Below are 56,511 nucleotides of genomic sequence, written 5' to 3' on the forward strand. Positions count from 1 at the left end.
TCAGATTTAATGGCAATTTTGCAAGCGCTTAAGCAAGCAGGTGCTATTGAAGGTCAGTTGATCATTATCTAAGGGGCTTAAGATGATTAATAACTCTAACGATATTGGTTTTGTTCACGATATTGCCAGCCTAGATAAACTGCGTCAGCAGGCTGTAGGTGGTGATGATAAATCAGAGAAAGAAGCGTTAACGGCAGCCGCTCGCCAGTTTGAGTCGATCTTTACCAACATGATGCTGAAGTCTATGCGTGATGCAAACTCTAGCTTCAAATCGGAACTGTTTAACAGCCAGAATGAAGATTTCTATCGCCAGATGCTTGATGAGCAGATGACCAGTGAACTGAGCTCATCGGGTTCGCTTGGTTTAGCGGATATGATTGTGGCTCAACTGTCTGCAGGTGAGAAATCACAAGCTGGCGGTGAAGATGGATTCCAAGAAGCGATGCGCCGTGTAGAACGTTCTCGCGAAGCCGCGGCAAACAGCGCTGAAGCTGGTGAAGACAGTGAACTCACGATGGTGAATAACACTGCTGCTAGTGAAACTAAGGCAGAACAAGCGGCAAACTTTGAATCACCACGTTCGTTTGTTTCTTCACTGAAACCTTATGCGGATAAAGCGGCAAAAGCGTTGGGCATTGATGCCTCTCTACTTATTGCTCAAGCGGCATTAGAAACAGGCTGGGGGCAGAAAGTGGTTAAAAATGCTCGAGGTAGCAGTAATAACCTCTTCAACATCAAAGCGGATCGCAGTTGGCAAGGAAACAAGGTGGCGACTCAGACTTTGGAGTACCACCACAACACACCAGTTATGGAAAAAGCGGCATTCCGTTCGTATAACTCTTTCCAAGACAGCTTTAACGATTATGTTCGTTTCCTAGAAAAGAACCCTCGCTACACCACTGCACTGAATCATCAAGGTAGCAACGAAGAGTTCATCCGTGGTATTCACAAAGCGGGATACGCAACGGACCCAGAGTACGCAGACAAAGTGCTCAGAGTAAAATCTCAAATCGACCAAATGGGCGAGCTATAAACAGTGAAAGCCGGAGTAAATACTCCGGTTTTTTGTCTTTCTGCTTCAACCGATTTCTTATTTCTTCTTTATATTTCCTCGAGTTACCTCCAATAAATAAAACTGGCATACATGTTGCTTTATACCCTTTAGATAGTCAGTGAACACTGATGTTTTTATAGTTTTTGGGGGCAGTATGGCGTCTGATCTTCTGAATGTGGGTACGCAAAGCGTATTAACCGCTCAGAGACAACTCAATACAACAGGTCATAACATTTCTAATGTTAATACAGAGGGTTACAGCCGTCAGTCTGTGATCCAAGGGACCAATATGCCTCGCCAATACGGTGGACAAACCTATGGTATGGGCGTACATGTGGACAATGTTCGCCGCTCATGGGATCAGTTTGCCGTTAAAGAGCTGAACATTGCCACTTCCGAATACGCATTTAAGAGCGATACCGAGCAGAACCTAGATATGTTATCCAAACTGCTCTCCTCTGTTGCGTCTAAAAAAATTCCTGAGAACCTTAACGAGTGGTTTGATGCGGTGAAATCACTAGCAGATTCCCCGAATGATGTGGGCGCTCGTAAAGTGGTGCTTGAGAAAGCGAATCTGATTTCTCAAAACCTCAATGATTTCCATGAGACCGTACGCCGTCAATACGATGTGACCAATAAAGGCCTCGATGTTGGTATTGAGCGTATCAACCAAATCGCGATTGAAATCCGTGACTTGCAACGCTTGATGATGAAAGTTCCGGGGCCTCACAACGATTTGATGGACCAGCATGAAAAGCTGGTGGCAGAGCTTTCTGAGTACACCAATGTAACCGTTACTCCTCGTAAAAATGCGGAAGGATTTAATATCCATATCGGCAATGGGCATACCTTAGTTTCTGGCACTGAAGCAAGTCAGTTAAAAATGATGGACGGTTATCCGGACGTTAAACAACGCCGTCTTGCAATGGTTGAAGGCAATGGTATCAAACCGATTACGTCAAAAGACATTGGCGGCAAAATTGGCGCGTTAATGGATATGCGTGATGAGCACATTCCTTACGTTATGGATGAAATCGGACGTTTAGCGACATCGTTCTCTTATGAAGTCAATAAGTTGCAATGGCAAGGTTTGGACCTACGCGGTGATGTGGGGCATAACATCTTTACCGATGTGAACTCAGACGTTGCCGCTCGCGAACGTGTTGTCACCCCTAGTGATTCAGAAGCAGACATTGCCGTTTACATTGATGATATTAGCCAGCTCACGGGTGGTGAGTACTCGCTCTCATACAACGGCAGTGATTATGTGGTTACGCGTCCTAGCGGAGAACAGGTGATTGCTGAGGAATCTCGCGGCAATATTTTCATCGATGGTATGCGCATTCAAATCAACAATGATCCGCAGACGGGTGAGCGCGTCATTTTGCGCCCAACTCGTAGTGGTGCAAAAGACATTAAGCTTGTCACCAACGACCCGGCAAAAATTGCCGCTCAAAGTTATGAAGCATCGACCACGTTAGCCCAAGGCAAAGCCAAATTCAAAATTCTTGAAGCCGGTGCTGTACGTGAGTTTGAAGTGGTTGTCTCTCCTTTAGGTGACCAGTTTGCCGTTACCGATACAAAAGGCAACATCTTACTGGAACCGCAAGAGTATCCGCCTTCAGGGCCTGTTGAGGTTCAGGGCACTATTTTTGAACTCACCGGCGGTGCATTGCCGGATGATAAATTTACGGCAAACCTTGTTGCGTCAGAAGGTGACAACGGCAACTTACGTAAAATGATCAACATTCAGACCAATAAAGAGATGAACGATAACAACTCGACCATCATCGATCTGTATCACAACCTCAATACAGATTTTGGTTTGAAGCTGTCGACTGCTTCACGTCTAACTGACGTTTCTCGTTTAGAAAAGCAATCTGCACAAGAACGTATTGCTTCCGTATCTGGGGTGAACCTGGATGAAGAAGCGGCAAACATGATGAAGTTTCAACAAGCCTATATGGCTTCGTCTCGTATCATCCAAGCGTCGAACGATACGTTTAACACTATTCTGCAGTTGAGATAGGAGGGAGATTAAATGTTAACTCGAATTTCTAGCTTCCATAACTATCAATCTGTGCAAAACGACATGCGTCGTCAAGAATCGAAAGTTCACCATAACCAAGCGCAATTGGCGTCTGGTAAGAAGCTATTGTCGGCAGCGGATAACCCGCTCGCGACACATTACATTCAGAACGTGACTCAGCAAGAAGAGCAGCTACGCCAATACTTGGATGCCATTACTTTGGTTCGAAACCGTCTTGAGCATCAGGAAGTGATTGTGAGTAATGCGGAAGAATTTGCTGATAAAGCCAAGCGTAATGTCATGGAAATGATCAACGGTTCTCTTTCACCAGAAGACCGAGGGGCTATAGCTCGTCAAATCCAAGAGATCTCAAATAACTTCATTAACCTTGCGAATGTGCAAGATGAGATGGGCAACTACATTTTTGCTGGTACAAAGCCAAAGAATCAGCCGTTTTTCCGCGATAACGCAGGTAACGTAACTTATTCTGGTGATGACTATCAGAGAAAAATGAAAATTTCCAATAGCTTAGAGATTCCGTTTAACACACCGGGTAGCAAAATCTTTATGGAGATTGAGAACCCGTTTGGTGATTACGAACCGAATTACGATTTGCAAGAAGGTTCAGAGTTACTGCTTGAACGCGCGACCAACAGCAATGTTGATGATAACTCGAGCTACAAGGTGACATTCGTTGACATGGATAACGGCAAGTTTGGTTATCAACTTGAACGCAACGGCAGCATCGTGCAGGCCGATGAGTTTGATGGCAAAACCGGTATCCAATTTGAAGGTTTAACAATTGCTGTTAAAGGTCAGATCACCAAAGGTGACTCTATAACTATCGAGCCACGTAAAACCTTCAGTATTTTCGACAGTTTCAAAGATGCGATTGAGTATTCATCTGGCTCCGTTTCAGACGCTTCTTCGACAGCGAAATTACATCAAGTGGTAGAAGAGCTGCATAAAGCTTTTATTCATTTGAACAAATCGCACACCAATATCGGTGCCAGCTTGAGTACTTTAGATATTCAAGAAGAGCAACACGAAGATTTCAAAATCAGTTTAGCGAAGTCAAAAAGTCAGTTTGAAGACTTGGATTACGCAGAGGCCGTGATTGAATTCAACGAAAATTCCCGAGCATTGCAAGCTTCACAGCAAGCATTCGGTAAAACCAAAGATTTAAACCTATTTAATTACATCTAACTTGAATGCCATATGTGCAATGCCATATGAGCAAAGTGAAGTGTGATTGATGAAGGTACGATTGCCACTTCGTTTATTGATTGCGAATTAATCAATAGTAAAGCGGCAAGTGTGCGGCAATTAATGATTGCCGCTGGCTATGAATCTCTAGATTTCCCAATTGTATTGGATGAAATTTGTAGGTAACTATTTGAAATTTAGTGTTTTTAATAAATAATTTTACTTAATTTCAAAGTTGGCATACATATTGAATTATCAATACGAGTGTTAATTAAACAATTTTTTAAATCGGCACATGTTGCAGATTTAGCAAGTTATTTACGGTCAGTGCTTCCAAAGAGTAAAGCTGACCGCTTCGCAAAATACTTGCGGACTCGATAGGAGAGCAAACTATGACCATTAATGTAAATACCAACGTGTCGGCAATGACTGCGCAGCGTTATCTAAACAAAGCGACTGGCGAGCTAAACACATCTATGGAGCGCTTGTCGTCTGGTAACCGCATCAACAGTGCGAAAGACGATGCAGCGGGCCTACAAATCTCTAACCGTTTGACTGCTCAGTCTCGTGGTCTAGATGTAGCAATGCGCAATGCCAACGACGGTATTTCGATTGCACAGACTGCGGAAGGTGCAATGAATGAGTCAACCAGTATCCTACAACGTATACGTGACCTTTCTTTGCAATCAGCGAACGGCACCAACTCTTTATCTGAGCGTAAAGCGCTTAACGAAGAGGTGTCAGCACTGCAAGACGAATTAAACCGTATCGCAGAAACTACATCATTCGGTGGTCGTAAACTGCTTAACGGTTCATTTGGTGAGGCATCATTCCAGATCGGCTCTAGTTCTGGTGAAGCAATCATCATGGGCTTAACCAGCATCCGTGCTGATGAACCTCGCATGGGTGGTATGGCGTACGTATCAGAGCAAGGTAAGACAAAAGACTGGGGCGTACCTGCCAACGCAAATGAACTGACTTTCGAGTTCACAGGTAAAGACGGTGAGCCAAAGACGGTAAGTGTTCAAGCGAAAGTCGGCGATGATATTGAAGAGGTCGCGACCTATATCAATGGTCAAACAGATGTGTTTAAAGCGTCAGTAGACGAAGATGGCAAGCTTCAAATCTTCATTGCTGAACCGGATTTGGCACAAGACTTCAACATCGGTGGCAGTTTAGCTGGTGAACTTGGTTTGAGTACTGAAAGCGGCAAATACACTACAGTACAAGATATTGATGTAACAACAGTGGGTGGTTCTCAAAACGCTGTTGGTATTGTCGATGCGGCGTTGAAGTACGTTGATTCACAACGTGCTGACCTGGGTGCGAAACAAAACCGTTTAAGCCACAGTATTAGTAACTTGGCGAACATCCAAGAAAACGTGGAAGCATCTAAGAGCCGTATTAAAGATACAGATTTTGCGAAGGAAACAACGCAACTTACTAAATCTCAAATTCTGCAACAAGCGGGTACCTCGATTCTCGCTCAAGCAAAACAGTTGCCAAACTCTGCAATTACACTATTGCAGTAGTTTTAGGACTCTTCATTAATAAGTCTAGACGTAGGCATGTATTGAAGACCCTTTGGCAAAGTATGTTTATTAGAAAGTGGCAGGCTCTCTCAATCTACACCCTGTCTGCCACCGGATAATACTCATACGCCCCGGTAAGCCTAAATGTGTTCATTTCTCTTGATCTCAACATGGCTTGGCTACCACAAACAGCCCCAGTTCTCTCAAAGGAAAAGGGGCTTTTCTTTTGCCTGTAATTCATCATTTCCTTCAGCGCAACATCCGATCTTTTTAAGCTAAACCTTACATTTATCTCGTCTGTATCCTCTGGCACTGACAATTCTGTGTCAGTCACGTCGCATATTTTCGCTAAATCCTTAATTTTTCTAAAGGTATTCTCTTGTGGGCCGCTAACAGAGATAACTTTGAGAGAACAAATTGGTTTTTCGAGACGTCGGAAACCGCATTCGAAGTTCCGCTTCGCAGAAAAATCTAGGAGAGACAACTATGTCAGTGAACGTAAATACTAATGTGTCAGCAATGACAGCACAGCGATATTTGAACAGTGCTACATCTGCTCAGCAAACGTCTATGGAGCGTTTGTCATCAGGTTCAAAGATCAACAGTGCAAAAGATGACGCTGCAGGTCTACAGATCTCAAACCGTCTGAATGTGCAAAGCCGAGGCTTTGATGTTGCTGTACGCAATGCGAACGATGGTATTTCTATTGCTCAAACTGCTGAAGGTGCGATGAATGAAACAACGAACATTCTACAACGTGTTCGTGACTTATCATTGCAAGCAGCGAACGGCTCAAACTCAAAGTCTGAGCGAGTAGCGATTCAGGAAGAAATCTCGTCAATGAATGACGAACTTAACCGTATCGCCGAAACCACTTCATTTGCCGGTGGTAAGCTTCTCAATGGTACCTTTGATACTAAGTCATTCCAGATTGGCGCGGATAGCGGTGAGGCAGTCATGCTTTCACTGAACAATATGCGCAGTGATAACCAGAAAATGGGTGGCGTGAGTTACAAAGCAGAAAACGGTCAAGGTAAAGACTGGGCTGTTAAGTCTGGAAGTAATGATCTGACGATTACTCTTAATGACAAATATGAAGGTGAGAAAACCATCTCTATCAATGCTAAATCAGGCGATGATATTGAAGAGTTAGCCACTTACATAAATGGTCAAACAGATATGGTGAAAGCTTCTGTCGATGAAGACGGCAAGCTACAGCTGTTTACGGCGGCAGACAAAGTGGAAGGCCAAGCGACGTTTGGTGGCAGCCTTGCCGGTGAATTGGGCTTTGGTGAAGGTAAAGACGTTACCGTTAAAGATATTGATGTGACCAGTGTTGGTGGTGCTCAGCAATCTGTAGCGATTGTGGATGCAGCACTGAAGTTTGTTGATAGTCATCGAGCTGAGTTGGGTGCATTCCAAAACCGCTTTAATCATGCAATCAGCAACTTAGAAAACATTAACGAAAACGTAAATGCTTCTAAGAGCCGAATCAAAGACACTGATTTCGCGAAAGAAACAACGTCATTAACCAAGTCGCAAATTCTTTCTCAAGCTTCAAGCACGGTATTGGCACAAGCAAAACAAGCTCCAAACTCTGCTTTGGCTCTTCTTGGCTAATAGCTAGTAGATTTGTGGTAATGAAGAATCCAGCTTCGGCTGGATTTTTTATACCTAGAAAAGCTTCATTTTTATTGTTACCGCTTTTATGAAGGAGTATTTGCTAAAAGAAGAAGAGGGTAAGGGTGAAATAACTGCCTGACTAGATAAGTTGATTAAAGCTGTTATCGAAACGCCAGACGATGAAATGAAGACATAAGCAGACGAAAGTTATCACGCAGATAAAACAAAACCCAGCCTAAGCTGGGTTTTATTATGATGGTGCGGAAGGAGAGACTTGAACTCTCACACCTTGCGGCGCCAGAACCTAAATCTGGTGCGTCTACCAATTTCGCCACTTCCGCAACTTAATCTGTAGATTAACTGAATATTGGTCTTCAATTAATCGTTGTAGTGATCTGTAATTTAAACAAAGCACTTAAATAGTGGCAGGTCTACCTCGAAGTCGAAACAGGGAGAATAGATGGAGCATCGAAGCCTTACTAACCACTATCTTAATTGTAATGGCAGGTCTACCTGGATTCGAACCAGGGAATGGCGGCATCAAAAGCCGCTGCCTTACCGCTTGGCGATAGACCTGCAGAGATGATTGCTCATCTGAATAATGGTGCGGAAGGAGAGACTTGAACTCTCACACCTTGCGGCGCCAGAACCTAAATCTGGTGCGTCTACCAATTTCGCCACTTCCGCATCTTAATCTGTAGATTAACTGAATATTGGTCTTCAATTAATCGTTGTAGTGATCTGTAATTTAAACAAAGCACTTAAATAGTGGCAGGTCTACCTCGAAGTCGAAACAGGGAGAATAGATGGAGCATCGAAGCCTTACTAACCACTATCTTAATTGTAATGGCAGGTCTACCTGGATTCGAACCAGGGAATGGCGGCATCAAAAGCCGCTGCCTTACCGCTTGGCGATAGACCTGCAGAGATGATTGCTCATCTGAATAATGGTGCGGAAGGAGAGACTTGAACTCTCACACCTTGCGGCGCCAGAACCTAAATCTGGTGCGTCTACCAATTTCGCCACTTCCGCATCTTAATCTGTAAATTAATTGAATTCAGCGTTCAACTAATTGTTGTAATAACTCGTCTAAAACCAGCTATTTACCAATAATGGCAGGTCTACCTGGATTCGAACCAGGGAATGGCGGCATCAAAAGCCGCTGCCTTACCGCTTGGCGATAGACCTGCAGAGATGATTGCTCATCTGAATAATGGTGCGGAAGGAGAGACTTGAACTCTCACACCTTGCGGCGCCAGAACCTAAATCTGGTGCGTCTACCAATTTCGCCACTTCCGCATCTTAATCTGTAGATTAATTGAATTCAGCGTTCAACTAATTGTTGTAATAACTCGTCTAAAACCAGCTATTTACCAATAATGGCAGGTCTACCTGGATTCGAACCAGGGAATGGCGGCATCAAAAGCCGCTGCCTTACCGCTTGGCGATAGACCTGCAGAGATGATTGCTCATCTGAATAATGGTGCGGAAGGAGAGACTTGAACTCTCACACCTTGCGGCGCCAGAACCTAAATCTGGTGCGTCTACCAATTTCGCCACTTCCGCAACTTAATCTGTAGATTAACTGAATATTGGTCTTCAATTAATCGTTGTAGTGATCTGTCATTTAAACAAAACACTCTAAATAATGGCAGGTCTACCTCGAAGTCGAAACAGGGAGAATAGATGGGGCATCAAAGCCTTACTAACCACTATCTTAATTGTAATGGCAGGTCTACCTGGATTCGAACCAGGGAATGGCGGCATCAAAAGCCGCTGCCTTACCGCTTGGCGATAGACCTACAGAGATGATTGCTCATCTAAATAATGGTGCGGAAGGAGAGACTTGAACTCTCACACCTTGCGGCGCCAGAACCTAAATCTGGTGCGTCTACCAATTTCGCCACTTCCGCAACTTAATCTGTAGATTAACTGAATATTGGTCTTCAATTAATCGTTGTAGTGATCTGTAATTTAAACAAAGCACTTAAATAGTGGCAGGTCTACCTCGAAGTCGAAACAGGGAGAATAGATGGAGCATCGAAGCCTTACTAACCACTATCTTAATTGTAATGGCAGGTCTACCTGGATTCGAACCAGGGAATGGCGGCATCAAAAGCCGCTGCCTTACCGCTTGGCGATAGACCTGCAGAGATGATTGCTCATCTGAATAATGGTGCGGAAGGAGAGACTTGAACTCTCACACCTTGCGGCGCCAGAACCTAAATCTGGTGCGTCTACCAATTTCGCCACTTCCGCATCTTAATCTGTAGATTAACTGAATTCAGCGTTCAACTAATTGTTGTAATAACTCGTCTAAAACCAGCTATTTACCAATAATGGCAGGTCTACCTGGATTCGAACCAGGGAATGGCGGCATCAAAAGCCGCTGCCTTACCGCTTGGCGATAGACCTGCAGAGATGATTGCTCATCTGAATAATGGTGCGGAAGGAGAGACTTGAACTCTCACACCTTGCGGCGCCAGAACCTAAATCTGGTGCGTCTACCAATTTCGCCACTTCCGCATCTTAATCTGTAGATTAATTGAATTCAGCGTTCAACTAATTGTTGTAATAACTCGTCTAAAACCAGCTATTTACCAATAATGGCAGGTCTACCTGGATTCGAACCAGGGAATGGCGGCATCAAAAGCCGCTGCCTTACCGCTTGGCGATAGACCTGCAGAGATGATTGCTCATCTGAATAATGGTGCGGAAGGAGAGACTTGAACTCTCACACCTTGCGGCGCCAGAACCTAAATCTGGTGCGTCTACCAATTTCGCCACTTCCGCAACTTAATCTGTAGATTAACTGAATATTGGTCTTCAATTAATCGTTGTAGTGATCTGTCATTTAAACAAAACACTCTAAATAATGGCAGGTCTACCTCGAAGTCGAAACAGGGAGAATAGATGGGGCATCGAAGCCTTACTACCCACTATCTTAATTGTAATGGCAGGTCTACCTCGAAGTCGCAACAGGGAGAGTAGATGGGGCATCGAAGCCTTACTACCCACTATCTTAATTGTAATGGCAGGTCTACCTCGAAGTCGAAACAGGGAGAATAGATGGAGCATCGAAGCCTTACTAACCACTATCTTAATTGTAATGGCAGGTCTACCTGGATTCGAACCAGGGAATGGCGGCATCAAAAGCCGCTGCCTTACCGCTTGGCGATAGACCTGCAGAGATGATTACTCATCTTAAATAATGGTGCGGAAAGAGAGACTTGAACTCTCACACCTTGCGGCGCCAGAACCTAAATCTGGTGCGTCTACCAATTTCGCCATTTCCGCATAACTTTTAAGATATCGAGAAATATGGTGCGGAAGGAGAGACTTGAACTCTCACACCTTGCGGCGCCAGAACCTAAATCTGGTGCGTCTACCAATTTCGCCATTTCCGCATTATTTCCTAAAGACTCTTGAAACTGTTGTTTCAAAAAAGCACTTAGGAAATGGTGGCTACGACGGGATTCGAACCTGTGACCCCATCATTATGAGTGATGTGCTCTAACCAGCTGAGCTACGTAGCCAACAATAAATAATGGTGCGGAAGGAGAGACTTGAACTCTCACACCTTGCGGCGCCAGAACCTAAATCTGGTGCGTCTACCAATTTCGCCACTTCCGCATCTTAATCTGTAGATTAACCGAATATTGGTCTTCAGCTAATCGTTGTAGTGATCTGTTATTTAAAACAAAGCACTTTAAATAGTGGCAGGTCTACCTCGAAGTCGAAACAGGGAGAATAGATGGGGCATCGAAGCCTTACTAACCACTATCTTAATTGTAATGGCAGGTCTACCTGGATTCGAACCAGGGAATGGCGGCATCAAAAGCCGCTGCCTTACCGCTTGGCGATAGACCTGCAGAGATGATTGCTCATCTGAATAATGGTGCGGAAAGAGAGACTTGAACTCTCACACCTTGCGGCGCCAGAACCTAAATCTGGTGCGTCTACCAATTTCGCCATTTCCGCAAAACTTTTAAGATATCGAGAAATATGGTGCGGAAGGAGAGACTTGAACTCTCACACCTTGCGGCGCCAGAACCTAAATCTGGTGCGTCTACCAATTTCGCCACTTCCGCATCTCGGATATCTAAAGTCACTTGCTTATGCAAACAACTAGAATAAGTGGTGGCTACGACGGGATTCGAACCTGTGACCCCATCATTATGAGTGATGTGCTCTAACCAGCTGAGCTACGTAGCCATCATTTTTGAGCGAGACAATATAATATAAACTCGCTACGAGTTCCAATAAATTTTCAAATACTGAAACTATTAAATAGTGGCAGGTCTACCTTGAGCCGAAGCTGGGGAATAGACAGAGGTATTAAAAACCACACTAACCGCTATTTTGAGTGTAATGGCAGGTCTACCTGGATTCGAACCAGGGAATGGCGGCATCAAAAGCCGCTGCCTTACCGCTTGGCGATAGACCTACAGCGATGATTTCTCATCTAAATAATGGTGCGGAAGGAGAGACTTGAACTCTCACACCTTGCGGCGCCAGAACCTAAATCTGGTGCGTCTACCAATTTCGCCACTTCCGCATTATTTCCTAAAGGCTCTTTAATGAAAGCACTTAGGAAATGGTGGCTACGACGGGATTCGAACCTGTGACCCCATCATTATGAGTGATGTGCTCTAACCAGCTGAGCTACGTAGCCATTACCAATTTTCGTTCTCAGAACTAAGTTGCCTTATTGCTGAGAACGGTGCGCATTATGCGGATCTGCTTTCAGAGCGTCAACAGTTTTTTTGAATAAATCGCCTGAAACGCATCGTTCGACTTTTTTTTAAACAAAGAGGCGTGTTTGTGATCAAAAAGTGCTAACAAAACAACAGATTTATTACTTTTGCATAGTGGCAAATTTTCATGTTTTTTTACTTTGAAAGTACCGAAGAAAAGAAAAAGCCAACCGAGTGGTTGGCTTTTATTCAATTCTGTCTGATGCAGGTTAAACGTTGAAACGGAAGTGAACAACATCGCCATCTTTAACGATGTAATCTTTACCTTCTAGTCGCCATTTACCAGCTTCTTTCGCACCGCTTTCACCGTTAAATTGGATAAAATCGTCATAACCGACAACTTCAGCGCGAATGAAACCTTTTTCAAAGTCAGTGTGAATTTTACCCGCTGCTTTTGGCGCTGTTGCACCAATTGGAATTGTCCAAGCACGAACTTCTTTAACACCAGCAGTGAAGTAAGTGTGTAGTTCTAGAAGCTCGTAACCAGCACGAATCACGCGGTTCAGACCCGGTTCTTCGATACCCATATCTGCTAGGAATTCTTCGCGCTCATCATCTTCAAGCTCAGAAAGCTCAGATTCAATAGCGGCACATACAGGAACAACAACGTTGTTCTCTTTTGCTGCGAACTCACGAACGAGATCCAAGTATGGGTTATTTTCGAAACCATCTTCAGCAACGTTAGCAATGTACATGGTTGGCTTTAAGGTTAAGAAGTTCAAGTAGCCAATTGCAGCCAATTCTTCTTTAGAAAGCTCAACAGTACGAGCAGAGCCACCTTCAGTTAATACTGGTAACAATTTTTCAAGTACTACGAGTTCGAACTTAGCGTCTTTGTCGCCACCTTTCGCTTTCTTTGCGTTACGTTGAATAGCACGTTCACAAGAATCAAGGTCAGCCATTGCCAATTCTAAGTTGATCACTTCGATGTCTTCGATAGGTGATACTTTACCTGCTACGTGTACGATGTTTTCGTTCTCAAAACAACGAACAACGTGACCGATCGCGTCAGTTTCACGGATGTTAGCTAGGAATTTGTTACCTAGACCTTCACCACGAGAAGCACCAGCAACCAGACCTGCGATATCCACGAATTCCATTGTTGTTGGAAGAACTCGCTCAGGATTTACGATTTTCGCTAGTGCGTCTAGACGAAGATCTGGAACCGGTACAACACCAGTGTTTGGTTCGATGGTACAAAACGGGAAGTTTGCCGCTTCGATACCTGCTTTTGTAAGAGCATTGAAAAGTGTTGATTTACCAACGTTAGGTAGACCAACAATGCCACATTTAAAACCCATGTCTGTAACCTTATTCAGCTTTGAACGTGTGTAAGCGATTTTGCGCTTTCGTTAGGCCATCTTTTAACAAGATGTCGAGGCAACGAACCGATTCATCGACGGTTGCATCTAATTGCTCCTGCTCTTTTGCAGGGGCTTTTCCTAACACATAGCCTGCGACTTTATCTTTGTGTCCTGGATGACCAATGCCAATCCGCAGACGGTAAAATTCTTTATTGTTGCCCAGTTTGCTAATAGTGTCTTTCAGACCATTGTGACCGCCATGACCACCGCCTTTCTTGAACTTAGCAACCCCTGGAGGGAGATCCAGTTCATCGTGTGCCACCATGATCTCTTCAGGTTGAATTTGGTAGAACTTCGCAAGAGCTGCAACGGACTTACCGGATAAATTCATGAAAGTGGTTGGGATCAGCAAACGTAAATCTTCGCCATTGACCACAATACGGCCAGTCAAGCCGAAGTATTTAGACTCATTTTTCAACGTAATATTGTGAATACGAGCTAGTTCTTCGACGACCCATGCACCGGCATTGTGTCGAGTTCTAGAATATTCTGGGCCAGGATTCGCCAGACCGACAAGTAATTTAATAGGTTGACTCAAAGCTAGGATCCCTTAGGAAACGAAAAAGCGCGGTATGATAGCACAAAAAATCCCTTTGGCGCGAGGCTCAAAGGGATTCGTGAAATTCGCTTTTCATTGAAGGCAATGAATGCATTTTTTGCCTAGCGCATTCTAACTACATTAGTTTGTTGCTTCTGTTTCATCTCAGCAAAACTGATCACAAAAGGTTCTGCTTGTTTTACATCATGAGGTAATGACGCTATTGCGCTGCGAGCTTCATCTTTGCTAGCAAAGTCACCTGCGGTGACTGCGTACCATTGTGTACCAAGACTGGTTTTCCAGTTAACCCAAACAGGGTGCGTTGGGTCAATGTTACGTATGTACTCTTTGATGTCTTTTTCTTGTTTTAATGCAAGCACTTGAACGGTGTAATGGTTTGGGTTCATGTAGCCGTAGGCATCTTCTGAAGACATCACTCCAACACATTGTGCAGGACTTTCTGGTTGCGAACCCAATGGTGTACAACCCATTAATGTCATTGCCAATACTACAGATACAATCTTATACACCTTCGACTTCACGTTCTTTACTAACCCCGCTTTCACTAAGCAACTTATCAATGAGCAACAAGAAAGAGTCTCGTTACTTTCGGAAGCAACAGAAGCTACTGGCAAAACTGGAGTACATCAACCCTAAACCTAGAGTCTATAAGCAGTTTCGGATTTGACCTATATAAGAAAGAATGGAAGTACTGTAAGTGTGCGGCTTTATCTCACACTGCGAATTTGAGAGTGGAAATGTATGAATAGGTATTCGAATGGAAAGATAAAAAAAGCGCTTCGTTTATGAAGCGCTTTTTATAGACAATCATTTCAATGCTTAGTTGAACATTGCTGAGATAGATTCTTCGTTGCTAATACGACGAATCGCTTCTGCTAGCATTGTAGATAGAGTCAACTGAGTCACTTTACCTGTTGCTGCCATTTCTTTAGACAGAGTAATTGAGTCAGTGATGATAACTTGGTCAAGAACAGAGTTCTTAATGTTTTTCGCTGCGTTACCTGAGAATACTGCGTGAGTTGCGTAAGCGAATACACGCTTAGCGCCACGATTTTTCAGAGCTTCGGCTGCTTTACATAGTGTGCCACCTGTATCGATCATATCGTCTACGATCACACAGTCACGACCTTCAACATCACCAATTAGATTCATTACTTCAGAAACGTTAGCGCGTGGACGACGTTTATCGACGATTGCGATATCGATATCACCCAGAGCTTTAGCCGTTGCACGTGCACGAACTACGCCGCCTAGGTCAGGAGATACAACCACTGGCTCTTCTAGACCACGAGCTTTCATATCTTCAAGAAGAACTGGAGTACCGAAGATGTTGTCTACTGGTACATCGAAGAAACCTTGAATTTGTTCTGCGTGCAGGTCGATAGTAAGAACGCGGTCAACACCAACGTTAGAAAGGAAGTCTGCAACAACTTTTGCAGTGATTGGCACACGAGCAGAACGCACACGGCGATCCTGACGAGCATAACCAAAATAAGGAATAACAGCAGTAATACGGCCTGCTGAAGCACGACGCATAGCATCAATCATTACAACGAGTTCCATTAGGTTGTCGTTGGTTGGCTTACAAGTAGATTGGATGATAAATACGTCGCTACCACGAACATTTTCATTGATTTGTACTGCAACTTCTCCATCAGAGAAACGTGAAACAGTAGCATCTCCAAGAGAAATGTATAGACGATCAGCAATACGTTGTGCTAGTTCGGGTGTGGCATTACCAGCAAATAGCTTCATATCAGGCACGGTGGAAACCTCGGGGTTGCGTCCAGTTTTTAAATAGATTGGGATTGGCTGTTTGGTATTCAGCCAGTGTCTCTTTAAGCGGAGAAACATTTCGCCCTTGGGCGATAAACGCTGAGACGGTGTCAGGGAGTTCGGACAGAATATTTTTTGCATCGTTTTCGTTTAGAAATTCAGCAAAAACGCACGATCCTGTACCGGTCAATCTTGACGGCGCGTATTGTAGCAGCCAAGAAAGTTGCTTATCAACCTCTGGATACAGCATTCGGACAATTTTTTCGCAATCGTTTTCGTATTGAGTGTCAAGAAGCGTTAATAGCTCTCGCTTTGGCGTATTTCTGGTCAATTCGGGATGGCAAAAAATATCTTTCGTTGCGATGCTGACATTCGGTCGTACTACTAAATACCATTTTTCGTCTGCTTCAACAGGCGTTAACTCTTCGCCGACACCTTCAGCAAAAGCGGCAAAGCCACGGATAAACACCGGTACATCGGCTCCCAGAGCTAAGCCTATTTCTGCGAGTTCGTCATCACTGAGGTTGGTTTGCCATAAAAAATTCAAGGCGACTAACACGGTCGCTGCATTTGAAGAGCCACCACCGATGCCTCCGCCCATTGGCAAAATCTTATTTAATTCAATATCGGCACCTAAAGTACAACCAGTTTTCTGTTGCAACGCGGTTGCCGCTTTCCAAATCAGGTTGTCTTCTGTTTTTACGCCTTCCAGTTCAGGAGTAAGGACGATTTTACCGCTTTCGTTGGCGGTGATGCTGATGTCATCACCATAGTTGAGAAACTGAAAGAGTGTTTGTAGTTCGTGGTAGCCGTTATCACGTTGGCCAGTGATGTAGAGAAATAGATTTAACTTTGCAGGAGATGGCCAAACCGTTTTGCCAAAAATCATGGGGTAAGTATCCATTTAGAGATAACAAGTTTTATTGACGTTTGTTGCTGAGTGAGCTGCATTCTATCGGGCAAAGGAATAATACCGTTCTGCCAATTGAATTCTTTATATCGAGTGTAATCGACATGCCAGTTTTGTCGACCCGAAGCCTTGTCCAGAGAAGCTAATGTATTGCTTTCATTAAGCTTAAAATGATCGGCTTTTGTTGGTAGCCCGAGTACCCAGCCCTGAAGATCGTCGATGGGAATATCCAGCCCAGTAAGCTGGTAAATTAATACTTGGCCGTTGGCGGCGTTGAATGTTTGGTCATCATAAGTTTCTACTATGGCACCCTTGGTATCCATAGAAAGGCTCAATACAGTCTGACCAAGAAAATTAGTCAAACGAAGCTGACTCTTATTCGGTGACTTTTGCCATTGAAAATTTAAGGTTTCACGCTGCTCTGGTGAGATGTAGCCGATCTTGCCGATAACTTGATAGGTTTGAATTTGCTGTAGTTTTTGTTGGTGAGCTTGCCACTCTACATCAACAATAGGTTCAGGGGTTGAACTACATCCAAACAGAATCAGCAAAAAGCTCAAGATGAGGAAAATACGTGGTTTTATCATCATAATTGCTCGTTATTTGTCCGGCAAAGTGAGTGAAACTGGCGTTACTATATCATTGATATCACGAAGTCGGGAAAACAAATCCTCGTTGCTCTTTCAATCACAAGGGGCATAAAGTAAAATTCTGCCCCTAATTCATTTCTTACCAGAGAATCCTCGATAGATGTCCTTGCTTGCTATTGGTATCAATCACAATACAGCTTCGGTTGAGTTACGAGAGAAAGTGGCTTTCGGCCCAGACAAGTTGTCTGAGGCGCTTGGCCAGTTGTCAACTGACTCACACGTGAACGGGAGTGTCATACTGTCGACGTGTAACCGTACTGAAATCTATTGTGATGTTAAATCATCAAGTAAGAACAAACTTATCGAATGGTTGACCCAGTTTCATAACGTCAGCCCTGAAGATTTGAAACCCAGTCTATATGTTCATGAAGACCAGGCGGCGATTCGACACCTGATGCGAGTGTCTTGTGGTCTGGATTCGCTGGTATTGGGTGAACCGCAGATTCTTGGGCAAGTAAAACAAGCATATGCGGACTCTCGCAAAAGCAATGCCGTTGATTCTTCACTCGATAAATGGTTTCAGAAAGCATTTTCGGTAGCTAAACGTGTTCGTACTGAAACTGAAATTGGTGGCAGTGCGGTGTCGGTGGCTTACGCCGCTTGTACTCTTGCAAAACACATTTTTGAATCACTGTCGGATGCTACAGTACTGCTTGTCGGTGCGGGTGAGACCATTGAGCTAGTGGCAAAACATCTGGCCAGTCACAACTGCAAACGCATTATTGTGGCTAACCGAACCCGTGAACGTGCAATGAGCTTAGCGGAAGAATTTAATGCAGAAGTGATTGCATTGAATGAAATACCGGATCATCTCCATTTCGCTGATATCGTTATCAGTTCAACGGCCAGTCCTCTACCTATAATTGGTAAAGGAATGGTAGAAAGCGCTCTGAAAAAACGCCGCCATCAGCCTATGCTGTTTGTGGATATCGCGGTACCACGCGATATCGAATCGCAAGTGGGTGATCTTAATGATGCCTATCTGTATTCAGTGGATGATTTGCAGTCCATCGTGGATAGCAATATTGAGCAGCGCAAAGTAGAAGCGATTCAGGCGGAAGCGATTGTTAGCGAAGAAAGCGCTGCTTTCATGAGCTGGATGCGTTCACTGCAAGCGGTAGACAGCATTCGAGACTACCGTAAAGCGGCAAACGATATCCGTGAAGAGCTGTTGTCCAAAAGCTTACAAGCTCTTGCTGCGGGCGGAGATCCAGAAAAACTCTTGGTTGAGCTGAGTAATAAGCTCACCAATAAACTTATTCATACCCCAACACGAGCGATGCAAAGCGCTGCGGAGTTAGGTGAACCGGCAAAACTTGCCATTATCAGACAAAGCTTGGGTCTTGAAGACTCACAGTAATCTGTAACTCTGAATTTAAAGAAGAAATTATGAACTCGTCGATTTTAGTGAAGCTTGAATCTCTTGTTGAACGCTATGAAGAGGTTCAACACCTGCTGGGTGACCCAACAGTTATTGGAGATCAAGATAAATTCCGTACTCTGTCTAAAGAGTACTCTCAGCTTGAAGAGATCACTAAGTGTTTCCAAGCCTATCAGCAGGCTCAAGAAGACTTGATTGCCGCTGAAGAGATGACCAAAGAAGATGACGCAGAAATGCGTGAAATGGCTCAGGAAGAGATGAAAGAAGCAAAAGCGGCAATCGAGCGTCTTACTGACGAGCTGCAAATTCTTCTGCTACCAAAAGATCCAAACGACGACCGTAACTGCTTCCTAGAAATTCGTGCTGGTGCAGGTGGTGATGAAGCGGGTATCTTCGCTGGTGACCTGTTCCGTATGTACAGCCGTTATGCCGAGAAAAGAGGTTGGCGTATCGAAGTCATGTCTTCAAATGAAGCTGAACATGGCGGCTACAAAGAGATGATCGCAAAAGTAAACGGTGAAGGTGCATACGGCGTATTGAAGTTTGAGTCAGGCGGCCACCGTGTACAACGAGTTCCAGCAACGGAATCACAAGGTCGTGTTCATACGTCTGCATGTACAGTCGCGGTAATGGCTGAAGTACCAGAAGCAGAAATTCCGGAAATCAAAGCCAGCGACCTGAAAATTGATACCTTCCGTTCATCGGGCGCGGGTGGTCAGCACGTAAACACCACGGATTCAGCAATCCGTATTACTCACTTACCTACTGGTACAGTGGTAGAGTGTCAGGACGAGCGTTCACAGCACAAGAACAAAGCAAAAGCGATGGCAGTACTGGCAGCTCGTATTGCTCAGGCTGAAATGGCTAAACGTGCGGCTGAAGTTTCAGATACACGTCGTAACCTATTAGGTTCTGGCGACCGTAGTGACCGTATCCGTACTTACAACTACCCACAAGGCCGCGTCTCTGATCACCGTATTAACTTAACGGTTTACCGTTTAAGTGAAGTCATGGAAGGTGATCTACAAGCGCTGATCGATCCTGTACTACAAGAGCATCAAGCTGATCAGCTAGCAGCACTTTCAGAGCAAAACTAATCAATGTTGCTAACCATTGAGGCCGCGTTAAAAGCGGCAGCAGAGCAATTGATCGAGAGCGGCAGTGATTCGCCGTCTCTCGATGCAAACGTGTTACTTTGCCATATCTTAGACAAGCCACGTTCCTACCTTCTTACATGGCCAGATAAAAATCTCGACGCTCAACAGCAGAGCCAGTTTGACGCACTGATTGAACGCCGAAAATCCGGTGAGCCTGTTGCTTATATTATTGGCGAACGCGAGTTTTGGTCACTGCCACTCAAAGTGTCACCTTCGACATTGATTCCAAGACCCGATACCGAAAGGCTGGTGGAACTTGCATTAGACAAAGCAATGCTTATCGACGGTGATATCTTGGATTTGGGAACGGGAACGGGTGCGATTGCGTTGGCTCTGGCTTCAGAACTTCCACAACGCAAAGTGTATGGCATTGATTTACGTGAAGAAGCTTGGCAGCTTGCAAGCGAAAATGCCCAACGTTTAGGTATTACAAATGCATCGTTTTGGAACGGAAGCTGGTTTACTCCTGTGCCATCGGGTACAAAGTTTGCTTTAGTCGTTTCAAACCCGCCATATATTGAAGAAAACGATCCTCATTTAGTGCTTGGCGATGTGCGTTTTGAACCGAAAAGTGCTTTGGTCGCTCAAGATAACGGGTTAGCGGATATAAAGACCATCAGCGAAAATGCTCGTGAATATTTGTTAAGTGAAGGTTGGTTGCTGTTTGAACATGGCTACGACCAAGGATCGGCAGTAAGAGAAATTTTACAAGGTTTCGGCTATAGCAATGTGGAAACACAAAAGGATTATGCTGGTAATGATCGTGTTACCTTAGGTCAATATCGAATAGAAGCTAATATCGAATAAAAACGATCTCGAATAGAAAAGTCATATCAGGCGTAAAGAGGATAAAGATGTACGAAGGTTTAAAACATTTCCATATGCTGACAATTGCGATCAGTGCACTGTTGCTGTCAGTACGCTATGTATTGCTGATGATGAATTCTAAGCATCTGCAGAATAAGTTTCTGAAAATCACACCACACGTTGTGGATACTTTCTTATTGTTATCTGGCGTCGGTTTAATCTTTATTACCGGTTTTATTCCATTTACTGCAGCAGCACCTTGGATGACAGAAAAACTGACCTGCGTTCTTGCTTATATCGCGTTAGGTTTCTTCACCCTTAAGTTTGCACGTAATAACTTACTGCGTACCTTTGCTTTTTTCGGTGCATTAGGCTGGTTAGGTATGGCAGGTAAAATCGCAGTAACAAAAATGCCAGTACTTTTCGGCTAATCATTAATTTAGCCAGAACAATCCCAGTTAGCGAACAAAGAGTAGTTACATGCTTGACTTATTTGATGAAGATTTTGATGAGATGGAACTGGTTGAGGGTGCGTTAGTCCTCAATAAAGCCATCGATCCAGAAACTCAAGTAGAATGGGCTGAGCAAGAGTTAAGCCGTCTACTAAACGAAGCTGAAGTCAGATTAGCGGATAAAGAAGAAGCGAAAGAGCGCTTCGAAGATTTCTTGCACTTGTTTTATAAAGAGTGGGGATTCATCGGCGATCGCGACGCTTATTATGACTCCGACAATGCTTTTATTGACAAAGTATTAGAGAGACGCAAAGGCGTACCTGTGAGTTTAGGCGCATTGCTTCTGTACTTCGGCCGTAAACTTGGTTTTCCACTGCAAGGCATCACCTTTCCTACGCAATTTTTATTGCAGGTGAACTGGCCTGACGAAGCGAATCATTACTTGAACCCGTTCACGGGAGAGTATGTTTCAAATCATACTTTGCAAGCGTGGTTGATTGGTATGAAAGGCCCTCTGGCTCAATTGAAGTCAGAGGATCTCAAAGTGACCGATCATCCAACGATTATTGGCCGCTGGCTTGCATTGCTAAAAAGTGCCTTATTGCGAGAAGAGAGATACACTCTTGCTCTAAGATGTACCGATTTAGCCCTGACTTTTGTTCCGGATGATCCATACGAAATCCGTGATAGAGGCTATATTTATCAGCAATTAGATTGTCATCAGGTGGCAATGTCTGATTATCAGTTCTTTATTGATAATTGCCCTGATGATCCAGCAGCAGAATTATTAAAAACTCAAATGCATGCACTCAGTCATAGTACTGTGACTTTGCATTAATCAATAAAGAGACAAAACATGGAACAAAAAATCGTTCACGTTGGCGATATCCCTGTCGCAAACGACAAACCGTTCACCTTGTTTGCAGGTATGAATGTGCTGGAATCTCGCGATATGGCAATGCAAATCTGCGAACACTACGTAAAAGTGACAGACAAGCTGGGTATCCCTTATGTGTTTAAGGCTTCGTTTGACAAAGCAAACCGCAGCTCAGTGCACTCTTACCGTGGTCCTGGTCTTGAAGAAGGCATGAAAATTTTCCAAGAGCTGAAAGATACTTTTGGTGTAAAAATTATCACTGACGTACACACAGAAGCGCAAGCTCAGCCTGTTGCTGATGTGGTTGACGTGATTCAGTTACCTGCTTTCCTTGCTCGTCAAACTGACCTTGTTGAAGCAATGGCAAAAACGGGCGCAGTAATCAACGTGAAGAAACCTCAATTCATGAGCCCTGGTCAAGTGGGTAACATCGTTGAGAAATTCGCAGAATGTGGCAACGACAAAATAATTCTATGTGAGCGCGGTTCTTGCCACGGTTATGACAACTTAGTTGTCGATATGCTTGGTTTTGGCGTGATGAAAAAGGTGTCAAACGGCAGCCCAATCATCTTTGATGTTACTCACTCGCTACAAATGCGTGATCCATCTGGCGCTGCTTCTGGCGGTCGTCGTGAGCAGACTGTTGAACTGGCTAAAGCTGGTTTGGCAACAGGCATCGCAGGCCTGTTTATTGAAGCGCATCCAAACCCAGAAAAAGCACGCTGTGATGGCCCTTCTGCACTACCACTTGATAAGCTTGAACCGTTCTTGGTACAGATGAAAGCTTTGGACGATTTAGTGAAAAGTTTCCAGCATATCGACATTCGTTAATTCAATGAATTTATGTGTAAAAAAAGCCACCTTAGGGTGGCTTTTTTGTGCCTGTCGCACAGTAAACAAAACGTTGGGCAAACGATTTCATTCACAAATTCATCTTACTAAACTAAGAAAAAGTAAAAAAAATGGCTTCAATAAACTAATTTTACTTTTTAACTCAATAAGCCACTAAATTTTTTGACGTTTATGTTGTGATCTATTAGACATAAATATGAAATAACTCTGTCACTTGTACGAAGTTATTTTAAGGTTAGATCTATTTTTATAGGTCAATCCCCAGTTAACTCAACAGATAACAGATTGATCTAGACTTAAAAATTATTAGTAGTGGAATTCATCAGCTCAAAGGTATGACAATGAAACAAGGCTTTATTCTTAAAACGGTTTTAAGTACCGCGATTTTGGCGTCATTGGCTGGCTGTGCGACTCAACCAGCTCACGAGTGGCAAGCAGACAAAACGTACAAACTGACAGTGCTTCACACCAATGACCACCACGGTCGTTTCTGGCAGAACAAATACGGCGAATACGGCATGGCCGCTCGTAAGACGCTGATTGACGATATTCGTGCTCAAGTTGAAGCAGAAGGCGGTAGCCTGTTACTGCTTTCTGGTGGTGATATCAACACCGGTGTTCCTGAATCAGATCTGCAAGATGCTGAGCCTGATTTCAAAGGCATGACGAAGATTGGTTATGATGCAATGGCTCTCGGCAACCATGAATTCGATAACCCACTTGAAGTGCTGTTCAAGCAGCGTGAGTGGGCTGATTTCCCAATGCTTTCTGCGAACATTTACGACAAAGCAACGGGCAAGCGCCTGTTCCAGCCATACCAAATGTTTGACAAGCAAGGTATCAAAATTGCCGTTATTGGTTTAACAACGGAAGATACGGCGAAAATTGGTAACCCAGAATTCATCGGCGGTATCGACTTCCGTGACCCTAAAGAAGAAGCGAAGAAAGTGATTGCTGAGCTGAAAAAGACTGAGCATCCAGATCTGATCATCGCTGTTACTCATATGGGTCACTACCAAAATGGCGAATTCGGTATCAATGCACCGGGTGACGTTGCACTAGCGCGCTACTTGAATGAAGGCGACTTGGATATGATCGTTGGTGGTCACTCTCAAGAGCCTGTGTGTATGGAAGGCCCGAATGTTGTGAAGAAAAACTTCGCACCGGGTGATGAGTGTAAACCAGACATGCAAAACGGTACTTACATTGTTCAAGCTTACGAATGGGGTAAATACGTAGGCCGTGCTGATTACGAATTCCGTAACGGTGAACTGAACATGGTTAGCTACGACTTAATTCCAGTAAACCTGAAGAAGAAAGTGAAGGTTAACGGTGAAAGCAAGCGTGTCATCGCAACGACTGAAATTCCAGAAAATAAAGAAATGCTGGAGTTCTTACGTCCTTACCAAGAGAAAGGCCAAGCACAGTTAGGTGTAAAAGTTGCTGAGTCTAATGGTAAGTTGGAAGGCGACCGTAATGTGGTTCGTTTCCAACAAACTAACTTAGGTCGTCTGATTGCTACCGCGCAAATGCAACGTGCCAAAGCAGACTTCGCTGTTATGAACTCTGGTGGTGTTCGTGATTCTATTGAAGCAGGTGATATCACTTACAAAGATGTATTGAAAGTTCAACCTTTCGCAAACATTCTGACTTATATCGATATGACAGGTCAGGAAGTGCTTGATTACCTCAATGTTGTTGCGACCAAGCCTGTCGATTCAGGTGCTTATGCGCAGTTTGCAGGTATTTCTATGCATGTGGAAGATGGTAAAGTATCGAATGTGTTTATTGGTGGTAAACAACTTCGTTTAGACGATACTTACCGTTTCACCATTCCAAGCTATAACGCTGCAGGTGGTGACGGCTATCCTAAGATTACAGACCGCAAAGGTTTCGTGAACACTGGTTTCGTTGATGCAGAAGTTTTAAAAGACTACTTAGAAGCGAACAGCCCGATTGACGTAAACAATTATGCACCATCAGGTGAGATTGTTTACAAGTAATCAGTAGGTTGACTGATATATGAATGAATAAGCGGTGTGAAAACACCGCTTTTTTTATTAATGTAAATTAATACGAGAAGAGATAAGCTAAGCCTCCTGAGGAAAAGGTTAGAGTGGCAAGGAAAAAGAATGACCCCAGCGATTCAGTTAGCGAAGAAAAAAAAGGTACCTCATACCATTCATCAATACGAACACGATCCCAACAACGCGAGCTATGGTTTAGAAGCGGCAGAAGCGTTAGGTCAAGACCCTAAAACGGTGTTCAAAACGTTGCTTTTTTGCCTCAATGGCGAAGAAAAGAATCTAGCTGTAGCAATCATTCCTGTTGACCAGAAACTGAATCTCAAACTGGCGGCAAAAGCAGCTAAAGCCAAAAAGGCCGATATGGCGAACCCAGATATTGCGCAGAAGACTACCGGATATGTGGTTGGTGGAATCAGCCCTTTAGGTCAAAAGAAAGCTTTGCCGACCTTTATTCACCATAGTGCGACTGAGCTAGCGAGTATGTGTGTGAGCGCCGGAAAAAGAGGACTAGAGATTGAGTTAGCGCCGAAAGATTTGGCAACCTTAACTCGTGCGCAGTTTGTTGATTTGTGCCTTGAAGTCTGAACAGTATTCAACAATAAAAACGGCCTCATTAAGAGGCCGTTTTACTAGAGAGAAATCTCTATTAAGAATTTTGTGTTTCTTCTTCCATTTGAGCGTTGTCCACCACGTGGTTTTCGCCCAAATCTTTTGGTAAAAGAAGGTTTAGTAGGATAGCAACGATACCACATAAGCTTACGCCTTGTAGGCTGAAGTCACCCACGCCGAAAGCCATACCACCAATACCAAATACCAGTGTTACAGCCACAATCACTAGATTGCGTGATTTGTGCAGGTCAACGTGGTTTTTGATTAGCGTATTTAGACCTACTGTCGCAATAGAACCGAACAGAAGAATCATGATGCCGCCCATTACAGGTACAGGGATAGTTTGTAGTAGAGCGCCTAGTTTCCCAACAAGAGCAAGTACGATCGCCGTTACTGCTGCCCAAGTCATGATTACTGGATTGAATGCTTTTGTTAGCATTACCGCGCCAGTGACTTCTGAATACGTTGTGTTTGGTGGAGCTCCCAGGAATGCTGCAAGCATTGTTGCTGCCCCGTCACCAGCGATAGTGCGGTGTAGCCCCGGCTTCTTAATGTAGTCTTTACCCGTTACGTTCGAAATTGCCAGCATGTCACCCACGTGCTCTACCGCAGGAGCGATTGCTACAGGGATCATGAATAGAATGGCGTTGATGTTGAACTCTGGGAAAGTGAAATTAGGCATTGCGAACCAAGCGGCTTCGCGAACGGGGGTAAAGTCTACAACGCCAAAGAATAGAGACAGAGTGTAACCCGCAATAATACCGCATACGATTGGGACTAGCTTAAAGTAACCTTTAGCAAATACGCTAGCGACGATAGTTACTAGTAGAGATACACAAGAAATCCAAAGAGAAGCATCGCCATCAACCAATTGGAATGCACCATCACCACTTTTACCTAAAGCCATGTTTACCGCTGCTGGTGCTAGACCAAGACCGATAACCATGATGACAGGACCAACAACCACAGGCGGTAGAATTTTGTGGATGAACTCTACACCGCGAAGTTTAATGAAGCTGCCAAGAACAATGTAAACAGCACCTGCTGCCACTAAGCCACCCATAGTTGCAGGAATCCCCCATGTTTGAACACCAAACATGATAGGAGCAATAAAGGCAAAAGAAGAAGCGAGGAAGATAGGAACAGAACGACGGGTAATAAGTTGGAAGAGTAATGTGCCGGCACCAGCACCGAATAAAGCAACGTTAGGATCGAGTCCCGTCAGTAGCGGAACTAACACTAACGCCCCAAATGCGACAAACAGCATCTGAGTGCCCAAAATGGCATTTTTCATGGTATTTTCCCTGTAGCTAAACAAAATTCGCGGGATTCTATCACTTTTGCAAACGTTTGCCATTTAAACTAGATCAATTTTTGTTACTTTTATCATCAGTGTTGGCGAGCCAAAGTAAAAGTTTAGAAACTTTTATGACCAGTGGCGAGCACTCACCTTGCCCCATAAACAATAGTTGCTTATCATCAACTTTCAGAAACTTAGAACGTAGGAACAATATGCGCTATTTAGCTTTTTTGCTGATGGGATTAACTTCTCTGCCAGCTTCTGCACTCACCACAGTTAATCTGTACAAAACTGAAGTCGTTATTGATCAGACACAAAATGATGCAGATGCCAAAGCTCGATCGCAGGGTATGCAAAACGTTATTGTTCGTGCCACGGGCGATAAAGATGCCGCAAACAACGAAGTGATTCAAAAGGCGCTAAGCAAATATAACCAATATCTAAACCAGTTTAGTTATGGTCAGACAAACGATGTTTCTACGATAACGATGCAGTTCAGTGCACCGCAAATCCGTTCTCTGATTACCCAAGCTCAGTTGCCATTTTGGCCTGAAAACCGCGCCAACATTTTAGTTTGGCTGGTGGAAGAAACTCCATACGAGCGAGTGATCAGTTGGGAACATTCTGATTCTAAGATTTTAAAACAGTTAAAAGAGGAATCCTTGGCGAGAGGCTTGCCTATCACTGTTCCAGTTGGTGATTTTGATGACATTACAGGGTTAGAAATTTCTGATCTTTGGGGTGGTTTCATTAAACCTATCAGCTTGGCAAGCGATCGTTATCCAACAGATGCAGTGTTAGTAGTAAAAGCACAAGGTAACGTTTTACGTTGGACACTGTATGATCAAAATGCCTACAACATGCTTCAGTCGCAGAAAGCGCCAATGACAGGAAGAGCGTCGGGCAGTTCCGCCGCGTCAGAGATGATTGATCAAATCAGTGACTACTATGCCAAGAAAAACGCCGTACTAATTGGTTCTGAATCTTCACAAACCGTTCTAGCGTCATTTGATTCGATTAAAAATGCTGAGGACTTTTTCTCATTGGAAAAACGCTTAAAAGCGTTAAGCTCAGTGGCGTCACTCGACATTCTTAAAATTCAAGGCCAAGAAGTGGTGTTCAATGTTCACTTGCTTGCAACAGAAGAGGATTTCGAACAAGAAGTGCTACGAATTGCTCAAGTTCAGAAGGCTCCAGAGCAAGTTGTACCCGTGGAACAGCCAGTTGAGCAGGGGACATCAGTTGAACAGGGAACATCAGTAGAGCCTCAAGCCCCTGCACTTGGAACGACAGAGGCTGCGGTTGTTAACTCTATTGATAGCAGCGAACCTACTCAACAAGGTGAAATGTCGGTTGTTACCGAACCTGTGCCAATGGTGAAAACTCTTCGTTTTACTTGGTTAGATTAAGCTGATTGATCAACCAAGTTTAAAAAAGACGAGGTAGACTCGACTTCTATAAGAAAGCCGCTGTTGCTCATCGCAACAGCGGCTTTCTTTTTACTATCTCAAGATTTATCTACTCTTTATCAAATCGTTGCTTCTCTTGTTTTTCAACGACAGAAAGCTTGGTCAATTTCAGCCCTAACTCTTTACCACGATGTCTTGCGTACAACACGTTGCCCATAAATGCTGAGAAAGTGAGGCACAGTTCCACTGCCGCTAGCCAGCGTTCGCCATTATCGACATACAAAATGGTGAATGCATGTAAAAAATACAGCATCAGAATAAAGTTGGCCCACGCGTGGGTATAAGGCTTACCTGCTAAGATACCTGGCAGAGGTAACAATAGGGGAATCAGCCACGCTACCGTTAACGCCAGTGGATTAAGGTGTGGGTGTGGCGATAAATCTAGTTGCCACAAAGCAATCCAAACAATCAAAGCGAGGTTACTCGTTAGTGCTAACCAGCGAAACTGTTTGGTTTTTGAGGTCATTTCAACACTCATGGTTGTTCCTTTAATGAGACTCGTCTTTAGAACTAAGACGGTCTTTAATTCGATGCATCTTTTAGTTGTTTCGCCAAATTGGCGAGACGTTTTCCGAGTTGACGAGCTAGCTCGCTTTCATCTTCGGTGAGTTTGCTGTTCATCTGCGATACGTGGCTAGCACCGTAGGGAGTGCCTCCAGACACGGAAGTATGCAATTTCGGCTCAGAGTAGGGGATGCCCATGATAACCATGCCGTGATGAAGCAGAGGCAACATCATGGTTTGTTGCGTGCTCTCTTGACCACCATGCAAAGTGGATGAAGAGGTAAACACGCAAGCGGGTTTATCTATCAAATCGCCGTTCAACCATAAAGGAGTGGTTTGATCCCAAAAGTGTTTCAAAGGCGCGGCCATGTTGCCAAACCATGCTGGACTACCTAAAGCCAAACCGTCACAGTTCTTCAGTTCGTCTAAAGTGATATACGGGTCTTCAGCATTGGTTTCATGGCTGTTGATCTCCGGAACTGTTCTCAGAATCGCTTCACACTCAGGGATACTGTTAACCCCTCTAGCGATCTGCCTTGCTAATGATTGAGTACTACCGTGTCGGCTGTAATAGAGTACAACCACGTTGGTCATCATAGAATTTCTAGAACCTGTTCCGGTGGACGACCTAAGCGAGCCTTACCATTTGCAACCACAATTGGACGTTCAATCAGTTTCGGATTCGCCACCATAGCGGCAAACAACTCATCATCTGAAACGCTGTCATCACCTAAAGCAAGTTCTTTGTAGACCTCTTCTTTGGTGCGCATCATGTCTCGTACACTTGCTACGCCTAACTGCGCGTAAAGTGTTTTTAATAGCTCAACAGTCAGTGGCGCTTCAAGGTACTTAACGACTTCTGGCTGAATACTGTTTTGTTCTAATAAAGCCAGTGTTTCACGGCTTTTTGAGCATCTAGGGTTGTGATAAATCACGACAGACATAGTTTTTCCTTACTTTCTCTTTTTATTATTGAAGCGATAAGAATCGTTCTCTTTGTATCATGAGCTGATCAATACGAGCGTCATATCGCGCTTGTTCTAAACTGCCTAACTTGGCGAGTTGGCTGGCTTGTGTATAGAGCTGTATCGCTTTGTTCCAGTTGGCGCGTAACGCTAGGACTTCGGCTTGAGCCGCCAAATCTTCTGCTTGATTCCCGTTACGGCTATTGGCTTCAGATAGCAAATGCCAACCGTTGGTATCGTTTGGATTATCGTGGGTATAACGCTGCAGCACGCGAATCGATTCGCTAAATTTCTGTTGTTTCAATAGCACGTTAGCGTAGTTCACCATCAAGACAGCGTTATTCGGTGTTTGTTTTAACGCTGCTTCTAACAAATTCTGCGCATCGTTGAGGCGATTCGTTTCGATGTAAAGGTCAGTCATCGCATCGAGGTAGAAGCGATTATTTGCGTCTGATTTTAACAGTTTTTTAAGGATAGGCTCGGCCTTATCGTGTTGTTTTGAATCGAGATACACTAAGGCTTTGCCATACTCAAAAGAGACATCAAGAGCGGGTATAGTGGTTTTCTTTTGCGTTCTGGTAAACCAGTCCAAAGCGGCTTCACTATCAATACCAGCATAACGCGCCACAATACGGGCACGAGCTAAATGATAGTCGAGGTCAGGCTTTAGATTAACGGTTGGAAAACTCTGAGCACGTTCTCGGCTGTCAGTAATACGATCTTCTGGTAACGGGTGGGTTAAAAGCATAGGTGGAGGTGTGCTCGCGTAGCGATACTCATCCGCTAAACGACCGAAGAAACGTGGCATTGCTCTTACATCAAAGCCAGCTTTTGCCAAAGTAGAAATACCAAAACGGTCCGCTTCTTTTTCATTACTACGGGTATAGTTAATCTGACTTTGCATGTTCCCCGCAGTGGTGGCGGTAATCGCAGCAATCCCCGCTTCCGGCGCGGCAATAGCCAGTAGTAATGAGCCTGCTAATGCGGCCATCGTTGCCGGAGTACGACGAGCCTGATCTTCCATACTGCGCGCGAGGTGACGCTGGGTTACGTGCGCAATTTCGTGGGCAATAACGGAAGCGAGTTCGCTTTCTGACTGAGCATGAAGAAACAAGCCTGAATGCAGGGCAACATAACCACCAAAGAATGCGAATGCGTTGATATTACGGTCTCGGATCATGAAGAAAGTAAACGGTGTTTTTACGTCGTCTGCATTCGCAACTAATTTGTGACCAAGTGTGTCAATGTATTCGTTGATGACGGGATCGTTAACAATAGGCTTGCTGTTTCTCAGCATGCGCATATAGGCGTCTCCATAAATCAGTTCTTGATCTATGGTCAGAGTGGAACCCGCAACGGTGCCAATGTCAGGAAGCTCTATATTGCTCGCGTAAGACAGAGAAGGCGCACATAAGGCCGTTGATATACATAGGCAAACGAATGAACGAGTACGTTTTAACATCATGTTCTTTGTTGATACTCCAATATCATTTTCCATTAGGACATTGTCCGCTTGAAATGGTTTCCACAGTTCAGATATAAGCCACGATGACTGTATCTTTATCTGTAACGTATTATGCGTTAATTCAAGAGATAAATAACGAACACTTTGTGACTCTACAACTTAGGATATTAAGAGTGGCGCACAGTGGAAAAGCCGATACAATGTCTGTCCTATATTAAGGATTGAGCCGAAGAATGGAACCGAATATTCTCGATTTACGTCAACAGCGATGTCCCATGGCATTATTACTTGCTAAACGTCACACTGCCCAGCTTGAAGCTGGTGATTCGGTAACCATCTTGATTAGCGATTCCAGTTCATTCAAAGATATAGAAAGCTATTTGCTTACTCAGGATTATCTTTGCCAAAGCGTTAAATGTGATGGTTATAACTCACTCACTGTTGTAAAGGAGACATCGTTACATGTTCGAAATGGTTAATCGTTGGTATCAACGACGTTTCTCTGACCCGCACGCCGTAAGTTTGGTTGCGATTCTTTTCTTCGGTTTCATCACTATCTACTTTTTCGGACATCTGATCGCGCCTTTACTCGTTGCGATTGTTTTGGCTTATTTGCTTGAGTGGCCAGTTGCTCAGCTTTGCCGCTGGAAAGTGCCGCGTACCTTAGCGGTCATTCTCGTCATCTTGTTATTCGTCGGCGTGATGTTTTTAGCCTTATTTGGTCTGGTTCCTACTATTTGGGATCAGGTTGCTAACTTGGTGGCTGATATACCGAAAATGTATAACGGTTTGCAAAAGCTGATTGCGACACTGCCAGAACGTTATCCAGAGTTGGCGAACTTACAAATTGTTGAATCAATTATGAATAACGCCAAGGACAAAGCGATTGGTATGGGCGAGTCTTTGGTAAAAGGTTCTCTGGCTTCTTTAGTCAGCCTTGCCACTTTAGGTGTTTACCTGATCCTAGTGCCACTGTTGGTCTTCTTTCTGCTCAAAGATAAACGTGAAATGCTCAAAATGGCGAGTGGCATAATGCCGCGTAACCGCAATTTGGCGAATAAAGTTTGGTTGGAAATGAACCAACAGATTTCGAACTATATTCGCGGTAAGGTACTGGAGATCATTATTGTAGGTACCGTGAGTTATGTGACGTTCGCCATTTTAGATTTACGTTACTCAGTGCTACTTTCTGTTGCTGTTGGCTTCTCTGTATTGATTCCGTATATAGGTGCCGCTGCGGTAACGGTGCCAATTGCGATTGTGGGTTTGTTCCAGTGGGAATTGACTTCGCAGTTTTATTATCTGCTGATTGCTTACGCGATCATTCAAGCTCTGGATGGTAACGTGCTCGTTCCCGTTCTGTTTTCTGAAGCGGTAAACTTACATCCGGTTGCTATCATTGTAGCAGTGCTGGTGTTTGGTGGTTTATGGGGATTCTGGGGCGTCTTCTTTGCGATACCGCTTGCGACGCTCGTTAAAGCTGTATGGAATGCCCTGCCTAGCAGCGAAGAACAGCCGCCAGCCAAGACTGAATAATGAAATAGATGCTCGTTGACTTTATTAAGCCCAAAAGTTGATTATTTTTGGGCTTTTTTGTTATTTGAGCTTAGTATTAAAAATGCGTCAGTTGCAATACATATAACTAATAAAGAAATTGCTTAAGTTATCACTTTTTTTGACGATAAAGTGACGAACACCACATAATCACAAGTGTGCAACGAGGGACGTATGAGATTTAGTCAAAAGATTGTGGCCGCATCATCGGTATTGTTGCTGGTAACAGCATCTTTGCTATCTATTCAGCAGGTAAGCACTGTTCGCAAGGAAGTATCAAGTTTAATCGGCGGCACTATTAAAGGAATGGCCGAAGGGGTTGCGGACACCGTAACGTCGGAAATGGAGAGCAAGAAATCACTCGCTCAATCAACCACAGATATTCTTCAGTTAGATCCCGAAAATCGCGACTATGTGAAAAATGTTCTGGAAACCAAAAAGCTCAAGAGTAGTTTTCTTGCGGTTGGTTTTGGTTACGACGTTGATGGCAAAGTGGTTGAAAACGATGACGGCTGGGAGCCGGACAGCAGTTATGACCCGCGCAAACGTCCTTGGTATGTCGATGCTAAAAGAGACGGGAAATTAACCGTCACTGAGCCTTATGTAGATGTTTCTACAAAGCAAATGATCATTTCTATTGCAACCCCTGTCTACAATCAAGGCCAGTTCACTGGCGCGATGTTCTATGACCTGAAGCTCAACGGGCTTGCCGAAATGGTCAATAAAATTAACTTATTTGACGCTGGTAAGCTGTTCATCATTACTTCTGATGGTATGACTGTCGCTCACCCAAATGCGGAAAATAACGGTAAAAACATTTCCACTTATTTACCTAAGATCGATATCAAAGAAGGTTCTCAAGACATCGATATTGAAGGGAAAAGCTTTCTTCTTAGTTTGACCTATTTACCAAGTCAAAATTGGTTTGTTGGTGCGCTAGTCGACAATGAAAAAGCGTTTGCCACGGTTGATAGCCTAAGAAATAGCGCGATTATCTACACTATTATCGGTGTGATTCTAAGTATTATCATTTTGACCGTGTTGATTAAATTCTTGATGCGTCCACTTAATACGCTTAATCATGCGATTAAAGATGTGGCTTCTGGTCAGGGTGATTTAACCAAGCGTTTAAGCACGGATACAGATAAAGAATTTGCTGAGTTGGCGATGGACTTCAATACGTTCACGGAAACATTGCAGGGCCAAATCAAGCAATCTAAAGCGATTGGTGAAGAGATCAAACGTGGCGCAGAACAGACCATGGGCAGTGTTCATTCTTCTTCTGAAGCCATGAGTTCTCAGCTTCACGAGCTAGAGCAGCTTGCAACAGCTATGAACGAAATGGCCGCAACTGCGATGGAAGTTGCTAACAATGCGCAAGGGGCAGCATCGGCGGCGAAAGATGCAGATGATGCGACCCAAGAAGGTTCTAAAGTGGTGGGTGATACGACCTCATCGATTGATATGCTTTCAGCCCGTATTGAACAAGCTGTAGAAGAAGTTCAAGGCTTGGAGTCGGCAACAGCGAATATTGAAACGATTCTTAAAGTTATCAACGACATTGCTGACCAAACAAACTTACTCGCACTCAATGCCGCAATTGAAGCTGCTCGTGCAGGGGATTCTGGTCGCGGTTTCGCCGTGGTAGCGGATGAGGTTCGAACGCTGGCGCAACGTACTCAACAGTCGACCACAGAAATCCGTAGTATGATTGAGCAGTTACAAGCGGGGGCGAATTCAGTATCTGTTGCGATGCATGAAAGCAAAGCAACGGCAGTAGAGGCGGTGAGTAAAGCTCAGTTAGCGGATGCGGCCTTGCAAAAAATTCATGGTGCTATTCAACACATCAGCGACATGAATATGCAAATCGCTTCTGCAGCTGAAGAGCAGAGCTTAGTGGCTGAAGAAATCAATAACAACACAGTGAAGATTAAAGACTTGTCGACACAGGTATCTGAATCTGCTGAAGAAGCCAATATCGCAATGCAAGTTCAGACAGAAAACGTGCGTGAACAAGATGCGATTCTTGGTAAGTTTATTGTTTAATTGAGTTTGAGATGTTTAATAGAAAGGCCAGCACTGTTTGCTGGCCTTTACTTTTGGATTTGAGATGCTGCTAAAGCAGTATGGATTAAGCCTGCTTTTCTTTTAAATAGTTCAGAACGACTTCATGGTGATCTTTGGTTTTGAACTTGTCGAAGACATGTTCAATCACACCGTTTTCGTCAATCAGAAAACTGATGCGGTGCAAGCCATCATATACTTTACCCATAAACTTCTTGGTTCCCCAGACGCCGAACTGTTCGGCAACCTGATGATCTTCATCTGAAAGTAAGGTGAAGTTAAGGTTGTCACGAGCGATGAATTTACCAAGGCGAGCGACAGGGTCGATACTTACGCCGAGTACCACTACATTCAGAGCTTCAAGTTCAGCGTTCACATCACGCAAGCCTTGCGCCTGAACAGTACAACCTGGAGTCATTGCTTTTGGGTAAAAATAAAACAGGATTTTTTTGCCAGCAAAGTCAGATAGGGTAACTTGATTGCCATCTTGGTCTAATAGTGAAAACGCCGGAGCTGGCGCGCCTGCTTTTAAAGTATTCATTGTTCTTCCTTATTGACTGCTTTTTATAAAGTTAAGCGAACCTTGCACATCTAAACTGCTGCATAGCGCTTCAAATTCTTCTTGAAGCTGCATAAGGTTATATTCCGAATCTACGTGAGCGGTAATAGCGATATGGAATTGGTCTTTATTGCGCTGCAGCTTATCTTTGCTAATGGTTTGTGCACTGAGTGATGCCATACCGATGTTTCGGTCTGCAAAGAATTGAGTGAATTTCTCAGTTAAACCAAGGCGATCGTCCGATTCCACATAGACTTCAACGATATAATCGTTGGATTGATGATCATGTGGTGACGTTCGCTTCATAATCGTGATCAAATCTTGTTCTTGTCCGAGTAGTGGCAGCGTAGTCTCTACTCGGGTAATGCTGTTGGCATTGCCTGATAACAGCATGATCAATGTGAATTCTTTTCCAAATAAGGCAATTCGACTGTCGACAATATTACAGCCGGATTGCGTAACTAATTTCGCAACTTGGTTACAGATACCAGGTCGATCAGTTCCTACTGCAGTGATCACAAGATGTTGAGTCATATTGATATTTCGCTTTGTTATTTTCTGGCATGTTAGCACAACTTTTCATTAATTAACCCCAATGAGCAGTTACTTTCCCCTGTTAATTAAAGTTGTAGCGCTGTTGTGACAACTGAGGTGCCTTGGATACATCGTTATCTAGACTTATCCGGTTAGTTAACAGGCTCTGCATCTAATTTTCTGATTCATTTTTGGGATAACCACTCCATAAATTAAGTATAGAGACAAGCGTTCACGATAGTGACCGTTTAAATATGACCGATCTCTAACAAGTGCAAGGATTGCTTATATACAATAGCCGACAAGAGATTGAGTGGGGGAAAGCTCTAACATGTGATAAATATTCACTGATAAGGAGCATTTAGGCATTCTTAGCCTCTTGTGTTTTTCAACTCCCATGCAGTACCATGCAGAAAGCATTTATTTATGGAGATAGACATGTTTTCAGGAAGTATCGTAGCGTTAATTACACCTTTTACCCAAGATGGCGAAGTCGACTTTGTAAGTCTGAAGAAGCTTGTTGACTACCATGTTGACGCTGGTACCGATGCTATCGTTGCCGTAGGTACAACAGGTGAATCATCCACCCTGACCATCGAAGAGCATGTCAAAGTTGTAGAGAAGATCGTTGAGTATTCTAATGGCCGTATTCCTGTTATTGCGGGTACGGGGGCAAATGCGACTCACGAATCAATTACTTTCAGCCGTTTGCTCAACAATACGGGTATTGCCGGTGTTCTCAGTGTGACTCCATACTACAACAAACCAACACAAGAAGGTTTGTACCAGCATTACAAAGCCATTTCTGAACAGACTGAAGTGCCAATCATCCTGTACAACGTACCAGGCCGTACTGCCGTTGATTTGAAACCAGAGACTGTGGCTCGACTATCAAAACTAGATAACATTGTTGCTATCAAAGATGCTACTGGTGATCTTAGCCGCGTGGCACTGCACCGTGAACTTTGTGGCGACGACTTTATTCTGTTAAGTGGTGATGACGCGACTGGTCTTGAGTTCATTAAGCTGGGTGGTAAAGGCGTTATTTCAGTAACGAACAACATTGCAGCGGCAGACATGGCGAACATGACGCATCTAGCGCTGGAAGGTAAGTTTGACGAAGCAGAAGCCATTAACCAACGTTTGATGCCTTTGCATAAAAATCTGTTTGTGGAATCAAGCCCGATTCCAGTTAAGTGGGCTGCTCACAAACTGGGTTTGATTTCTTTTGGTGATCTACGTCTACCTTTAACACCTCTTTCTGAACAAGCTCAACCAGTTGTTGCCCAAGCAATGACTGAAGCCTGTATTTTTTAAGGCGCTTTCCATACAATGCCGAGGTGTTTTTACACCTCGGTGCATTTTAGGAGTTTCAATGAAGTTTACGCGTCAGCTAGTTATTAGTTCACTAGCTGTTTTGGTTTTAAGTGCTTGTTCAAATTCGACACATCGCCGTCAAGCCAAAGATGATTTTACCTACCTAGAGACGAAAAGCTTCAGTGAGTGGCAGCTACCAGAGGGAGCGACTCCAGAGTTTTACCCCAATTTTGATATCCCGCAGGGGAACTATCATGGCGGAGTAGGCCAAACCGTTGATATTCGCCCGCCGCAACAAGTTCTGGAATTGATCCCAGGAGCTCGTGCTGAACGCCAAAAAGGCGAAGTTTCACTGTGGATGGTTCGTAAAGAAGAAGTGGATAAAGTTTGGAATACGGTCTTAAAAGTGATCGCTGAGCGTAAAATTAATATCCTTTCTCAAACTGATGACAGAATTGAAACGGATTGGGTTTCTTGGGTTGCAGAAGATGAAGACGTCGAGTTGGGCGCTCGTTACGAAGTGACTCGAGTTGAAGACAATAATCGCTATGGCTTTAAAGTGTCACTGATCGATTGGCGTGAAGATGGCAAACAGATGCCAGTTTCAACAACCAATAAAGAGCGTTACAACGCTTTGATGACCAACTTAGTGACGACTCGCTATGATCTTGACGCTCGTGAAGAAGCAGCGCGAAAAGCACAAGAGTTAGTAAAGAAAATTCCAATTTCAATGGGTGCTGACCGTAGTGGTTTACCTGTGATTATTGCCCGTTCTTCTTACGACGTGCTTTGGCCTCGTTTGCCTAACATCTTACCGCACATGGGCTTTACGCTTGAAGAACGCAGTCAGTCACAAGGTACTGTAAAAGCAAAATACGCTTCACCGGACGATGAGTTCTGGCAAGAGATTGGCGTAAAACCTATTGAGCTAAAATCGGGAACTTATACTTTCCTATTTGGTGATTTAGGTAACCGTACCTCTATTAACGTGACTGATTCATCAGGTAAACCTGTTGAAGAAGCCTTGTTGAAAGACATGGTTCCAGTACTCGCAGCGATAATTGATAAGAAATAACGCTGAATACTCGTTAGATAAAATAAAGGACGCATTTGCGTCCTTTATTGTTTGTGATTTTTGTCGCTATGATGTTGTTTATCAAGTTCATTCAGTTTATCTAAATCGCTTTTCTTCTTCTGCTGACCGTATTTCATATTCGCTGTGTATTTCAATGCAGCAATATTACCGATCACCACACTGACGATGACGATTGAGATGACCCACGGGTTAAAAAGAAACTCTATCATGCTGATTGCCGTTAGCGAGTGCTGATGTTAGTGATGTATTGATTGTAGATCTTTGCAAGCCCTAGGCGCACGCACTCTTTACCTAAAATGGGCGCAGAATCCAGTTGCGTAGACAATTGCTCTAAAGTGAGTTGCTGCAAACAAGCCTGAGCCGTTTTTTTATGGCTGATGTGCCATGGCTCAAAAGCGACACCTGAGCCATTTTCCTGATAAGGGAAGAAAAATCCAAACTCGGCTAAATGTGCTTGCAACCAGAGGTAAAAAGGTTGCTGGTGGTCTTGTAAATACTCCCAGGGCTCCAGTTTCAAACCGCCATCACTTGGGATGGCGTTTCTATCAAAGACATCAAAATCGGTTCCCCAGTGATGACGACTTGCCCCCGGTAGCGCAGACCAACGCAAAATAGCCGTAATTTTTTTCTCATCACTCAGGTTTTGCGACTGGATTATTTGGCTGTTCTCATCAAGGAGCACTGCTTCGCCTGACATTTTTCGATTCCAGATCGCCAGTTGGCGTTCAAAGGAACGAAAACCGCTGGCAATATTGAAGTTAAAACCTTCTTTATCTGCAGCCTCTTTGAGTGACAGCAGATCATCTTTAACAGCAGGATGGACAAGAAAATACTTCTGTCCTACCAGCACTTCCGTTAAATGGGATTCAGTTTTACCGGTTAATTGCTCAGCGGTCATAATCACGCGAATAGGTTCTCCATCACGCTAAAAGATTTTCCAACGTTTTTTGGTACATATCGGTCAACAGCTCAAGATCATGAATGCTGACACATTCGTTCACTTTGTGGATAGTGGCATTCACAGGACCCAGTTCCACCACTTGTGCGCCCATTTGAGCAATGAAACGACCATCAGAAGTACCACCCGTTGTAAGTAACTGGGGTTCTTGATGATTCACTTCTTTCACGGCTTTAACTACGGCATCAAGCAGTTCACCTGTATCTGTTAAGAATGGCAGACCATTCAGAGTCCAATGCAAGTCATAATCCAGTCCGTGAGCGTCCAAAGTGGAATGAACACGACGCTGAATCTCTTCAGCTGATAGCTCGGTACTGAAACGTAGGTTGAATTGAACATTGAACTCACCCGGAATGACATTCGATGCCCCTGTTCCAGCATGCACGTTTGGAATTTGGAAGCTGGTTGGCGGGAAGTATTCGTTGCCGTCATCCCATTTCATTGTTGCCAGTTCAGCCAGTGCTGGAAGTGACTGATGTACAGGGTTATTCGCGAGATGCGGATAAGCCACATGACCTTGTGTCCCTTTAATGGTGATGTCACCAGTAATCGAGCCACGACGACCATTTTTAACTACATCACCGACCTTCAATGTGCTTGAAGGTTCGCCAACAATACACATATCAATCAGTTCGTTACGTTCCATTAAGGTATCAACAACTCGTGTTGTACCATTGATGAATGGACCTTCTTCGTCAGAAGTGATTAAAAAGCCGATTGAACCTTTATGGTTCGGGTTTTCAGCAAGAAAGCGTTCTACAGCAACAATCATACAAGCCAGTGAACCTTTCATATCTGCCGCGCCACGCCCATGCAGATGATCATCGATAATGGTTGGTTCAAATGGTGGAGTATGCCATTGCTCCAGTTTACCGGCAGGAACGACATCTGTGTGGCCAGCGAAGGTAAACAGCGGTGCTTCAGTACCTTTACGAGCCCAGAAGTTGGTCGTGTCTTCAAACACCATTGATTCGATTTCGAAACCGAGCGCTTTTAAGCGTTGAATCATTAAATCTTGGCAACCTGCATCGATTGGGGTTACCGATTGGCGACTGATTAAATCTTTTGCGAGAGCCAAAACAGGGCTATCTGTCATCCTTGAAATCCTTGTTAATAAAGAAACGGTTTATTGAGAAAAAATTATTGGCAAAAAAGAGCCGAGTAGTTCGCAGCGCTGAAGCCGAGTTCTAGTTTGTCATTGTGGCGCACAATCGGACGCTTAATCATTGAAGGCTGCTCAACCAACAACGCGATAGCATTCGTTTCATTCAACGTGTCTTTCTGCTCTTGGCTAAGTTGACGATAGGTTGTGCCGCGTTTATTTAACACATTTTCCCAACCAAGTGATAGGCAAAACTCCTTGACGAGTTCAGCGTCGATCCCTTGTTTTTTATAATCATGAAACTGGTATTCAACACCTTCTGCTTCAAGCCACTTACGCGCCTTCTTAATTGTGTCGCAGTTTGGGATGCCATACATAATAGTCATTAATATTTTTCCTTTATCTCCCCACCCACAGGAACTGCAACCGCGAGGGTTACAACGTCAAGCTTGTGGATATAGGCTGAATTATCGTTGTTTGCCAAATCCTAACAGGAAGCCAGCCTCGTGACAAAAGGGTTCGTGACAAGAAAATACGCTCTGATTTGCATGGTATTGAAAAGTTATTGATCAAACGCAACACGTTTCGAGGTAAAAAAGAAATAATGAGTCCTGTATTGATTAGGAGGTATCAATGGAATTGAGTCCTGTTTTTGCTAGGCGTTTGTATTTAGCCTTGTTAGTGGAAAGCCTTGAGCGGCCTAATGTGCCTAAACTTATTGAGAAAACGGGATGGCCACGTCGTACGATTCAGGACGTGATTAAAGCGCTTCCGGGAATTGGTATAGAACTCATGTTTGTTCAGGATGGTAGACGTCATAACGATGGCTACTACCAGTTATCAGACTGGGGACCATTTGATAGCCAATGGGTTTTTGACCGCAAAAATGATATTGCGGCGAGCTTAGGATTTTAAAGCCAGCATTGCTGGCTTTTTCTTTATTATTGGTTTTGTATAAACCAATACGCGATAAAGCCAGCCCAGCTTAAGCCTAGTAATATCCAAGGTAATAAGCTTGGCGTGTTTGTTGCTGCTTCAAATTCATTAAACTCTTCCGTCTCTTGAGTTTCTGCACTGGTTTGCTTTGTTTTTAACGCTTTCTTGCGCGCTCTATCTGCTTGGCGGTTTTTCTCTTTTTGCTGCTTTTTGTATAGCGCTATACCTTTCTCTATTCCTTGAGCAATCAATTTGGTCTGTTCTTTTGTTTGTCCCGGTTTTTGAATTGCTCTAGCGACCGCCAATGCCTCTTGCTGAGTTTGTTCCGAAGGAACGATTTTCTTGTTCATAAATGCAGAATCTAGTCTTGATAGTCAATAGGACTAAACCCTATCACGAACGGACATATTTGATGAAGGGCTCTAGATCAACTCTGCTGTCTAATTTCTATATCTCTCATGGTGTTCTGTTTGTCTTTCACTATGACGTCACTGATAATTGGCTAGAATGGTACTCAAGTCTTTTTCTTACATTCTGAATCTAATCTCTACTGGTTCAATCAGCGATTACGTATAGCTATTTGAAACTATTCGGTTAAAGTGGTTGTGTAACAAAGGTAGTAATATTAGATGGAACACTGTGCGTTATTCAATTGAACAATACGATGCTAACGGCTTTCTTAAGGCTCCTAAATGGTTATGGCTAGGCTGGTTTTTCTTGTCGAAAGCTTGGATTGTATTTGTGATGGCAGGAGCCAGTCGCGACAGTGGACCGAAAATTCTAGGTTTGATTTACCCTGATCTCTCGATGTTGTATCTAGGGTTAGCGATGGGCGTGCCGAGTATTGCAATGATGTGGTTGGTCGGATTAAGACACCCTGACAGGCGCTGGGCGATATCATTCGCTAAATGGGGCAGAGAGGTAACGTTGTTAACGGCATTGGCGCAATTCGCTCAATCTGGGTATCACGTTTATCTTCAGCACGGTTCTTTTAGCTGGATATCCGCCTTGAGTATGTTGCTATTACTGTGGTTTGCTTTGTATGTTTATAACAGTCGTAGTGTCAGAGATTGCTTTCAAGTCCCTGTTTTGTATCGAACATGATCATTGTTAACTCATGATCGTGGTCAACATAGAGAAATATTTTTTAATTACACTCAGTCCATAACCAATGAGCATAAATGAATAGTGAGGATTTTTTATGTCAATGTCACAGACTGCAATTCTGCCTGAAGCAGGCCCATTTGCACTCTATAGCCTTTTGAAAATTCGCCAAAACCACGCTCATGTTTTACAACAGCTTCAAGCGTTGCCAGCACAAATCGCGGATATGAATGCCAATCAACCCGGTGCGGCTTTAACGGTATCGGTTTCTTTTACTAAAGCATTTTGGCAAAAGCTTGATGTTGCGATGCCAGAAGAGCTGATCGATTTTCAACCGCTAGGTGAAGGCAATGTATTAGCACCTAGTACGGATGTTGATGTACTGATTCACTGTCATTCAACTCGTCACGATTTGTTGTTTTACGTTTTACGCACATTCTTAGCTGAGACGGCAGAAGATGTGACGGTCGTTGATGAAACTTATGGTTTCCGCTACCTAGATGCTCGTGATATGACAGGATTCATCGATGGAACCGAAAATCCAAAAGATGAGAAACGTCAAGAAGTGGCACTGATTCAGGATGGTGAGTTTGCTGGTGGTAGCTACGTATTGCTGCAACGCTTTGTGCATGATTTGCCTGCTTGGAACCGTTTAAACATCGCTGCTCAAGAAAAAGTGGTAGGCCGTACTAAGCCTGACTCCATCGAATTGGATGATGTTCCAGCCGCTTCACACGTAGGTCGTGTTGATATTAAAGAAGAAGGTAAAGGGTTGAAGATTGTTCGCCACAGCTTACCGTATGGTACTGCAAGTGGTGAGCATGGTCTGCTGTTTATCTCTTACTGCCACACACTGCATAACATGAAAGTGATGCTAGAAAGTATGTATGGTGTGACTGATGGTAAAACAGACCAGCTGCTTCGCTTTACCCATGCTGTCACTGGCGCGTACTTCTTCGCACCTTCTCAAGAGATGCTAGCGAGCCTTGCTTTAAAGGCCTAGTTCGATAAAAAGAGAATAATCGTATAGATGAAAGCCGGACTGAATGTCCGGCTTTTTGCTTTAGATAAAACTCTTACTAAAGAAAATCTGCTCGCCACCGATATAGCTAACAGAATTAACCAGAAGTAGGTGGTTGCGTCTGTATGGCGGTAACGGTAAACACAAATGTCTCTGCTCTTGTGGCTCAGCGCCATTTGAACTCAGCTACAGAAATGCTTAATCAATCTTTAGAGCGTTTGTCTTCAGGTAAGAAGATTAACAGTGCTAAAGATGATGCGGCAGGTCTGCAAATATCGAATCGCTTAGAAACTCAGATGCGCGGACTTGATGTCGCTGTGCGTAATGCCAATGACGGTGTGTCCATCATGCAAACTGCGGAAGGGGCGATGCAGGAAAGTACCAACTTGCTGCAACGCATGCGAGATTTATCCCTTCAGTCAGCCAATGGTTCCAATAGCAAAGCCGAAAGAATCGCTTTGCAGGAAGAAATGGCGGCTTTGAATGATGAATTGAACCGAATCGCTGAAACAACCTCTTTTGGTGGGCGAAAATTGCTCAATGGTACTTTTGGACAATCTTCTTTCCAGATAGGCGCAAGCTCTGGAGAGGCGGTTCAGTTGTCGTTGAAGAACATGCGTTCAGACAGTATTGATATGGGCGGTTTCAGCTATGTAGGCCGTCGATCGCTGGATGAACAATGGCAGGTATCAAAAGGCAATAACCAGCTGATGATTCAGTATGTTGATGCGAGTGGCAAAGAGTCTTCAATCAATATTGACGCTAAAGAAGGTGACGATGTAGAAGAGCTAGCCACATACATAAACGGTCAAACCGATGAAGTATCAGCATCCGTCAATGAAGATGGTCAACTGCAGATCTTTATGGCGGGTAAAGAGACTTCCGGAACTTTGTCATTCAGTGGCAGCTTAGCCGAAGAGCTTCAAATGGATCTCAAAGGCTATGAATCTGTGAATGACCTGGATATCCGCTCCGCTGGTGGTGCTCAACGTGCTGTGTCGGTTTTAGATACTGCGCTGCAATATGTCGACAGTCACCGTGCCGAGTTGGGTGCATTACAAAACCGTTTTTCGCACGCGATCAATAATTTGGATAACGTGCACGAAAACCTAGCTGCTTCTAATAGCCGTATTAAAGACGCTGATTATGCGAAAGAAACGACGCAAATGATTAAGCAGCAAATTCTTCAACAAGTGAGTACCTCTATTTTGGCTCAAGCTAAGAAGCAGCCAAACGTGGCTTTATCTTTACTTGGTTAAAAAGAAAACGCACTGGGTAAAAGAAAATCAAGGTTTATCGACGCTGTGTTGTAAACCTTTAATAAAAAAATCGACTTTTTAAAACTTTTAATGCTTTCGTCACGTTTAATACGCCAAACGAAGTTTTTTTAAAAAAAACGAAAAATTTTTCTAAAGGTTCCCGAATAGGAGCCGTTATAGAAAGTAACTTTGAGAGAACTACTTGGTTTTCCGAGACGTCGGAAACCTGAACTACCGGAAAATCAATTGGAGAAATCACCATGGCAGTAAATGTAAATACCAACGTATCAGCAATGACAGCTCAACGTTACCTAAACGGCGCAACTAGCGCACAACAAACGTCAATGGAGCGTCTATCGTCTGGTTCAAAAATCAACAGCGCAAAAGATGATGCAGCTGGTCTTCAAATCTCTAACCGTTTGAACGTTCAAAGCCGCGGCTTAGACGTAGCAGTGCGCAACGCGAATGATGGTATTTCGATTGCTCAAACTGCTGAAGGTGCGATGAATGAAACGACTAACATTCTGCAACGTATGCGTGACTTGTCACTACAATCAACTAACGGTTCAAACTCTAAGTCTGAGCGCGTAGCGATTCAAGAAGAAGTATCTGCACTAAACGACGAACTAAACCGTATTGCAGAAACCACTTCTTTCGGTGGTAACAAGCTACTAAACGGCACATTCTCAACTAAGTCATTCCAAATTGGTGCTGACTCAGGTGAAGCTGTAATGTTAAGCCTAAACAACATGCGTAGCGATAACTCTAAGATGGGTGGTGTTAGCTACCAAGCAACTGAAAGTAAAGACAAAAACTGGGGTGTTCAATCAGGTGCAAACGACCTAACTATGTCTTTCACTGACAAAGCTGGTCAAGAGCAAACTATCAACATCTCAGCAAAAGCTGGCGATGACATCGAAGAGCTAGCAACTTACATCAACGGTCAAACAGACACAGTTAAAGCGTCTGTAAGCGAAGATGGCAAGCTACAAGTATTCGCAGGTACTGACAAACTAGACGGCGAAGTAGCATTTGGTGGTTCTCTTGCTGGTGAACTAGGTTTAGGTTCTGCTGAAGGTAAAGCAGTAACTGTGAACTCTATTGACGTAACATCAGTAGGCGGCGCTCAAGAATCTGTTGCTATCATCGACTCAGCGTTGAAATTTGTAGATAGCCACCGTGCAGAACTAGGTGCTTTCCAAAACCGTTTCAACCATGCAATCAGCAACTTAGACAACATTAACGAAAACGTGAATGCTTCTAAGAGCCGTATCAAAGACACTGACTTCGCGAAAGAAACAACTGCACTAACTAAGTCGCAAATTCTTTCTCAAGCATCAAGCACAGTGTTGGCGCAAGCTAAACAAGCTCCAAACGCAGCGCTTAGCCTACTTGGTTAATCCGCTTCCAGATGAAAAAATCCAGCTTCGGCTGGATTTTTTTTGCATTTAATATCTTGATTTGCTTATTAATTCTTCAAATGTTCAATTATTTTGCGAAAAAGTAATATTTTTTCTCTAAAGGTTGTTAATTCTTCGCCGTTACAGATTACGAGAGAAATGAGGTGTGCCGGAGAGAGGTGAGAGACTCGAAGGTATATCAACAATCTGCCTAAGGAGATCAATATGGCAATAAGTGTGAACACGAATGTCGCGGGGATGACTGCTCAGCGGTATTTAAACAATGCAGCGGACGGCACGCAAAAATCTATGGAGCGTTTGTCTTCGGGTTACCGAATCAACAGCGCAAAAGATGATGCGGCAGGTCTACAAATTTCAAACCGTTTAACTTCTCAAAGCCGTGGCTTAGACATGGCGGTAAGAAATGCGAACGATGGTATCTCTATTGCACAAACTGCTGAAGGTGCAATGAATGAGACTACCAACATCCTTCAACGTATGCGTGACCTTTCATTGCAATCTTCTAACGGTTCGAACTCGCGTTCTGAGCGTTTAGCAATTCAAGAAGAAGTGTCTGCACTTAATGACGAATTGAACCGTATTGCGGAAACCACATCGTTTGGTGGTAACAAGCTACTGAACGGCTCTTTCGGCAGTAAATCCTTCCAAATCGGTGCTGACTCAGGTGAAGCGGTCGCTTTATCTATGAGTAACATGCGTTCAGATACGACCGATATGGGTGGTAAAGCTTACCGTGCCCAAGAAGGTAAAGGATCGGATTGGAAAGTCGGCGAAGCGAAAGATCTAACACTGAACTACACCGACAAACAGGGTGAAGCTCGTGAAGTCACTATTTCTGCAAAAGCAGGTGATGACTTGGAAGAAGTGGCTACTTACATCAACGGCCAAAATGACGACATTAAAGCGTCAGTTGGTGAAGGTGGTAAGCTACAACTTTTCGCAGCAACTCAAAAAGTCCAAGGTGATGTCACTATTGGTGGTGATCTTGGTACCGAGATTGGCTTTGGCCAAGGTGAAGACCTGACTGTAAAAGATATTGACGTATCAACAGTTGGTGGTTCTCAAGAAGCGATTGCGGTGATCGATGGTGCTCTTAAAGCCGTAGATAGCCAACGTGCTTCACTAGGTGCATTCCAAAACCGTTTTGGTCATGCAATCAGCAACCTAGAGAACATCAACGAGAACGTGAATGCATCTCGTAGCCGTATTAAAGATACGGATTACGCTCGTGAAACCACTGCAATGACGAAGTCGCAAATTCTGCAACAAGCGAGTACGTCTGTTTTGGCTCAAGCGAAGCAGTCACCATCTGCGGCTCTTAGCTTGTTGGGTTAACTGATAAAGCTAACTGAGCTTTATAGGTAGCGTAATTGGAGAAAAGTTACCTCTAAGGTGGAAGGGAGATTGTTATGGAAGTACCATTACACACATCGAACGTCCAGCCTTTCGGCTCACAAAGTGGCATCAAATTTGCTTCAGAAAATGAAAGCGTAAATAACATTTCGACGGCGAAAAGGGAGGAACGACCGGTAGAGCGCTCAGATAAGGTTTATGAGCACATTTCACAACAGCTGGAGAAGACTAAGCAAGAGTCGGTCGACGCAGCAATTGAACGTTCTCGTGAACGTGAGAAGCTGAATGAAGAACGACGAGCTAAAATGGTAGAACAAGTTAGCGATTTTGTTAAATCTATCAACAAAGGGTTATCTTTCAGAATTGATGAAGAATCTGGTCGGGACGTAGTAACGGTATATGAAGCCTCAACAGGTGACATTATCCGCCAAATTCCTGAAGAAGAAATGCTTGAAGTATTACGACGTCTTTCCCGACAACAGGACCATAAATCGGGCTTATTGTCGGCTAAGGTGTAAATATGTTTTTGAGGTGGTTGAATGAGTTTAGGCCCAATGGGGATGAACACTGGCTTTGATATAAATTCAATGGTCAGCAAAATTGTCAATTCGGAGCGTGTTCCCAAACAGCAACGAATTGACAATGAGCGCGTTGGTATTGATACCAGTATTAGTGCCTATGGCCGACTCAGAGAGTCGCTGGATACGATGAAAAATCTGATGGCGAATTTTCGTCAGGAAAAGGCGTTTGCAGTTCGTTCTGTGGACTCCTCTGATGATAAGTCCGTCGTCGCGACAGCAACCACTGATGCCATCGCTGGTAAATACTCAGTAGATGTGTTGCAGCTTGCTCAGAGCCATAAAATTGCGTCTGATGTACTTCCTGAAGACGCAAAGTTTGGCCCGGGTAAGCTGCAAATTTCACTTGGCAAGAAAAGCTTCAATATTGAAGTAAAACCCCAATCTAAACTTATCGATATTGTTCGTAGCATCAACGGTGAAAAGAGTAACCCCGGTGTACGAGCTTCGGTAATCAACGACGTTGACGGACCTCGATTAATCGTTGCCTCGAATATTTCTGGTGAAGAAAACCGAGTCTCTATCTCGGCACAAGCGCAATCGGGCGATCCCCTAAAGTCTCTTGAGTACAAAACATTAGAAGACCGCGTTAAAGATCTAGAAAAAGCGCGTGCTTCAGCCCAGCAATTGATTGCCCCTTTGACACCAGAGCAGCAAAAGATTGCCGCCAAAGTGGCAGAAAAAATCGGTAATGCCGCCCGAGAAATTGATGAATCGGTTGCCGCTCAAGTTCAGAAAGTAGCAAAAGATAATAATGGCGTTGATGCTGATGGTGCAGAATTGTCTGATTCCGCCGTTAAAGCAGCCGCCAAGGCAGGCGCTGACGTTAACAAATATTTAAAACCAGAAGAACGTATTCCTGGTTGGACAGAAACAGCATCAGGTACTTTGTTGGACTCTTATTATGAGCCAGAACCAGAGCTTGATGACAAAGCGATAGACAAATCAAAAGATGTTCCTGGTTGGACAAATACAGCTTCAGGAACCTTGGTGGATTCTTACGTTACGCCAAAAGAAGCACAGCAAAAACTTGAACGGCAATTGGCGCAAGAAAAAGCCGATATCCGTGCAGCCGTACAAAACGGCAGCATGACGCCAGATGAAGCCAAAGCGATGGCGCGTGCAAAACTGACTCCGGAAGAACGTGAACTGCTTGAAAAAGTAGAGTCAGTCAACGAGCAACTGAAGGCGGCACAAGCCTCCTTTGATGCTTATTCGGGCATGACCGAAGTGCAATCTGCGCAAGATTCGTTAGTCGTGTTGGACGGTGTTGCTAAGCTTTCTAGTAAAAACAACGTGATTGAAAATGCAATTGAAGGCGTCGATTTAACGTTAAAGGGCAAGACTGAACGCAATCAGCAGCCTGCAGAAATTGACATCGAATACGATCGTAATAGTGTGCGCGAAGATATTGAGCAGTTTGTCAATGCGTATAACCAGTTCTATCAAGTCACTAAAGAGCTCTCTGGGGTTGACCCTCGTACCGGACAAGCTGGGCCTCTTGCGGGTGATAGTGTGGTACGCAGTGCAGACTCCCGTCTAAAATCGGTCTTCTCTAGTAAAATTGAACAAGCACCCGAGACGCTGCAAAGCTTAACTGAATTTGGTATCACGACTACACGCCAAGGGACGATGGAGATCAACTATGATATGCTCGATCGTCAATTAAATAACAACTTCACCAAGCTGGGCGACTTTTTTGGTGGTAATCAGGGCTTTGCGAAAAAAGTCGAAGATGCCATCCAAGGTATGACCGGTGTGACTGGCGTTATTCGCAATCGTGAAAAGACACTCACAGAGCGAAATTACCGTCTTAATGATGACCAAGCTGCACTTGATCGTCGAATGGATAGCTTGGAGAAAAGGACGTTCGACAAGTTTTCGGCCATGCAGGATGCCACAGGCAAAATGCAGTCTCAGTTAGCCGGTATGATGAACGCGCTAGGCTAATATGATGGATGAACAGCTGAAAGAGTTGAGCAATGTCGATAATCAAATTAAAGATTTATTGGCAGATGACGATATAAATGTTGAAGAAATTATTCAACTTGTCGATATAAGGGAACAGTTATTGCAAAGATTACTGACTGAAGTGTCAGAAAATCCAGCACTAGGCAAATCCCAATGTTGGCGAGATGCTGTTCGAGATACACAACAACTTGTTGAACTGATGCAGTCAAAAACCCTGTTAATCGGTAAAGATTTACAAAAATTCCGTCACGGTAATAAATCGGTTCAGCAATACAAAAAGTTTTTATAAAGAGGAAGACTATGCGTGGTTCTTTGCAGGCGTACAAAAAAGTATCAGTGGATAGCCAGCTAAGTGCGGCCTCACCGCATAAGATTGTACAGATGTTAATGGCTGGCGCTATTGAACGTTTGATTCAAGGTAAAGCAGCAATGCTACAGGGCAACGTCCCTGTTAAAGGCGAGCGCTTTGGTAAAGCTTTGGACATTATAATCAGCTTACGTAGCTGTTTATCTATGGATGATGGCGGTGAAATCGCACAAAACCTAGATCAGCTGTACGAATTTATGATCACGCAAATTGCCGAGGCTAATCATCAGAACGATCCGCAGATTGTGGATGATGTGATCGATATTATTCGTGAAATTAAATCGGCTTGGGATCAAATTCCTGCTGAATACCACAACCTGACTTCAAATGAAGTAGGCTTGTAAGTTATCTCTGAAAGTTTTAACAGAGCTCACACCAGCTAATTGCTTGGTTGCCTTATTTTTTTTATCACATAGAATAGAAGCCATTAGATAGCCTAATGGCTTTTTTTTGTTGCTGATTTTCACAGATTGACTATCGTATATTTAGAGCTACTTAAAAGACTAATTCAGCCGAATAACGATTCTTATTGTGTAGATACACCCAACTTTCCAGATTGAAGGCAAATATTCTCACCTATGCAAGGTTTAGCAAAATTGCTTGTGATTGAAGACGATCCGTCTATTCGTCTTAATCTCAGTATCATATTAGAATTTGTAGGAGAGCAGTGTGAGGTAATTGAGTCTTCGCTGGCTGATCAAATCAATTGGTCGGCAACGTGGACAGGATGCATTCTTGGATCGTTGAAAGATAATAAACTATCAGAATCATTAGCCTCATCGCTCGCAAGCGCAAATCACATTCCTCTTTTATTGGCTGATAAGCAGCCGTACTCTTTGGAAGAATTTCCTCAATTTGTTGGTGAGTTGGAGTTCCCTCTTAACTATCAACAACTGAGTGAAGCACTCCGCCACTGCAAAGCATTTTTAGGTCGTCAGGGCATTAACGTTGTCGCTTCAGACCGCAAGAACACTCTTTTTCGCAGTTTGGTCGGCCAGAGTAACGGTATTCAAGAAGTTCGCCATTTGATCGAACAAGTTTCTGGAACAGAAGCTAACGTATTGATCTTAGGAGAATCTGGTACTGGTAAAGAGGTTGTCGCAAGAAATATTCACTACCATTCACCACGTCGTGGCGGTCCTTTTGTGCCAATTAACTGTGGCGCAATCCCTGCGGATCTATTGGAAAGTGAACTCTTTGGTCATGAAAAAGGCGCATTTACTGGAGCGATTACCGCTCGTAAAGGACGTTTTGAATTGGCAGAAGGCGGCACGTTATTCTTAGACGAAATCGGTGATATGCCGATGACCATGCAGGTTAAATTACTGCGTGTATTGCAAGAACGTTGCTTTGAAAGGGTTGGTGGCAACACCACGATTAAAGCCAACGTGCGAATTATCGCTGCAACACACCGTAATTTGGAGAGCATGATAGAAGAACAGCGCTTCCGTGAAGACCTGTACTATCGTCTTAATGTTTTCCCAATTGAAATGCCTTCGCTTAAAGAACGCAAAGAAGACATTCCTCTGTTACTACGTGAGCTGATGACGCGTATGGAAGCAGAAGGTGCTCAGCCTATCTGTTACACACCAAGAGCGATTAACTCTCTGATGGAGCATGATTGGCCGGGTAACGTTCGTGAGCTGGCAAACCTCGTTGAGAGGATGGTTATCCTCTATCCAAATAGTTTGGTTGATGTTAACCATCTACCAACTAAATACCGTTACAGTGATATCCCTGAGTTTCAGCCTGAGCCAAGCCGCTTTAGTTCGGTAGAAGAGCAGGAGCGTGATGCTCTTGACAGCATCTTCTCAGAAAACTTCAGTTTAGATGCTTCAGACAATTTCACAGATGTTGATGTTCCGCAGGCGTTGCCACCAGAAGGGGTAAACCTAAAGGAGCTTTTGGCGGACTTAGAAGTGAGCCTGATCAACCAAGCTTTGGAAGCTCAGGGCGGTGTTGTTGCTCGTGCAGCGGATATGTTAGGCATGCGCCGAACTACCTTGGTTGAAAAGATGCGTAAGTACAATATGCAGCGCTAAAAAGCCATAGTACGAGTGAGTCAATTTATTGTCATTGAAATAAGTTGTTGAAATAAATATAGAATAGCCTGGCATGCATTTTGCGTGACAGGCTATTGTTGTATTGGAAGGCAGATTCTCGACGATGGTAGATCAAGTGCAAGAGCAGCATTCACATTTAGATTCCTTAGAAGACCAAGTAGAACGCTATAAGCAAGTTCTTGATGTCATGCCCGCGGGCGTGATTTTGTTGGATACCCAAGGGGTTGTGCGAGAAGCCAATCCTGAAGCGCAGCGCATTTTAGATGTTCCTCTTTTAGGCGAACGCTGGTACGCAATTATTCAGATTGCGTTTGCTCCTCGTGAGGATGATGGTCACGAAATCTCATTGCGAAATGGCCGTAAAGTGCGCTTGGCGATTTCCGCTTCGAATACAGGTCAGCTTATTTTGATCACTGATTTGACAGAAACTCGCTTGCTGCAAGCTCGAGTCAGTGATTTACAACGATTATCGTCTTTAGGGCGAATGGTGGCTTCTTTGGCTCATCAGGTGAGAACACCGTTATCGAGTGCCATGCTCTATGCTTCTAATCTGGGAGCACCCAATTTACCTACAACAACCCGTGAGCGCTTTCAAAGTAAGTTGATGGATCGTTTGTATGATTTGGAAAAACAAGTCAATGATATGTTGCTGTTTGCGAAAGGCGGCGACAACAAAGTAGTGAAACCATTTTCAATCGCTGATCTGGTTGGGGAGTTTTCTCCAATGGTCGAGACGGCGTTGAAAAACAACCAAATTGATTTTTGTCTCGAAGTGGAAGAGCAAGAGACAATGTTGCTGGGCAATTCGAATGCTATTGCCTCAGCATTAAGTAATTTAGTGATGAATGCGATTCAGATAGCTGGAAAAGAATCACAAATTGATGTGTTTTTCCGCCCTGTGAATGGAGAACTCAAAATATCCGTTCAAGACAGCGGACCCGGTGTACCTCTTGAGTTACAAAGTAAGATTATGGAACCTTTCTTTACCACTCGCTCGCAGGGAACAGGTTTAGGCCTTGCGGTTGTACAGATGGTCTGTCGGGCGCATGACGGACGATTAGAACTGATATCTGAAGAGGGGGACGGTGCGTGTTTTACCGTTTGTATTCCTTTGCAAAATCACACTGATTCCACTCACGCAGAAACTGGAGAATGATGATGGCACAAAGCAAAGTCTTAATCGTTGAAGATGATGAAGGCCTACGCGAAGCCTTAGTAGATACCTTAGCACTGGCTGGTTATGAATGGCTGGAAGCTGACAGTGCTGAAGATGCTTTGGTGAAACTCAAAAACAATTCTGTGGATATTGTGGTTTCAGATGTTCAAATGGGCGGTATGGGTGGACTTGCTCTGCTGCGCAACATCAAACAGCATTGGCCTAATTTGCCAGTATTGTTGATGACAGCCTACGCCAATATTGAAGATGCAGTTTCGGCGATGAAAGATGGTGCAATCGACTACATGGCTAAGCCATTCGCACCAGAAGTACTATTAAACATGGTCAGTCGTTATGCGCCAGTAAAATCAGACGATAATGGTGATGCGGTTGTCGCTGACGAGAAAAGTTTAAAACTGCTGGCTCTGGCTGACAAAGTAGCGAAAACCGACGCTAACGTGATGATTTTAGGTCCTAGCGGTTCCGGCAAAGAAGTGATGTCTCGTTACATTCACAACGCTTCACTACGTAAAGATGGCCCTTTCATTGCTATCAACTGCGCGGCAATTCCAGACAATATGTTGGAAGCGACTTTATTCGGTTATGAGAAAGGGGCTTTCACCGGTGCAGTGCAAGCGTGTCCGGGTAAATTTGAACAAGCGCAGGGCGGCACCATCTTGCTGGATGAAATCAGTGAGATGGACTTAAATCTGCAAGCTAAGTTACTGCGTGTTCTGCAAGAGCGCGAAGTGGAACGTTTAGGTAGCCGTAAGAGCATTAAACTGGATGTTCGTGTGCTTGCTACAAGTAACCGTGACTTAAAGCAATACGTGCAGGAAGGTAACTTCCGTGAGGACTTGTATTACCGTTTGAATGTTTTCCCAATTTCATGGCCTGCACTGAAAGATCGTAAAGCGGATATTGAACCGCTCGCGAACCATTTAGTGGAGCGTAACTGCAAAAAATTAGGTATGCCTGTACCTAGCCTTTCAGAGTCTGCCGTTACTAAGCTCAATGCTTATTCTTGGCCGGGCAACGTGCGTGAGTTGGACAACGTAGTGCAGCGTGCGCTGATTCTCAGTGAGAATGGACATATAGACCAAGAACATATCTTACTTGAAGGTCTGGATTGGCAGGATGCTTCGAGTCTTCAGAAATTGGTTGAAGGTGGCGAAACGGTTGCCACACCAGACATCAAACCCGTTGCTCAGGTTGATGTGTCTAAAATCGCTAACAGTAGTTCAGGCTTAGGTGGTGAACTGCGTGACCAAGAGTTTGCCATCATTATGGATACCTTGATAGAGTGTAATGGCCGCCGTAAAGAAATGGCTGAAAAGCTCGGTATTAGCCCGCGTACATTACGCTACAAGCTAGCGAAAATGCGTGATGCCGGTATGGACATTCCGGGGTGATTTAACTGAATATCAGAGTGGCACATAAATTGCTGCGTTACTGAACAGAGATGAAGTTTAGTCAAAGTTCTGGCTTTTGGGGTAGTAATGAATATAAACGGTTTACAGAGCGAAATGCAGGCGATGATGGTAGAAGCTACCAATTCACGCCCTGCGCCAACAGGACAAAAAATTGGCGCTGATTTTGGTGATATGCTTTCACAGGCTATCAACAACGTAAATGGTTTACAGAAAACCTCAAGCGACCTTCAAATGCGCTTTGATCGTGGCGATGAAGATGTCTCTCTTTCTGATGTCATGATTGCTCGCAACAAATCGAGCGTGGCATTTGAAGCCACTATTCAGGTACGCAACAAGCTTGTTGAAGCGTACAAAGAACTGATGAACATGCCAGTTTAGTGAAGGTGTGAATTGTGGCTGAGAATAAGCAAACAACCGATCTTACATTAAGCGATAGCGGCGGTGACCATAGCTTGATGTCGACTTCCGACATGGATATGGACACGCAAAACGTCGACGCTGAAGAAAAAAGCTCCTCAAAAATGGACTTCTCTATGGGTGACTTGGATTTACTACGCCAAGTTGTCCTTGTTCTCTCTATCTCTATTTGTGTGGCCTTAATTGTGATGCTGTTTTTCTGGGTTAAAGAGCCAGAAATGCGTCCATTAGGAGCTTATGATACACAAGAACTGATCCCTGTTCTTGATTACCTCGACCAGCAAAAACAAGACTACAAGTTAGACGGCAATACCATTCTGGTGCCGACTTCTGACTACAACAGTCTTAAGTTAAACATGGTTCGTGCAGGTATGAATCAGGAACGTCACGAAGGCGATGAAATTCTGCTGCAAGACATGGGCTTTGGTGTTTCGCAACGCTTGGAGCAAGAGCGTCTGAAACTCAGCCGTGAGCGCCAACTTGCTAAAGGCATTGAAGAGATGCGCCAAGTGAACAAAGCGCGTGTGCTTCTTGCTCTGCCTAAACAAAGTGTGTTTGTTCGTCAAAACCAAGAAGCGTCTGCGTCGGTATTTTTAACACTGCGCACTGGTACCAATCTAAAACAAGGGGAAGTCGATTCCATTGTCGATATGGTCGCGAGCGCGGTTCCGGGAATGAAACCGACACGCGTTACGGTGACGGATCAACATGGACGTCTGCTTAGCTCTGGTTCACAGGATCCGGTTACGGCTGCTCGTCGTAAAGAGCAGGAAGCTGAGCGTAAGAAAGAGCAAGACTTACGTGAAAAAATTGATTCAGTTTTGATTCCGATTTTAGGTTTGGGTAACTATACCGCTCAGGTGGACGTTGAACTGGATTTCAGCGCGATAGAGCAGACTCGTAAACGTTTTGACCCAAATAC

Annotated in this window: 53 protein-coding genes and 29 tRNA genes (2 of these 82 running past the window's edge); 35 read left to right on the forward strand and 47 right to left on the reverse strand. The window is 44.0% G+C overall.

Annotated features, from left to right (window positions below):
• From HUO09_RS01250 to HUO09_RS01275, 6 genes are all read left to right on the forward strand, one after another.
• Positions 1-72 carry the end of a flagellar basal body P-ring protein FlgI gene (locus HUO09_RS01250; RefSeq protein ID WP_188232759.1) on the forward strand. 1,014 nt of this gene lie to the left of the window's left edge, so the window shows 72 of its 1,086 coding nt (coding positions 1,015-1,086); the start codon falls outside the window, past its left edge; the stop codon is at positions 70-72.
• 10 nt (positions 73-82) lie between these two features.
• On the forward strand, positions 83-1,033 hold the full coding sequence (flgJ, locus tag HUO09_RS01255; protein ID WP_188232760.1) for a flagellar assembly peptidoglycan hydrolase FlgJ: 951 nt from the start codon (positions 83-85) through the stop codon (positions 1,031-1,033).
• 175 nt (positions 1,034-1,208) lie between these two features.
• Positions 1,209-3,083 carry a flagellar hook-associated protein FlgK gene (gene flgK, locus HUO09_RS01260; RefSeq protein WP_167411503.1) on the forward strand — a complete coding sequence of 625 codons (1,875 nt, stop codon included), beginning with the start codon at positions 1,209-1,211 and terminating at the stop codon, positions 3,081-3,083.
• A 12-nt stretch (positions 3,084-3,095) separates the two neighbouring features.
• Positions 3,096-4,289, forward strand: a complete 1,194-nt coding sequence (gene flgL, locus HUO09_RS01265; protein WP_167411502.1) for a flagellar hook-associated protein FlgL — start codon at positions 3,096-3,098, stop codon at positions 4,287-4,289.
• A 392-nt stretch (positions 4,290-4,681) separates the two neighbouring features.
• Entirely contained in the window at positions 4,682-5,821 is a 1,140-nt protein-coding gene (locus tag HUO09_RS01270) for a flagellin (protein ID WP_167413845.1), read from the forward strand.
• A 486-nt stretch (positions 5,822-6,307) separates the two neighbouring features.
• Positions 6,308-7,441, forward strand: coding sequence for a flagellin (locus HUO09_RS01275; RefSeq protein ID WP_167413844.1), 1,134 nt, complete (start codon positions 6,308-6,310; stop codon positions 7,439-7,441).
• Between the two features lie 259 nt (positions 7,442-7,700).
• On the opposite strand, the gene HUO09_RS01280 is transcribed toward HUO09_RS01275, so the two are convergent.
• From HUO09_RS01280 to lolB, 35 genes are all read right to left on the reverse strand, one after another.
• A tRNA-Leu gene (locus HUO09_RS01280) sits at positions 7,701-7,785 on the reverse strand.
• A gap of 160 nt (positions 7,786-7,945) precedes the next feature.
• Positions 7,946-8,020, reverse strand: a tRNA-Gln gene (locus HUO09_RS01285).
• 26 nt (positions 8,021-8,046) lie between these two features.
• A tRNA-Leu gene (locus HUO09_RS01290) sits at positions 8,047-8,131 on the reverse strand.
• Positions 8,132-8,291: 160 nt separating this feature from the next.
• Positions 8,292-8,366, reverse strand: a tRNA-Gln gene (locus HUO09_RS01295).
• A 26-nt stretch (positions 8,367-8,392) separates the two neighbouring features.
• Positions 8,393-8,477 (reverse strand) — tRNA-Leu (locus tag HUO09_RS01300).
• Positions 8,478-8,558: 81 nt separating this feature from the next.
• Positions 8,559-8,633 (reverse strand) — tRNA-Gln (locus HUO09_RS01305).
• Between the two features lie 26 nt (positions 8,634-8,659).
• Positions 8,660-8,744, reverse strand: a tRNA-Leu gene (locus HUO09_RS01310).
• A gap of 81 nt (positions 8,745-8,825) precedes the next feature.
• Positions 8,826-8,900: transfer RNA gene (locus tag HUO09_RS01315), tRNA-Gln, on the reverse strand.
• A gap of 26 nt (positions 8,901-8,926) precedes the next feature.
• Positions 8,927-9,011 (reverse strand) — tRNA-Leu (locus HUO09_RS01320).
• A 161-nt stretch (positions 9,012-9,172) separates the two neighbouring features.
• A tRNA-Gln gene (locus HUO09_RS01325) sits at positions 9,173-9,247 on the reverse strand.
• A gap of 26 nt (positions 9,248-9,273) precedes the next feature.
• A tRNA-Leu gene (locus HUO09_RS01330) sits at positions 9,274-9,358 on the reverse strand.
• 160 nt (positions 9,359-9,518) lie between these two features.
• Positions 9,519-9,593 (reverse strand) — tRNA-Gln (locus tag HUO09_RS01335).
• 26 nt (positions 9,594-9,619) lie between these two features.
• Positions 9,620-9,704: transfer RNA gene (locus tag HUO09_RS01340), tRNA-Leu, on the reverse strand.
• An 81-nt stretch (positions 9,705-9,785) separates the two neighbouring features.
• Positions 9,786-9,860 (reverse strand) — tRNA-Gln (locus HUO09_RS01345).
• A gap of 26 nt (positions 9,861-9,886) precedes the next feature.
• A tRNA-Leu gene (locus HUO09_RS01350) sits at positions 9,887-9,971 on the reverse strand.
• An 81-nt stretch (positions 9,972-10,052) separates the two neighbouring features.
• Positions 10,053-10,127: transfer RNA gene (locus tag HUO09_RS01355), tRNA-Gln, on the reverse strand.
• 26 nt (positions 10,128-10,153) lie between these two features.
• Positions 10,154-10,238: transfer RNA gene (locus HUO09_RS01360), tRNA-Leu, on the reverse strand.
• 317 nt (positions 10,239-10,555) lie between these two features.
• Positions 10,556-10,630 (reverse strand) — tRNA-Gln (locus tag HUO09_RS01365).
• Between the two features lie 27 nt (positions 10,631-10,657).
• Positions 10,658-10,742, reverse strand: a tRNA-Leu gene (locus tag HUO09_RS01370).
• Positions 10,743-10,767: 25 nt separating this feature from the next.
• A tRNA-Leu gene (locus tag HUO09_RS01375) sits at positions 10,768-10,852 on the reverse strand.
• A gap of 52 nt (positions 10,853-10,904) precedes the next feature.
• Positions 10,905-10,981 (reverse strand) — tRNA-Met (locus HUO09_RS01380).
• 12 nt (positions 10,982-10,993) lie between these two features.
• Positions 10,994-11,078 (reverse strand) — tRNA-Leu (locus HUO09_RS01385).
• A gap of 162 nt (positions 11,079-11,240) precedes the next feature.
• Positions 11,241-11,315: transfer RNA gene (locus HUO09_RS01390), tRNA-Gln, on the reverse strand.
• A 26-nt stretch (positions 11,316-11,341) separates the two neighbouring features.
• Positions 11,342-11,426, reverse strand: a tRNA-Leu gene (locus tag HUO09_RS01395).
• A 25-nt stretch (positions 11,427-11,451) separates the two neighbouring features.
• Positions 11,452-11,536, reverse strand: a tRNA-Leu gene (locus tag HUO09_RS01400).
• Between the two features lie 47 nt (positions 11,537-11,583).
• Positions 11,584-11,660: transfer RNA gene (locus tag HUO09_RS01405), tRNA-Met, on the reverse strand.
• 157 nt (positions 11,661-11,817) lie between these two features.
• A tRNA-Gln gene (locus HUO09_RS01410) sits at positions 11,818-11,892 on the reverse strand.
• A gap of 26 nt (positions 11,893-11,918) precedes the next feature.
• Positions 11,919-12,003: transfer RNA gene (locus HUO09_RS01415), tRNA-Leu, on the reverse strand.
• A 40-nt stretch (positions 12,004-12,043) separates the two neighbouring features.
• Positions 12,044-12,120, reverse strand: a tRNA-Met gene (locus tag HUO09_RS01420).
• Positions 12,121-12,411: 291 nt separating this feature from the next.
• On the reverse strand, positions 12,412-13,503 hold the full coding sequence (ychF, locus tag HUO09_RS01425; protein ID WP_188232761.1) for a redox-regulated ATPase YchF: 1,092 nt from the start codon (positions 13,501-13,503) through the stop codon (positions 12,412-12,414).
• Between the two features lie 10 nt (positions 13,504-13,513).
• Positions 13,514-14,104 (reverse strand): aminoacyl-tRNA hydrolase, encoded by a 591-nt coding sequence (pth, locus tag HUO09_RS01430; RefSeq protein ID WP_167412408.1) that lies wholly within the window; start codon positions 14,102-14,104, stop codon positions 13,514-13,516.
• A gap of 122 nt (positions 14,105-14,226) precedes the next feature.
• On the reverse strand, positions 14,227-14,634 hold the full coding sequence (locus HUO09_RS01435) for an SPOR domain-containing protein (RefSeq protein WP_167412407.1): 408 nt from the start codon (positions 14,632-14,634) through the stop codon (positions 14,227-14,229).
• 310 nt (positions 14,635-14,944) lie between these two features.
• The gene (locus HUO09_RS01440; RefSeq protein WP_167412406.1) at positions 14,945-15,889 is read right to left on the reverse strand and encodes a ribose-phosphate pyrophosphokinase; all 945 of its coding nucleotides are present in this window, start codon (positions 15,887-15,889) and stop codon (positions 14,945-14,947) included.
• Positions 15,882-16,790: a 4-(cytidine 5'-diphospho)-2-C-methyl-D-erythritol kinase gene (ispE, locus tag HUO09_RS01445; RefSeq protein WP_373563675.1), complete on the reverse strand. Its 909-nt coding sequence runs from the start codon at positions 16,788-16,790 to the stop codon at positions 15,882-15,884. The genes HUO09_RS01440 and ispE overlap by 8 nt, the downstream gene beginning before the upstream one ends.
• Positions 16,787-17,401, reverse strand: a complete 615-nt coding sequence (lolB, locus tag HUO09_RS01450) for a lipoprotein insertase outer membrane protein LolB (RefSeq protein WP_188232762.1) — start codon at positions 17,399-17,401, stop codon at positions 16,787-16,789. Before lolB ends, ispE begins: the two co-directional genes overlap by 4 nt.
• 160 nt (positions 17,402-17,561) lie before the next feature.
• Between lolB and hemA the strand changes: the two genes are divergently transcribed.
• The 8 genes from hemA to ybaK all read left to right on the forward strand — a co-directional run bounded on the left by hemA (position 17,562) and on the right by ybaK (position 25,599).
• On the forward strand, positions 17,562-18,821 hold the full coding sequence (gene hemA / locus HUO09_RS01455) for a glutamyl-tRNA reductase (protein ID WP_167412403.1): 1,260 nt from the start codon (positions 17,562-17,564) through the stop codon (positions 18,819-18,821).
• A gap of 29 nt (positions 18,822-18,850) precedes the next feature.
• Positions 18,851-19,939, forward strand: coding sequence for a peptide chain release factor 1 (gene prfA, locus HUO09_RS01460; RefSeq protein ID WP_167412402.1), 1,089 nt, complete (start codon positions 18,851-18,853; stop codon positions 19,937-19,939).
• Between the two features lie 3 nt (positions 19,940-19,942).
• Positions 19,943-20,806 (forward strand): peptide chain release factor N(5)-glutamine methyltransferase, encoded by an 864-nt coding sequence (gene prmC / locus HUO09_RS01465; RefSeq protein ID WP_167412401.1) that lies wholly within the window; start codon positions 19,943-19,945, stop codon positions 20,804-20,806.
• Positions 20,807-20,853: 47 nt separating this feature from the next.
• Positions 20,854-21,237 carry a SirB2 family protein gene (locus tag HUO09_RS01470; protein ID WP_167412400.1) on the forward strand — a complete coding sequence of 128 codons (384 nt, stop codon included), beginning with the start codon at positions 20,854-20,856 and terminating at the stop codon, positions 21,235-21,237.
• Positions 21,238-21,286: 49 nt separating this feature from the next.
• Positions 21,287-22,096: a SirB1 family protein gene (locus HUO09_RS01475; protein ID WP_188232763.1), complete on the forward strand. Its 810-nt coding sequence runs from the start codon at positions 21,287-21,289 to the stop codon at positions 22,094-22,096.
• 18 nt (positions 22,097-22,114) lie between these two features.
• A complete protein-coding gene (kdsA, locus tag HUO09_RS01480; protein WP_167412398.1) occupies positions 22,115-22,966 on the forward strand; it encodes a 3-deoxy-8-phosphooctulonate synthase in 852 nt (283 codons plus the stop codon).
• Between the two features lie 362 nt (positions 22,967-23,328).
• A complete protein-coding gene (gene ushA, locus HUO09_RS01485) occupies positions 23,329-24,990 on the forward strand; it encodes a bifunctional UDP-sugar hydrolase/5'-nucleotidase UshA (protein ID WP_167412397.1) in 1,662 nt (553 codons plus the stop codon).
• Between the two features lie 129 nt (positions 24,991-25,119).
• Entirely contained in the window at positions 25,120-25,599 is a 480-nt protein-coding gene (gene ybaK / locus HUO09_RS01490) for a Cys-tRNA(Pro) deacylase (protein WP_188232764.1), read from the forward strand.
• A gap of 61 nt (positions 25,600-25,660) precedes the next feature.
• Here ybaK and HUO09_RS01495 read toward each other — a convergent pair whose 3' ends face one another.
• Entirely contained in the window at positions 25,661-26,917 is a 1,257-nt protein-coding gene (locus tag HUO09_RS01495) for a uracil-xanthine permease family protein (RefSeq protein ID WP_167412395.1), read from the reverse strand.
• Positions 26,918-27,135: 218 nt separating this feature from the next.
• On the opposite strand from HUO09_RS01495, the gene HUO09_RS01500 reads away from it, so the two are divergent.
• Positions 27,136-28,332: a DUF2066 domain-containing protein gene (locus HUO09_RS01500; protein ID WP_188232765.1), complete on the forward strand. Its 1,197-nt coding sequence runs from the start codon at positions 27,136-27,138 to the stop codon at positions 28,330-28,332.
• A gap of 109 nt (positions 28,333-28,441) precedes the next feature.
• Here HUO09_RS01500 and HUO09_RS01505 read toward each other — a convergent pair whose 3' ends face one another.
• Genes HUO09_RS01505 through HUO09_RS01520 form a run of 4 tightly spaced genes read right to left on the reverse strand, consistent with a single transcriptional unit; the run spans position 28,442 to position 31,323 of the window.
• On the reverse strand, positions 28,442-28,870 hold the full coding sequence (locus HUO09_RS01505) for a DUF2069 domain-containing protein (RefSeq protein ID WP_188232766.1): 429 nt from the start codon (positions 28,868-28,870) through the stop codon (positions 28,442-28,444).
• A 44-nt stretch (positions 28,871-28,914) separates the two neighbouring features.
• The gene (gene wrbA, locus HUO09_RS01510; protein ID WP_175579727.1) at positions 28,915-29,490 is read right to left on the reverse strand and encodes an NAD(P)H:quinone oxidoreductase; all 576 of its coding nucleotides are present in this window, start codon (positions 29,488-29,490) and stop codon (positions 28,915-28,917) included.
• Positions 29,490-29,840, reverse strand: coding sequence for an arsenate reductase (glutaredoxin) (arsC, locus tag HUO09_RS01515; RefSeq protein ID WP_167412391.1), 351 nt, complete (start codon positions 29,838-29,840; stop codon positions 29,490-29,492). Before arsC ends, wrbA begins: the two co-directional genes overlap by 1 nt.
• A gap of 25 nt (positions 29,841-29,865) precedes the next feature.
• Positions 29,866-31,323, reverse strand: coding sequence for a M48 family metalloprotease (locus HUO09_RS01520; protein ID WP_373563680.1), 1,458 nt, complete (start codon positions 31,321-31,323; stop codon positions 29,866-29,868).
• A gap of 236 nt (positions 31,324-31,559) precedes the next feature.
• Between HUO09_RS01520 and HUO09_RS01525 the strand changes: the two genes are divergently transcribed.
• The 3 genes from HUO09_RS01525 (at position 31,560) to HUO09_RS01535 (ending at position 34,926) form a co-directional block, all read left to right on the forward strand.
• Complete coding sequence (locus HUO09_RS01525) at positions 31,560-31,805, forward strand: sulfurtransferase TusA family protein (protein WP_167412389.1); 246 nt, start codon at positions 31,560-31,562, stop codon at positions 31,803-31,805.
• On the forward strand, positions 31,789-32,862 hold the full coding sequence (locus HUO09_RS01530) for an AI-2E family transporter (protein ID WP_188232767.1): 1,074 nt from the start codon (positions 31,789-31,791) through the stop codon (positions 32,860-32,862). Before HUO09_RS01525 ends, HUO09_RS01530 begins: the two co-directional genes overlap by 17 nt.
• 192 nt (positions 32,863-33,054) lie before the next feature.
• Positions 33,055-34,926, forward strand: a complete 1,872-nt coding sequence (locus HUO09_RS01535) for a methyl-accepting chemotaxis protein (protein WP_167412387.1) — start codon at positions 33,055-33,057, stop codon at positions 34,924-34,926.
• An 85-nt stretch (positions 34,927-35,011) separates the two neighbouring features.
• Here HUO09_RS01535 and bcp read toward each other — a convergent pair whose 3' ends face one another.
• Both bcp and HUO09_RS01545 read right to left on the reverse strand, forming a co-directional pair.
• A complete protein-coding gene (bcp, locus tag HUO09_RS01540) occupies positions 35,012-35,485 on the reverse strand; it encodes a thioredoxin-dependent thiol peroxidase (RefSeq protein ID WP_167412386.1) in 474 nt (157 codons plus the stop codon).
• A 9-nt stretch (positions 35,486-35,494) separates the two neighbouring features.
• Positions 35,495-36,037 carry a glycine cleavage system protein R gene (locus HUO09_RS01545; RefSeq protein ID WP_167412385.1) on the reverse strand — a complete coding sequence of 181 codons (543 nt, stop codon included), beginning with the start codon at positions 36,035-36,037 and terminating at the stop codon, positions 35,495-35,497.
• A gap of 438 nt (positions 36,038-36,475) precedes the next feature.
• On the opposite strand from HUO09_RS01545, the gene dapA reads away from it, so the two are divergent.
• Complete coding sequence (dapA, locus tag HUO09_RS01550) at positions 36,476-37,354, forward strand: 4-hydroxy-tetrahydrodipicolinate synthase (RefSeq protein WP_188232768.1); 879 nt, start codon at positions 36,476-36,478, stop codon at positions 37,352-37,354.
• A 58-nt stretch (positions 37,355-37,412) separates the two neighbouring features.
• Positions 37,413-38,429: an outer membrane protein assembly factor BamC gene (bamC, locus tag HUO09_RS01555; RefSeq protein ID WP_167412383.1), complete on the forward strand. Its 1,017-nt coding sequence runs from the start codon at positions 37,413-37,415 to the stop codon at positions 38,427-38,429.
• A 44-nt stretch (positions 38,430-38,473) separates the two neighbouring features.
• Here bamC and HUO09_RS01560 read toward each other — a convergent pair whose 3' ends face one another.
• Genes HUO09_RS01560 through HUO09_RS01575 form a run of 4 tightly spaced genes read right to left on the reverse strand, consistent with a single transcriptional unit; the run spans position 38,474 to position 40,896 of the window.
• Complete coding sequence (locus HUO09_RS01560) at positions 38,474-38,659, reverse strand: DUF2897 family protein (RefSeq protein WP_167412382.1); 186 nt, start codon at positions 38,657-38,659, stop codon at positions 38,474-38,476.
• A gap of 11 nt (positions 38,660-38,670) precedes the next feature.
• Positions 38,671-39,348, reverse strand: coding sequence for a M15 family metallopeptidase (locus tag HUO09_RS01565; protein ID WP_188233176.1), 678 nt, complete (start codon positions 39,346-39,348; stop codon positions 38,671-38,673).
• 22 nt (positions 39,349-39,370) lie between these two features.
• Complete coding sequence (dapE, locus tag HUO09_RS01570; RefSeq protein ID WP_188232769.1) at positions 39,371-40,504, reverse strand: succinyl-diaminopimelate desuccinylase; 1,134 nt, start codon at positions 40,502-40,504, stop codon at positions 39,371-39,373.
• A 44-nt stretch (positions 40,505-40,548) separates the two neighbouring features.
• Entirely contained in the window at positions 40,549-40,896 is a 348-nt protein-coding gene (locus HUO09_RS01575; RefSeq protein ID WP_188232770.1) for an ArsC family reductase, read from the reverse strand.
• A 247-nt stretch (positions 40,897-41,143) separates the two neighbouring features.
• Between HUO09_RS01575 and HUO09_RS01580 the strand changes: the two genes are divergently transcribed.
• On the forward strand, positions 41,144-41,425 hold the full coding sequence (locus HUO09_RS01580; RefSeq protein WP_042484051.1) for a helix-turn-helix domain-containing protein: 282 nt from the start codon (positions 41,144-41,146) through the stop codon (positions 41,423-41,425).
• Between the two features lie 26 nt (positions 41,426-41,451).
• Here the strand turns inward: HUO09_RS01580 and HUO09_RS01585 are convergent, their stop codons facing one another.
• Positions 41,452-41,796, reverse strand: coding sequence for a DUF2956 domain-containing protein (locus HUO09_RS01585; RefSeq protein WP_188232771.1), 345 nt, complete (start codon positions 41,794-41,796; stop codon positions 41,452-41,454).
• 289 nt (positions 41,797-42,085) lie between these two features.
• Here HUO09_RS01585 and HUO09_RS01590 point away from each other — a divergent pair, with 289 nt between their 5' ends.
• The 14 genes from HUO09_RS01590 to fliF all read left to right on the forward strand — a co-directional run.
• Complete coding sequence (locus tag HUO09_RS01590) at positions 42,086-42,550, forward strand: DUF2919 domain-containing protein (protein ID WP_188232772.1); 465 nt, start codon at positions 42,086-42,088, stop codon at positions 42,548-42,550.
• 97 nt (positions 42,551-42,647) lie between these two features.
• Positions 42,648-43,553, forward strand: coding sequence for a Dyp-type peroxidase (locus HUO09_RS01595; RefSeq protein WP_188232773.1), 906 nt, complete (start codon positions 42,648-42,650; stop codon positions 43,551-43,553).
• Positions 43,554-43,696: 143 nt separating this feature from the next.
• Positions 43,697-44,830, forward strand: a complete 1,134-nt coding sequence (locus tag HUO09_RS01600; protein WP_188232774.1) for a flagellin — start codon at positions 43,697-43,699, stop codon at positions 44,828-44,830.
• Positions 44,831-45,090: 260 nt separating this feature from the next.
• Positions 45,091-46,230: a flagellin gene (locus tag HUO09_RS01605; protein WP_188232775.1), complete on the forward strand. Its 1,140-nt coding sequence runs from the start codon at positions 45,091-45,093 to the stop codon at positions 46,228-46,230.
• Positions 46,231-46,455: 225 nt separating this feature from the next.
• Entirely contained in the window at positions 46,456-47,586 is a 1,131-nt protein-coding gene (locus HUO09_RS01610; RefSeq protein WP_167413755.1) for a flagellin, read from the forward strand.
• Positions 47,587-47,660: 74 nt separating this feature from the next.
• Complete coding sequence (flaG, locus tag HUO09_RS01615; protein ID WP_188232776.1) at positions 47,661-48,122, forward strand: flagellar protein FlaG; 462 nt, start codon at positions 47,661-47,663, stop codon at positions 48,120-48,122.
• A gap of 21 nt (positions 48,123-48,143) precedes the next feature.
• A complete protein-coding gene (gene fliD / locus HUO09_RS01620) occupies positions 48,144-50,132 on the forward strand; it encodes a flagellar filament capping protein FliD (protein WP_188232777.1) in 1,989 nt (662 codons plus the stop codon).
• Between the two features lie 4 nt (positions 50,133-50,136).
• Positions 50,137-50,442, forward strand: coding sequence for a flagellar protein FliT (locus HUO09_RS01625; RefSeq protein ID WP_167413752.1), 306 nt, complete (start codon positions 50,137-50,139; stop codon positions 50,440-50,442).
• Between the two features lie 11 nt (positions 50,443-50,453).
• On the forward strand, positions 50,454-50,864 hold the full coding sequence (fliS, locus tag HUO09_RS01630; protein ID WP_188232778.1) for a flagellar export chaperone FliS: 411 nt from the start codon (positions 50,454-50,456) through the stop codon (positions 50,862-50,864).
• A gap of 234 nt (positions 50,865-51,098) precedes the next feature.
• On the forward strand, positions 51,099-52,562 hold the full coding sequence (locus HUO09_RS01635) for a sigma-54 dependent transcriptional regulator (RefSeq protein ID WP_188232779.1): 1,464 nt from the start codon (positions 51,099-51,101) through the stop codon (positions 52,560-52,562).
• A 124-nt stretch (positions 52,563-52,686) separates the two neighbouring features.
• Positions 52,687-53,739 (forward strand): PAS domain-containing sensor histidine kinase, encoded by a 1,053-nt coding sequence (locus tag HUO09_RS01640; protein ID WP_167412969.1) that lies wholly within the window; start codon positions 52,687-52,689, stop codon positions 53,737-53,739.
• 2 nt (positions 53,740-53,741) lie between these two features.
• Positions 53,742-55,151 carry a sigma-54 dependent transcriptional regulator gene (locus HUO09_RS01645; protein ID WP_188233177.1) on the forward strand — a complete coding sequence of 470 codons (1,410 nt, stop codon included), beginning with the start codon at positions 53,742-53,744 and terminating at the stop codon, positions 55,149-55,151.
• Between the two features lie 87 nt (positions 55,152-55,238).
• Positions 55,239-55,550: a flagellar hook-basal body complex protein FliE gene (gene fliE, locus HUO09_RS01650; RefSeq protein ID WP_167412967.1), complete on the forward strand. Its 312-nt coding sequence runs from the start codon at positions 55,239-55,241 to the stop codon at positions 55,548-55,550.
• A 14-nt stretch (positions 55,551-55,564) separates the two neighbouring features.
• Positions 55,565-56,511 carry the 5' portion of a flagellar basal-body MS-ring/collar protein FliF gene (gene fliF, locus HUO09_RS01655; protein WP_167412966.1) on the forward strand. It continues 802 nt past the right edge of the window, so only the first 947 of its 1,749 coding nucleotides appear in the window; it begins with the start codon at positions 55,565-55,567; the stop codon falls past the right edge of the window.

It is taken from the genome of Vibrio sp. Y2-5, from assembly GCF_014596725.1.
In the GTDB taxonomy this organism is placed as follows: domain Bacteria; phylum Pseudomonadota; class Gammaproteobacteria; order Enterobacterales; family Vibrionaceae; genus Vibrio.

What these genes read in the sequence shown, in the direction of transcription:
- flgJ (WP_188232760.1), top strand. Translation starts at nt 83, where the DNA reads ATGATTAATAACTCTAACGATATTGGTTTTGTTCACGATATTGCCAGC.
- flgK (WP_167411503.1), top strand. Translation starts at nt 1,209, where the DNA reads ATGGCGTCTGATCTTCTGAATGTGGGTACGCAAAGCGTATTAACCGCT.
- flgL (WP_167411502.1), top strand. Translation starts at nt 3,096, where the DNA reads ATGTTAACTCGAATTTCTAGCTTCCATAACTATCAATCTGTGCAAAAC.
- HUO09_RS01270 (WP_167413845.1), top strand. Translation starts at nt 4,682, where the DNA reads ATGACCATTAATGTAAATACCAACGTGTCGGCAATGACTGCGCAGCGT.
- HUO09_RS01275 (WP_167413844.1), top strand. Translation starts at nt 6,308, where the DNA reads ATGTCAGTGAACGTAAATACTAATGTGTCAGCAATGACAGCACAGCGA.
- ychF (WP_188232761.1), bottom strand. Translation starts at nt 13,503, where the DNA reads ATGGGTTTTAAATGTGGCATTGTTGGTCTACCTAACGTTGGTAAATCA.
- ispE (WP_373563675.1), bottom strand. Translation starts at nt 16,790, where the DNA reads ATGATTTTTGGCAAAACGGTTTGGCCATCTCCTGCAAAGTTAAATCTA.
- lolB (WP_188232762.1), bottom strand. Translation starts at nt 17,401, where the DNA reads ATGATGATAAAACCACGTATTTTCCTCATCTTGAGCTTTTTGCTGATT.
- hemA (WP_167412403.1), top strand. Translation starts at nt 17,562, where the DNA reads ATGTCCTTGCTTGCTATTGGTATCAATCACAATACAGCTTCGGTTGAG.
- prfA (WP_167412402.1), top strand. Translation starts at nt 18,851, where the DNA reads ATGAACTCGTCGATTTTAGTGAAGCTTGAATCTCTTGTTGAACGCTAT.
- prmC (WP_167412401.1), top strand. Translation starts at nt 19,943, where the DNA reads ATGTTGCTAACCATTGAGGCCGCGTTAAAAGCGGCAGCAGAGCAATTG.
- HUO09_RS01470 (WP_167412400.1), top strand. Translation starts at nt 20,854, where the DNA reads ATGTACGAAGGTTTAAAACATTTCCATATGCTGACAATTGCGATCAGT.
- HUO09_RS01475 (WP_188232763.1), top strand. Translation starts at nt 21,287, where the DNA reads ATGCTTGACTTATTTGATGAAGATTTTGATGAGATGGAACTGGTTGAG.
- kdsA (WP_167412398.1), top strand. Translation starts at nt 22,115, where the DNA reads ATGGAACAAAAAATCGTTCACGTTGGCGATATCCCTGTCGCAAACGAC.
- ushA (WP_167412397.1), top strand. Translation starts at nt 23,329, where the DNA reads ATGAAACAAGGCTTTATTCTTAAAACGGTTTTAAGTACCGCGATTTTG.
- ybaK (WP_188232764.1), top strand. Translation starts at nt 25,120, where the DNA reads ATGACCCCAGCGATTCAGTTAGCGAAGAAAAAAAAGGTACCTCATACC.
- HUO09_RS01495 (WP_167412395.1), bottom strand. Translation starts at nt 26,917, where the DNA reads ATGAAAAATGCCATTTTGGGCACTCAGATGCTGTTTGTCGCATTTGGG.
- HUO09_RS01500 (WP_188232765.1), top strand. Translation starts at nt 27,136, where the DNA reads ATGCGCTATTTAGCTTTTTTGCTGATGGGATTAACTTCTCTGCCAGCT.
- HUO09_RS01505 (WP_188232766.1), bottom strand. Translation starts at nt 28,870, where the DNA reads ATGAGTGTTGAAATGACCTCAAAAACCAAACAGTTTCGCTGGTTAGCA.
- wrbA (WP_175579727.1), bottom strand. Translation starts at nt 29,490, where the DNA reads ATGACCAACGTGGTTGTACTCTATTACAGCCGACACGGTAGTACTCAA.
- arsC (WP_167412391.1), bottom strand. Translation starts at nt 29,840, where the DNA reads ATGTCTGTCGTGATTTATCACAACCCTAGATGCTCAAAAAGCCGTGAA.
- HUO09_RS01520 (WP_373563680.1), bottom strand. Translation starts at nt 31,323, where the DNA reads ATGTTAAAACGTACTCGTTCATTCGTTTGCCTATGTATATCAACGGCC.
- HUO09_RS01525 (WP_167412389.1), top strand. Translation starts at nt 31,560, where the DNA reads ATGGAACCGAATATTCTCGATTTACGTCAACAGCGATGTCCCATGGCA.
- HUO09_RS01530 (WP_188232767.1), top strand. Translation starts at nt 31,789, where the DNA reads ATGTTCGAAATGGTTAATCGTTGGTATCAACGACGTTTCTCTGACCCG.
- HUO09_RS01535 (WP_167412387.1), top strand. Translation starts at nt 33,055, where the DNA reads ATGAGATTTAGTCAAAAGATTGTGGCCGCATCATCGGTATTGTTGCTG.
- bcp (WP_167412386.1), bottom strand. Translation starts at nt 35,485, where the DNA reads ATGAATACTTTAAAAGCAGGCGCGCCAGCTCCGGCGTTTTCACTATTA.
- HUO09_RS01545 (WP_167412385.1), bottom strand. Translation starts at nt 36,037, where the DNA reads ATGACTCAACATCTTGTGATCACTGCAGTAGGAACTGATCGACCTGGT.
- dapA (WP_188232768.1), top strand. Translation starts at nt 36,476, where the DNA reads ATGTTTTCAGGAAGTATCGTAGCGTTAATTACACCTTTTACCCAAGAT.
- bamC (WP_167412383.1), top strand. Translation starts at nt 37,413, where the DNA reads ATGAAGTTTACGCGTCAGCTAGTTATTAGTTCACTAGCTGTTTTGGTT.
- HUO09_RS01560 (WP_167412382.1), bottom strand. Translation starts at nt 38,659, where the DNA reads ATGATAGAGTTTCTTTTTAACCCGTGGGTCATCTCAATCGTCATCGTC.
- HUO09_RS01565 (WP_188233176.1), bottom strand. Translation starts at nt 39,348, where the DNA reads ATGACCGCTGAGCAATTAACCGGTAAAACTGAATCCCATTTAACGGAA.
- dapE (WP_188232769.1), bottom strand. Translation starts at nt 40,504, where the DNA reads ATGACAGATAGCCCTGTTTTGGCTCTCGCAAAAGATTTAATCAGTCGC.
- HUO09_RS01575 (WP_188232770.1), bottom strand. Translation starts at nt 40,896, where the DNA reads ATGACTATTATGTATGGCATCCCAAACTGCGACACAATTAAGAAGGCG.
- HUO09_RS01580 (WP_042484051.1), top strand. Translation starts at nt 41,144, where the DNA reads ATGGAATTGAGTCCTGTTTTTGCTAGGCGTTTGTATTTAGCCTTGTTA.
- HUO09_RS01585 (WP_188232771.1), bottom strand. Translation starts at nt 41,796, where the DNA reads ATGAACAAGAAAATCGTTCCTTCGGAACAAACTCAGCAAGAGGCATTG.
- HUO09_RS01595 (WP_188232773.1), top strand. Translation starts at nt 42,648, where the DNA reads ATGTCAATGTCACAGACTGCAATTCTGCCTGAAGCAGGCCCATTTGCA.
- HUO09_RS01600 (WP_188232774.1), top strand. Translation starts at nt 43,697, where the DNA reads ATGGCGGTAACGGTAAACACAAATGTCTCTGCTCTTGTGGCTCAGCGC.
- HUO09_RS01605 (WP_188232775.1), top strand. Translation starts at nt 45,091, where the DNA reads ATGGCAGTAAATGTAAATACCAACGTATCAGCAATGACAGCTCAACGT.
- HUO09_RS01610 (WP_167413755.1), top strand. Translation starts at nt 46,456, where the DNA reads ATGGCAATAAGTGTGAACACGAATGTCGCGGGGATGACTGCTCAGCGG.
- flaG (WP_188232776.1), top strand. Translation starts at nt 47,661, where the DNA reads ATGGAAGTACCATTACACACATCGAACGTCCAGCCTTTCGGCTCACAA.
- fliD (WP_188232777.1), top strand. Translation starts at nt 48,144, where the DNA reads ATGAGTTTAGGCCCAATGGGGATGAACACTGGCTTTGATATAAATTCA.
- HUO09_RS01625 (WP_167413752.1), top strand. Translation starts at nt 50,137, where the DNA reads ATGGATGAACAGCTGAAAGAGTTGAGCAATGTCGATAATCAAATTAAA.
- fliS (WP_188232778.1), top strand. Translation starts at nt 50,454, where the DNA reads ATGCGTGGTTCTTTGCAGGCGTACAAAAAAGTATCAGTGGATAGCCAG.
- HUO09_RS01635 (WP_188232779.1), top strand. Translation starts at nt 51,099, where the DNA reads ATGCAAGGTTTAGCAAAATTGCTTGTGATTGAAGACGATCCGTCTATT.
- HUO09_RS01640 (WP_167412969.1), top strand. Translation starts at nt 52,687, where the DNA reads ATGGTAGATCAAGTGCAAGAGCAGCATTCACATTTAGATTCCTTAGAA.
- HUO09_RS01645 (WP_188233177.1), top strand. Translation starts at nt 53,742, where the DNA reads ATGGCACAAAGCAAAGTCTTAATCGTTGAAGATGATGAAGGCCTACGC.
- fliE (WP_167412967.1), top strand. Translation starts at nt 55,239, where the DNA reads ATGAATATAAACGGTTTACAGAGCGAAATGCAGGCGATGATGGTAGAA.